Origin of the sequence: Sphingobium sp. 22B, from assembly GCF_001580035.1 — a bacterium.
In the GTDB taxonomy this organism is placed as follows: Bacteria; Pseudomonadota; Alphaproteobacteria; order Sphingomonadales; family Sphingomonadaceae; genus Sphingobium; species Sphingobium fuliginis.
In genome coordinates, this window is sequence record NZ_LTAB01000009.1 from 1 (window position 1) to 56,688 (window position 56,688).

Consider the following 56,688-nt stretch of genomic DNA (forward strand, 5'->3'; position numbering starts at 1 on the left):
CCCTACATGACGCCCCATATCGGCAGTGCGAGCAAAGAACCGGCAGACGATCCACTTATCAAGTGCCGATCCCTGTTCAGACCAACCCGGCCACCTCTTGTCACCGCCCGACACATCTGCCTTCCAGAATCCGGTGGCGAAAAGAACGCCAACGACGACAAGCGCGAGAACAAGCAAGATCGCCACGGTTCGCCCGGCACCGCCACGCCGCACCACGACCCGTTCATGCGGATTTCGCTCAGTATGAACTTCTACCATCACATACTTCCTTGCACTGTGAGACAGCATCAATCACCAAAAGGAAGCGATGGTTCCAGCTCAGCAACGGTTTGAACTTTTGGAGGTTCGCCGCCGTTGGCATGTCTCCACTTTTAGGAGGACTCCATGAGCACGGACAGCACGATCGTCACCCTCAACAGCCTCATCAAGACAACGCTGGACAGCATGAAGGGCTTTAAGGACGCCGCGCAGGATGCGGAAAATACGCAGTTCGCTTCCATGTTCGTGGATTTCGCGCGGGAGCGGAGCGAAGCGGCATCGGCGCTTCAGGCCGAGGTAAGGCGTCTGGGTGGAGAGCCGGAGACAGACAGCAGCTTCCTCGCCGCCGCCCATCGCACCTTCATGGATCTGAAGCAGGCTTTCACCGGCAAGGACGACAAGGCCATCATCCAAGAGGTCGAGCGCGGTGAAGATTACATCAAAGGGAAATTTGAGGCCGCTCTCAAAGACGCAGATTTCGATCCCTCCTCGCGACCGGTCGTGGAGCGCGCATATCAGTCCGTCAAGGCTGGCCATGACCGGGCCAGTGCATTGAAGCACCGCATCGGGTGAAGCGTCCCTGGCTTGGGTCAGCTTCAAGTTCGGCGAAATCCCTACCTTGCTAAGGAAAAGCCCCGCCTCTCAAGGGAAAAGAGGCGGGGCGCTGGGGGAACTCGCTTCATATCGCGTTATGGCGGAGAGAGCGCCTGCTATGATGGATTATGACCAAGGATTCAGCGGCACTTAGACCTAGTGCCCATAGCTCGCTGAACTCTGCCCGGCATGGGATGACCTTGGTGCGTGGAAGAGATCGCCAGCCGTCGCCCTGGGCGAGATAAGGCAAAGAAGCCCTGCCTCAAGAGACAGGGCCAGTTTGGGTCGCACTGCAGGCTGACCTGCGCCCTCAATAGGCCACGGAACAGCGGAGACGACCATATATCTTTAGTGATACTATTGATAAAAATCTCTTTAATCTCAATCATTTAAGAAGGTTCCGTCGACACATGAATGGCCCCGCCTGTAAACCAGACGAGGCCATTGAGTTGTGCAGCGGATATTCTGCGACAATTAAATGCCTGATATGCCAATTAGTTCACCGCGAGTGAAAAAAAGGAGCTCGTTTTATGAGTTCTTAATCTATATCAGTATAAATGGGGACTTCCCGCACATTCATTGACAGTTCATACGAGTGCAGCCTCTTACAGGTCTCTGTGCTGCTTCTGTACAGCTAAGCCATATTTGGAAGAACTGGTCGCTGCATAATGGAGAATTTGCTTGTTCAGCTGCTGCCGCGCCGAGAGTACAGCATTTTTTTGCGATACGGCGGCAGCGCAGCAATCGTGGCCATCACTGCGCTGTTGCGACACTCATTAGACGAGCCCCTGCGGCACTTTCCCCTCTTGCTGTTCATACCCGCGGTGTTCCTTTGTGCGTTATTGTTCGACAGGGGCTCGGCCTTTTTTGCCACCCTGCTGAGTGCCGCTGTCGCGGCCTATCTTTTCATCGCTCCAGTCTTCTCGTTCAATATCGGCCTGCGTAACGCACTCGCCCTTATCACCTTCATTGGCATTTGCTTCCTGATGTCTGCGGTGACAGAGCTGCTGCGCCGCGCGATTGTTCGTTTGGATCAAAGCGAAGCGGCAAAGGCTCTCCTGCTCGATGAGCTGGCTCATCGGACAAAGAATGATCTCGCCATAATCAGCTCGGCGATTTCGCTACAGATGAGCGCCAGCAACAATCCCGAGGTTCGTGAGGCTCTCAAGGCCGCGAACGCCAGGGTTCTGGTCGTGTCACAAGCCCAAGATCGGTTGAGGTGGGGCGGGGCCGCAGATGGCGGCCTGGTTGACCTGTCAGCTTATGTCGAAGGTCTCTGTCTCGGCCTCGGAGATTTGTTGAGAGAGGTGCGGCCGATTGCGGTTCGCGTGAAATGTGCGAACCTTAATGTCCCCAGTTCGGTAGCCGTTCATGTCGGCTTGATCGTGAATGAACTGGTCACCAACAGTTTCAAATATGCCTATCCGACCGAGCGCGGCGGCATCGTCACCGTCGAGATTGCAGCGAGAGAAAGTCGGATCATGATAACGGTGGCTGATGACGGGATAGGCTGTCCGTCGGACGCAGAGCCGGGGCTTGGATCCAAGCTGGTTCGCCTTCTCGCAAAACAGCTTGGAGGGAAAGTCGAAAGGGAATCTGCCGATCCGGGATGCAGGGTCCGCGTCTTTCTCGATGAAGGCGCGCTGATGAAAAATCCCGGATTTGGGTGAGAGTCTTCAACGCTCGTCACTCCGCGCCCTTTCTTCAGTTACCAGAGGCGCCAAAGCGCCGATGATCCGGCATTCCGCAATAGTACCCCGATCGCATTGTTCGATCAGAGTCGACAGCTCTCGCTTGAGCGCGAGCAGGTCGGAAATCTTCTGCTCGACCGCTTCCAGCTGCCCGCGCGCAATCTCGTCCACCGCGCCGCATGAACGGCTGCCGTCGTCGGCCAGATCAAGCAACGCTCGCACCTGATCTAGCGAGAAACCGAGGTCGCGCGCGCGGCGCACGGTCGACGTCGACCTACTGATAGGCCCGGTAATTGCCGGCGGTGCGCTCTGGCGGTGCGAGCAGCCCGATCTTCTCGTAAAAGCGGATCGTTTCGATCTTTATGCCGGTCGCTTTCGCCAGCTTGCCGCGCGTGATCATGAGAAGGCCCTTGACCCTGTAGCTGCTGCAGGGCGCATACATTGGATCGACTCCAGTTATTGAAGGCCTGAACCGTGGCATGTCCCAGTTGCGCCGTCGAAAAGGGTCCGTCCAACAACCCCGCCTGGCGTCGGGCACTCTGGATCGCGCTCGCCATCAACATCGTCATGTTTCTCGGCGAACTCATGGGCGGCATCATTGGCGGGTCGAAAGCCTTACAGGCGGACGCGCTGGATTTCCTGGGTGACGCTGCCAATTATACTATCAGCCTGGGCGTAGCCGGCATGGCGCTTGCCTGACGTGCCCGCGCCGCCATGGTCAAGGGCATCACGATCTTCAGTTTCGGGGTCTATGTGCTGCTGAGCGCCCTATGGACACTCTTTAAGGGAGGACATCCGCAAGCTGAGGTGATGGGCGCGGTCGGCTTTGTCGCTTTGATCGCCAATGGCGCCGTCGCGCTGATGCTCTATCGGTTCCGTTCGGGCGACGCGAACATGCGGTCGGTATGGATCTGCTCGCGCAACGACGCGATCGGCAACGCCGCCGTCTTAGTTGCCGCGCTGGGTGTGTTCGGAACCGGCTCATACCTGCCGGACATACTTGTCGCAGGCATGATGGCGGCGCTCAGCCTGTGGGGCGGCGGGGAGATCATCCTCCAAGCCAGAAACGAACTGCAGAGCGCTGGGGCGGCCAAAGCCGGTCGAGCCGCGCGAGCCTGATTATATTTTATGTCCGCTTTCACGAACGCCAAGTTTGCGGCGGAATGTCAAAAAGTGGCGCACTGTGTCCCGGCCGATGGTCCGCGCAAAAAAGTGGCTAAATCTGGAACAGGCGCAGGTCCCAAGGTACCGGACTCGCCATGTCGTGAGTGATCTTGCCCGCGTCGGGGTGACGCAGATTTATGAGAAAGTTGCGCTCGATTCGACCGCCGGGAATTGATGGGACGATGAGTATGCACGAGCGACATTCGAGACACCATGTGGCACCGAAGGTCTTCGAAATCGAATCGTCGATCCCGTCCCAGCCCGGATGGGAAGTCTGCGGGAATTCTTCGTAGCTGACGCCCGGCGGAATCGTGATGCGGATGTAGTGCTGGTTCCCGGGAAGCACCCCGTTGAAGTGGGCGAGTTTCTCGATCAGCGCGGTCGCATAATGCTCAGAGGTATAGAGCATTGGGCTGCTCGGGGTGTTCCAGCGTCCCGGGAAAAGGCGGGCTCCCTCGTCATCATAGATTGGATGCTTTCCTGCAGGGTCACCAATCCGGTAGCTGTAGAGAACCCTGTCAACGATCCCCGGCCTCAAGCGCCGCCGCCATAGGCCGCTCGGCCGAGGAGATTGATAACAAGATCGGCGCCAATTCCCGTGTCGGTAGCCACGTCAATCGGCCTCTGGTCCTCAAGCATTGGGTGCGAACGGTAGAGAAACTCGCGCGCCTTGATCTCGTCGTGATAGATCTCCATCGCAAATTCCCAGACCTTGGCGACGGCCGCGACACGATTGCCTTCGTCAACGGTGAGCTTTGGCTCGCTGGCCCTTTTGCGCCGCGTCAGCGTTGCACGGGGCACGAAGCGATACGGGAAGCTAGCGTCGTCCGGCGCGATAGCCTTCGACAACCGCTCTAGCGAGGAGAGCGGGAGTCCAGCCTTGATGCGGTTCGCGATCGCCAGCGGCGATCGCGGGCCTGTCTTTAGCCCGAGCGAGTCAGCGAGGCCGCATGCTTCCGCGATCATCATTATTCTCCTTCGTTCATATGAGCCATATATATGGCTCATATGGTCAAAAGACAAGATCGAACCGGTCGGACAATGGAGCTTGCTCCTCCCTGCAACCCGAGACAGCCTCAGCTAAACGCAGCCGTGCGTTCAACCCGCTAGAAAGCAAATTGATGCAGAGCCATCTTTGTCCGGTTCCAAGTAACCGCGGCACTTGAATGACCGCCCTTGGCGCGATGCCGAACGGCTACTGGTCGATGCGACTGGCGGCAAGCTTGGTGGGGTACAGGGATCCTAGTGTGCCGCCCACGTGATCGCCACCGCAGATAGCCTCGGGTAATCACATACTCTCAGGAGGCGTTTACCGCACGAGGTATATCCCCCGCTTCGGCCAGCGCCCACTGCACCGCCTGCTCCATATCGGCGATCTCGGCATCGGTCAGTTCGTCGAACTGAGCGCGCTTGCTATTGGAAAGACGTCCGCCGTTCTGAAGCATCAGGCGGATCAGCAACGCGGCGCGGCGGTCCGGCATATCGACAATTGTACGTACCCCTTCCATCGCGCGGTCGAACATAGCCAGGAAGCCCAGTTCTTCGCGCAGGTCCGTGCGGACAGAATCGACCACGCGGTCATAGAGATATTCGGCGACAGCGGTGGCGTCAAAGAAGCGATAGAGTGGCGCGGTGTCGCTGCCGACCGCGATCTCGCGCTCGCTGGTCCAGCCCCATTCGATCGCGCTTAACAGGGGTCTTGAGAAGCTCTCCAGCACCGCGTCATAGCTGCGCTGATCGCGGACGATGGCAGCCGACACAGGGAAGATCATGCTGTCTGGGCTGAAACCTGTCTTGCTCAGCACATGATGAACGATGAAGCGGTGGATGCGACCATTGCCGTCCTCGAACGGGTGAATGAAGACAAAGGCGAAGGCCGCGACTGCCGCTGCCACGACAGGCTCGATGTCGTCAGCGAGCATCCGCGCTGTCAGCGCCATCCAGCCCGTCATCAGCGAGGGAACATCTTCAGGTCGAGGGCAAATGAAATGCACCTCCTCGCAGAGATCAACGGTCGTCTCGCCGACGAAATTCTGGAAGCTGCGCCAGTCGGTCGCGGCATAGCGGCGATCAACGATTGCATTTTGCAGCCGAACGATCGCTTCCTTGTCGCCCGTGTCAAAGCTGGCGGCGGCGCCCAGCGCCGCGACGAACCGCTCGATCCGATCCGGACTGGGCGTCTCCCCCTCGATCGCGAATGACGCGCGCGTCTCCTTGGTGAAGAGATGCCGGACTGCGCGGGCGAGCACGGCCGGGTCATAACGTTCGATGATCGCGCGTGCCTCGGCATCGATATGGACGCTGATCTGCCCTTCCAGCCTCGCCGTGCGGCGCACCGTGGGGCACAGGTCCGGCGTGCCGAGCAGATTATCGACAACGCGGTGACGCGACGAGTTCCGCCTTGCCCCGACGACATGCTTCTGCGGATCGAGCGCCTCGACATAGTTGCCGGCGGCGGCATCGGGCACGTCGAGACGTTCGCCGGTCAGATACTCATAGAAGAACCAGGCGCGCCGCGCGTAGCTGCCGCTCGGCTCAGTGCGGACCCATGCCGCGATGACCTCGGCGTCGATGGCGACGAAGGTTGCAGCCAGCACGGCCAGATCCAGGGGTTCATAGCGTAGGGCAAAGCGCAGGTTGGCGATAATGTCTTCACCGGTCGCATAGGAGCGCGGGTAGAACTCGACAGTGCGACCAGCGATCACGTCGGTGCGCCGCGCACCCGAGACGAGATAGCTTTCAGTATAGGGTGGCGCACTCTGCGGCGCAAACTTCGCCCGCAGCCAGATGTGCCCCAGCTTCGGCCGATTGTCACCTACGTCATCGTTCATGTGAAAACACTTGGCGAGTCGATTTTAGCCTTCGAATTAGTGAGGATCATCGGTCATTCCGCATCGTATCGAGATCTCCTTCCCAGGCGAGCTTGCCGCGAGCGCTACAAAGCTTGGCCTGCGAATGGATCGAGAGGAGCAACCTTAACCCCGCTTCCACCGCCTCGCGCTTTGTCTTAAAGCCAGTAGTATGGAGCACCTTGATCATAAGATTATCGTCGATCACGATATTGGTTCGCACAATATATTTCTTTCCTAGTTCTTCCCCATTACGCTCATGAGCTGCGGATCAGTTGGATCCTCATGCTTGCTCCCTTCCCGAACCCTATCCGCATCTGAACGAACGAAGGCCGCTAGGCGAGACTGCGAAAAGTGATCGACCAACGCGTCCCTTCCATTTCCGCAATGCTGTGCTCCCATGCGTGCCGTGCCTGGCCACTCAGATGATAAATAGAGCGCGGTGCCAGTGGCGCGTTCCGTCGCTCAAACCGCGCTCCTATCCGACGCCGAAACCGCATCGCGGCAGGTTCGCCTAGCGATATCCCGATGACATGCTCGAAAACAGGACGGTCGCGATGCCATCCGATGCCGGCGCCTGGATCATAGCGGATCAACAAAGTCTGGACGAGATCCTCAGCCCGAAGACCAGCAAAGGACGCCGCCATTGCCTTCAAAGGCAGCAGCCAATCCGGCATCGGTTCGGTTGACGTGAAAGCGCCTGTCTGGGAATCATAGCTCCAGCCGTAGCTCCGGGTCAGACGCTTGCCCGTCCACTGCTGGAAGCGAAAGGGTGTAAGATCGCTAGCATCGATCCGGGCGATCAACGCCCTCTCCTCTTCCGCTGTGATGAACTCATGCCCCTGTCGCAGCCCCGGCAGAAGCGGCTGTCCAAACAGATCGGCCTGACTGGCGGATGGATGCGCGAACATATTCACCGCCCCGCTTCAGCTCAAAACGCCAGGCTGGTCTGCACCGGCTTGGTCAGGATCTCCTCGACCAAAAACAGATGCGCAGGCGGGGTTACCAGCAGATCCGTTTCGGGCACCTGGCAATCCAGCCACTGCATGACCTGCCGGCGCTGGATGATGGCGCCATGGCGCTCCTGATAGCGCATCACCTCTGGGTTCGCGTCAACGGTGATGATCCGGTAGCTGACCGGCCAGTCGCCAATGGCAGGCTCCCAAATGGCGGCGAGATAGAAGAAATTGCCGTCCTCCATGGTCACCCGGAATTTCTTCTCGCCATTGCGGATGTGAAATTCAGACGCCGGCACCAAGCAGCGATTGCTCGGGAATGATCGCCCTTCGGATCGGATGAACTCGTAGCACACGCCATCGCTAAAGCGCGGGTTGGAGCCCCAGGCCGCCTCAATCATCTCAACTTCATGCACGTCATCCGGGTTACGCCGGATGATGGCACGGCGACTTCCGAGTGCCTCGGAGTCGAAGGGCGTTGCTTTCGAGTCCATGGCAGGAACATACAGAGAACAATTGGCAGGATCAAGGATATCCGGCGAATTGGGTTGATGGGTCAAATCCCCGGTTCTTTATCAACGGACCAATACGCCGCCTTCATCAGCCTCAGCGAGGATCGCCGCCTTCTCGACATCCAAAAACTCCCTGCGTCGCTCGGTTTGCGCGATGATCTCCACCCGATCCTTCACTTGGCCTCCCTTGGGGTTCAGAAAGAGGCTCCGTAGCGGAGGTCCATCAGCGCCAAGCCGAAATGCCGCAACACGCCCGAAGGCGGACGCTTACTCATCAACTACCTGATCCAGTTTTCAACCCGCAGGCCGCGAATGCGGGAAAACTCGCCCGTGTTGTTAGTCACGAGGATTGCGCCTGCGGCGTAGGCATGAGCTGCGATAAACAGATCGTTCGGACCAATGGGCTTGCCCGCGGCCTCAAGCTCGGCACGAATGCCGCCATACTCCGCGTCAGCAGGCACATCGAGCGCCAGAACCTGCACGCTTTCCAATATCGCTTCGACATGCGCCAAGAGTTTCGCAGACCCTTTCCTGGCGCACCCATATCGCAGCTCTGCGGCTGTGATGATGCTCACGCAAATCGCGTCCGGGCCGACCTCGGCAATGCGCTTTGCCGCGCTGCCGTCAGGATGTCGCAGCAGATCGGAGACGATATTGGTGTCGAGCATGTAGAGGGTCAAAGGTCGATTTCCTTGGCCGGGAGAAGCGTCTCATCCACATCAGGAAACTGATCCTCTGGCCCGAGCGGGTCTAGTCCGGCCAGCACTTCAAGCAGGTTCTTGCGGCGCACCGGCTCGATAATAAGCCGATTCCCATCACGATAGATGTTCACCCGATCCCCCGGCATCTCGAAGTCTGCGGGAATGCGAACGGCTTGGCTCTTGTTGTTACGGAAGAGCTTGGCTTCACGAGGCTCTGAATATGACTGCGGATGCGGCATGATCGCCCTTTTTGTTCATGTGTATATGCAGAAACATATACATCATGCTGTGGAAATTCTCAACCTTCAACGCCGCCAGCCCCGTCCCTTGATGAGCCAGACGCCGGAGCAGAAATGAGGCCGACCAGCCAGCCATCAACCCTATATGCCGGAGAGCCAGGATCAAGCTGTCCGGCGAAGGGAGTTGATGGCACAGCCGGTAGAGTGACCGGCTGCGAGGTTCGGGGCTGATCAACGATCCCCCGTAGCGCATTCCCCCGTATGGCTGCGTTGTTGGCAACCCTTTCGCAGCAGCTTTGGCAGCAAACGGCGATGACCCGCCCCATCAAGGTTCAGATTTTACTCATGCGTCCGTCATCATCGATGGGCGTAAGTTTAAACGGGTATCTATCACTCCACTTCCAGAGAACGAGATTGATATCCTCATCGCTCGCGCCGCGGGCAAAGCTGCGAACGAGCAAGCCGTTGAAGCCTTCGGAGATGAGGCTTTCAGCGAAAATCTGGGTATGCGCTTTCCCTGCCTTCTTCATCTGATCGCGCCAGGCCGGCTCGCCTAAGCTGGTTGGGGTCATCCCGTATTTTCCGAGTTCAGCAGCATCACGACCGTCGAAGACATTCGCGATATCGGCATCGTAGGAGACGATCGTCGTCGGTTGGAGATCTCCGACCTGGTTTGCCTCTCTAATTGCCGTCGGCAATGAAGTTGCGAGGTAGAGACTGGCAGTTCCTTTGGGATTGAAACGGCCGCCATATAACGCAGCACCCCGGCCTGAAAGTGGCTCGCGCGCATAGATTGGGTTCAGCGCCCGATAGAGTTTGCCCTGGTAACCCATGGACGCAGTTAGGCGTAAACGCCTGCGTCGACAGCGTCGATATATTCCAGCACCTCGCTCGCCCTGCCATCCTGCACGAGCTGCATGGCTGTCTGGCCGGAGAATCCCGGGAGTGGCTCCGACCTGTACCAGGCATAGGCGATGAGAGGGGATCCAAAGCGCGCGCTCGTTTTGGTGATCACCTCGATCATTTCTCGAAGGCGGCGCTGGGTCTTATCGGAACGCAAGCGCTCTTTGCGCTGTACAGCGTCGCGGCCTAGGCCGGCGGAACGAGCCACCTCCTCGCTAGTCGTGCGAAATGCCGCCGCGATCTTACTCGGAACAAAAAGTCCGTGATCGGCATAGTCCAGCAGGCCCATAACATTTCCTGACACCACCATTTTGACGTAATATAGCGTCAGAATATGCGGCATACAAGCTGCGGTGGGCTTTGACATCGACTGCACAAGGACGAAGCCATATTTTCGAGGCGAACCGGTCGGACTTGTCCCGCGTTCACGCCCAGCGTGCGCCAAACCTCCAATCAACCCGGTTTGCCGCATGACCGGGAGCAAGCGCCGCCAAGAAGGAGGAGAGATGTGCAACGATTATAGGCTGGAGGTCGACATCGCCTCGATCGCCGAGGATTTCGAGGATCTCAAAATCAAGATCAAGATGCCCGAGGGCAGGCCCAACGTGCCCGCGCGTGAGGACATCAAGATGACCGACATGGCGCCGATCGTTCGATCGGTGGAGGGCGAGCGGAGCACAGGGGAGCTGGTCAATCGGCGCTGGAGTTGGCCAGGCACGAAGGGCAAACCCGTCTATAATTTCCGCTCCGAGGGACGCGAGTTCACCTCTCACCGCTGCCTGATTCTGGCCGACGGCTTCTACGAATTTACAGATCCCGCGGATCCCAAGCAGAAGCGGCTGGACAAATGGCTCTTCACAATGGACGATCACCGCTGGTTCTGCATCGCAGGCATATGGCGTGAGAGCCCGCTGGGCGAAGCCTTCACCATGCTCACCATGGACGCAGGACCGGACGTGGCTCCCTACCATCATAGGCAGATCATCCCCCTCACCCGCGATCAATGGGTCGACTGGCTCGATCCGACCGTGCCCGCTGGGCAAGTGCTGCGCTGGCTGCCACAAGGTACCTTGCCCGTCACCCAAGTCTACGGCTCGCCGCCAGCGCAGGGAGCACTGCTCTGATGACCACCGATGCCACCCTCGCCCGCTTCGTTGAGGCGCAGGAAAATAGCTATGCCACCGCATTGGCCGAGATCCAGAGCGGAGCAAAGCGCTCCCATTGGATGTGGTTCGTCTTCCCGCAGCTGCGGGGCCTCGGACAAAGTCCGACCGCCCATTATTATGGCATCGCGTCGATCGACGAAGCCCGCGCCTATCTTGATCACGACCTGCTTGGCCCGCGCTATCGCGAATGTGTTGAAGCGCTACAGCAGCTGGGCACCTGTGATCCTGTCGCCATGTTCGGTAGCGTGGACGCCATGAAGCTGCGCTCATCGCTAACCCTGTTCGAGGCGGCGGAGCCATGTCCGTTGTTCGCGGGCGCATTGGACCGCTGGTTCGGCGGAGAGCGCGACCCGGCAACCCTGCAAATGCTTGCAGACTGATCCATTCGGAAACGGGTAGGGAAAAATTGCGATTCATCCCGCTTGACGAATCCCCCTGCCCAACGGAACATAAAGGGAACATCTGAGTCGATATGTTCCCATGGTCTGCCCCGCTTCCACATCTGACCGGCCTCGCGCCACTCCTCTTGCCGCCCTACTGGCGGAACTCACGCAGGCGCGCGCCGCGCGGGGGCCTGCCCTGCCCTTCGGCATCGACGCGATTGACCAGCGCCTAGCCGATCGTGGGTTGGACGGCAGCGCATTACACGAGATTGCCGCCGCGTCTGCGAGCCTCAGCGATGACGCTGCCGCGACGCTGTTCGCGGCCGGCATTGCCGCCCGCTTTGCAGCGCAGCCTGGATTTACCGTATTTTGGGCGCTCACAAAGTTCGACCTCTATGCGCCGGGGCTAGAGCAGGTAGGGTTAAGACCGGAGCGGGTTCTCTATGCGCAGGGCACGAGCGACAGCGCCGTCCTCGCCATGAGCGAGGATGCCCTGCGCGATGGTTCGCTCGCCTGTGTCATTGCCGAAGTAAAGTCCGCTGATCAGACCGCGACCCGTCGGCTGCAGCTTGCCGCCTCTGACGGCAAGACCCCGGTTCTGCTCTACCGCCGCCATCGTGTCCGCGATCGCTGCCCATTAAGCGGCCTCTCCTCTGCGATGACCCGCTGGCGCATCGGCTGCGTGCCCTCGGCGCGTCTTCCCCATCCCGGGGTCGGACGCGCCCGCTGGTCGGTCGAGCTGGTCCGTCAGCGCAACGGCAATCCCTTCTCCCTCGAACTGGACGCGTGCGATGATCAGGGTCGCCTCGCTCTACCTGCCGCAGCTTCCCATAGAGCGTCTGCGGCGGCTGGAGCGGCCAGCCAAGCGGCCTGAGCCCGCTGGCCCGTCGCTCGCTCCGCGCTTTGCAGGACCGATCGACGACAATCCAGGAGCCTGTTCGGTGCCCCGCGGTGGTGGCTGGCGGCCCGGCGCGCGTTGGGCGCGGGATGGTGCCCAGCGCCCAAGCCAGAGCGAGATCGACGCCAGGCCCGCGCACCAGCGCCCGACCATGCGCGAGATGGGCCGCCGCAGCGAGTCGGCAGAGCATCCTTTCAAAGCCATGCCAGCTGATGAAGGCGGCACCAGCTCCCGGTCTGTTCCCGCTGTCACATGGACGACCCTATGGGGGCAGCCGACAATTTTGATCGCGCGGACAGGGCAGCGCGATGTGGTGACCGCCGCCTGCCCGGTGGCACTTGAGCTTGGCCTGCGTCCCGGCATGGCGGCCGCTCACGCTCGCGCACTGGTGACCGACCTCGATGTGCGTGACGCCGATCCCGAGGCCGATCGTGCCTGGTTCGAGCGCCTCGCGCTCCACGCAGCCGGTCATTGGACGCCGACAGCCTGCCCGTCAGGCAACGACGGACTGTGGCTGGATCTCACCGGCACCACCCACCTCTTCGGAGGCGAGGCACGCTTCTGCCGAAGGCTGCTGCGCTTTCTGGAGCGGCTGGGCTTTACCGCCAGCATCGCCATTGCCGGCACGCCGGGCGCCGCCCATGCGCTGGCGCGCTATAGCGGGGAGGCCATCACCCTGTTGCCACCCGGCATCGAAACCCAGGCGATGGCCGATCTGCCGCTCACGGCTCTGCGGCTCGAACCCCAGGCGCTGCTATCGGCCGCACGCTTCGGCCTTGAGAGGATCGCGGATCTCTATCCCATGCCCCGAGCCCCTCTAGCCCGTCGGCTGGGCTTGGCGACCGTCCGTCGACTGGACCAGGCGCGTGGACTGGTCGCCGAGCCGATCGTCCCGGTCGTGCCTTTCGAGGCACCTCGGGCGGAGCGGCGGCTGCTCGAACCCATCGGCACCGCCGAAGCCATCACGCAGGTCATCGGTGATCTGGTCAACGATCTGGTGCTGCTGCTGCAGAAGCGCGGCATGGGCCTGCGCACTGCTCATCTCACCTGCGCGATTGTCGATGGTACCGAGCAGCATGTCGCGATTGGCACCGCCCGCGCCACACGCGATGCCCGGCATTTAAAGCGCATGCTCGGCATGCGGATCGAGCGAATCGACCCTGGGCTTGGTATCGAGGCGATGATGCTCGTCGCGCCGCGGATTGAGGAACTTCGGGCACAGACGCTGGAGGCGGGCCTTGGCACAAGTGACCGCCCACTCGACATCGCCCCGCTCATCGATCAGCTCGCCGGTCGGATCGAACCTGACGCGCCGTTTCGCCTTTCCTCCCACGAAAGTGATGTGCCCGAGCGCGCAGTCCGGCGGGTCGAGGCTCTGGCAAAGCCCGTGGGCTGGTCGAGTTGGAAGCGTCCCGTGCGGATGCTCAGAAGGCCCGAGCTTCTCTCCCATGTCGTGGCGCTGCTCCCCGATCACCCGCCCCGCCGCTTCACCTGGCGCCGGACCGACTATCGCGTGATCGCAGGCGATGGCCCAGAGCGCATCCATGGCGAGTGGTGGCGCAATCCCCGAGAGATGTGGGCGGTTCGGGACTATTTCCGGGTGGAGGCGGCAGGCGGCGAGCGCTTCTGGATCTTCCGCCGTGGCGATGGCGTCGATGCGCCGACCGGGGATTTGAGCTGGTACATGCACGGGCTGTTCGGCTGATGGCCCGTTATGTCGAGCTGCAGGTGACGAGCCATTTCTCGTTCCTTCGCGGCGCCTCCTCGCCCGAACAGCTTTTCTCCGCTGCCGCCCTGCTCGGTCACAAAGCTTTAGGGCTTGCGGACTGGGGAAGCGTCGCAGGCGTGGTGCGTGGCTGGGAGGCGCAGAAAGCGACTCAAGTCCGGATGATCCCTGGCACTCGCGTCGATCTGACCGATGGTCGAGCCTTGCTGCTCTATCCGACAGACCGCTCAGCCTGGAGCAGGCTGACGCGCCTGCTCTCCGTCGGCAAAGCGCGGGGTGGCAAGGGTTGCTGCCTGCTCGACTGGGCCGATATCGCGAACCATGCCGAGGGCTTGACAGCCATTCTGGTGCCGGACCTGCCTGACAGCGCGTCGCTCGCCAACCTCTCGGATCTACGGAACGCCTTCGGCCGCCGCGCCTATATGGCGCTGTCGCTGCGCCGGCGCCCGGATGACCTCGCTCGTATCCACGCACTTAATGCCATGGCGCGGCAGGCCGGGGTGCGCAGCGTCGCCACGGGCGACATACTCTATCACACGCCCGAAGCCCGGCCGCTCCAGGATGTCATGACCGCGATCCGCGAGAACACCAGCATCGACGGGCTCGGTTTCAGACGCGAGCGCCATATGGACCGCAACCTGAAGTCGCCGGAGGAAATGGAGCGACGCTTCGCCGCCTTTCCCGACGCGATCCAGGCCAGCGCCGATATAGCCGACCAGTGCCGCTTCGATCTTGGCGAGATCCAATATCAATATCCCTATGAGCAGGTGATGGAGGGCCGCACCGCGCAGGAGGCGCTCGCCGCGCTGACCGCCCAAGCGGCCAGCCATATGTTCCCCGACGGCTTGCCAAAGGCCTATCGCGACCAGATCGATCATGAGTTGCGGCTGATCGACCGGCTGGGCTATGCGCCCTATTTCCTGACCGTCAATGCAATCGTTGCCGAAAGCCGACGGCGCGGCATTCTGTGTCAGGGGCGCGGCTCGGCGGCGAACAGCTGCGTCTGCTATATGCTCGGCATCACCTCGATCGATCCGATCCAGCATGAGCTGCTGTTCGAACGTTTCGTCTCGGGCGAGCGCAAGGAGCCGCCGGATATCGACGTCGACTTCGAACATGAGCGGCGCGAGGAGATTATCCAGTGGATCTATGAGACCTATGGCCGCACCCGATCGGCGCTGACCGCAGTGGTCACCCGCTATCGCACGCGCGGCGCGGTGGCCGAGGTGGGCAAGGCCCTAGGGCTGCCCCGCGATTTGACCAAGATGCTGACCGGTCTTGTCTGGGGCTGGTCGATGGACGGCATCAGCCAGGAGCAGATCGAAAGCCTCAATTTGAATGCCGACGATCACCGGCTGAAGCTGACGCTGGAGCTTTCCCGCCAGCTTATCGGCACGCCGCGGCACCTGTCGCAGCATCCCGGCGGTTTTGTCCTGACGCAGGACCGGCTCGACGATCTGGTGCCGATCGAACCGGCGCGCATGGAGGACCGGCAGATCATCGAATGGGACAAGGATGATATCGATGCTTTGAAGTTCATGAAGGTCGATGTGCTGGGCCTTGGCATGCTCGGCTGCATGAACCGCGCCTTTAACCTGCTGGAGGAGCATAAAGGGATCAAGGTCGGCATGGCCGATCTCCAGGATGATGATCCCGCCGTCTACGCGATGATCCAGCGCGCCGACACATTGGGCGTTTTCCAGATCGAGAGCCGGGCGCAGATGTCGATGCTGCCGCGGATCAAGCCGAAGGAGTTTTACGACCTCGTCATCGAGGTCGCGATCGTCCGTCCGGGTCCGATCCAGGGGGACATGGTCCACCCTTATCTCCGCCGCCGCGAGGGCAAGGAGCAGCCCGAATATCCCAAGGAGGAGCTGAAGGCCGTGCTCAAGAAGACGTTGGGCGTGCCGCTCTTCCAGGAGCAGGCGATGAAGGTGGCGATCGTGGGCGCGGGGTTCACGCCCGCCGAGGCCGACCAGTTGCGCCGCGCCATGGCGACGTTCAAGCTGACGGGCGGGGTCAGCCATTTCTACGACAAGCTCGTGAACGGCATGGTGTCGCGTGGCTACCCAAAGGATTTTGCCGAGCGCACCTTCAAGCAGATCGAGGGGTTCGGCAGCTATGGCTTTCCCGAAAGCCATGCGGCGAGCTTTGCCAAGATCGCCTATGCCAGCTGCTGGATGAAGCATCATCATCCCGACGTCTTCTGCGCGGCGCTCTTGAACGCCCAGCCCATGGGCTTCTATGCCCCGGCGCAGATTGTGCGCGATGCTCAGGCTCATGGCGTCGAGGTGCGGCCAGCGTCGATCAACCACAGCCATTGGGACTGCACGCTGGAACCGGCGCGAGGCCGCTACAAAGCGGTGCGCCTAGGCTTTCGGCAGGTGCGCGGGCTTGCCAACATCCATGGCGCGGTGATCGTCGGCGCGCGTGGACCGGCACCGTTCGAGAGCGTTGAGGAGGTCTGGCACCGCGCCGGCGTGCCGCGCGCCGCGATTGAGCGGCTGGCGGAGGCCGATGCATTTTCCTGCATCGCGCACGATCGACGGCAGGGCCTCTGGAAGGTCAAGGGCTTGGGTGAAGCGCCGCTGCCGCTCTTTGCCGCCGCAGATCAGCGCGAGGGGAAGTTCTCCCCCGAAGGTCTGGAGGCGCCCGTCACGCTGCAGCCGATGACGCAAGGGCGCGAGGTGGTGGAGGATTATCGCGCACTCCAGCTGTCGCTGCGCGATCATCCGCTGAGCTTCCTACGGCCGCAGCTCGACCGGATGCAGGTCGTGCGCTGCGCCGACCTTCGCGCCATCCGCGACGGGCGCAATGTCGAGGTGGCCGGCGTTATTCTCGTCCGGCAGCGGCCCGGATCGGCCAAGGGTGTGCTGTTCGTCACCATTGAGGATGAGACCGGCGTTGCCAATGGCATTCTCTGGCCCAACAGGTTCGAGATCTATCGGCGACAGGTCATGTCCGCGTCCATGATCGCCATCCGGGGACGGCTGCAGAAAGAGGGCGAGGTCATCCACATCATTTGCGACCGGATCACCGATCATGATGATATGCTGCGCTCGATCGGCAGGATGGACTTTTCGGTTACGCCTGGTCGGGGTGACGGTGCAAGCCATGGGGGCGGTCCGGATCCACGCGATCCAAGGTTTCCGCACGGGCGCACGCTCGCATCATCTCCCTTTCATGCCAAGAAAAATCGAGAGGAAGATGTGGTACCGATCCGGAGCCACGATTTCCACTGACGGCTCATCGAGCCTCCCATCCAATAGGGCCACGATTGGACGATAGACGAGTGTCGGGTTTGGGACGAAAATCAGAGTTAGGTGCTGCTAACATAGCCCGAAGAGCTTCGTTCATAAGGCCGGAAACCGATCAGTTGCCCATTAGCCGATGGAGGATTGCATCACCTCCGCCGCATGCGCCACCAGGCTTCAAAGAGGCCGATCGCGCTTGATTGGCCGCAAACGTGAAGAGTCGTTCTTCTCGCACTCCGTACTCAAAACCCCAATCTCTAGCTGAACGGGGTACGACGACGAGCTTGCTCTCCAGCGCTTCAGCTACGGCCGCTCGAGCGAACCGGACGCTGGCAAGCGAGCCGCCGAGCAATGATTGGGGAACGCCTGAGGTCGATCGATAGGGAAACAATTGCACGATCGCGAGGCGCCGAGCGAGATCCCGGCGCGCGTCCCGTTCCGTCACTCCCGATCGCCTGGCAAGTTCGGTAACCAACTTCGCGATCCCATTTCGCTTGTTGTAATATTCGTACGTTCCGGTGTGACGAAGCTTCGGATCCAGCGAGAGCAGCGGGTGCTCGTAGGCGTCGAAATCCTGGGCGAGATTCGCTCGCAGGCGATCGGCGAAATAAGGCTCGGCCTCCTGCTTCGCATCGTCCGGTCCGATGTTCGAGTTCAGCATAAGCACCCACACGTCGGCTGCGCGTATGTCGCCCACATAGGGATAAGGGATAAATCCCGTATCGAACCCCTCAACCGGATCCATCACGGTCCGATCTGCCGGATGAACGCGCGATGGCCCGTCGAGATCAAGTTCGCCCCAAAAGGCGATCAGCTTTTCCATTGCGCTCACTCCGCCGCCTCCTCTTTCGTCACTTCACCGCGATCGTGCGCCCGCGGCATCGCTGGAGTTACAGCCGTGTCGGCATATTCCGACCGGATAGACAGATCGACCCGCGCAATATCAGAAGTTCGGTGCGACCGCGCGCCGAGCGCATCATCCGAATTTTGCCTCGATGTCAAACCGCTGCCGCCCCAGCCAGTTGGTATCGATACCGGCCGACTTGGCCAGAGAGACGCTAAGTCCGAAGCTCGTATCAATCGAAACGCTTCGTGCAACCGATCCCTTCGACGCGCCGTGGAAAGCCGCAACGACCTCGGGAAACGACTTCATCCAGAAAGGCACCCCTTCTCTCGGGATGACCTCAGGCTGCTCGTAACGAAGGTCAACCGAGTGGTGGCGTGCCGAACCGGCATGGGCCTTGATGTTGAGATCGTTGGCCTGCACGGGCCCTGTAACAGCGACCGTGGCACCGTTCTCTGAGAAGACCGATATCCTGATCTCCTGAGCGGCGACTGTGCTGCGGATGAAAGCCACCAGATGTGCGATCTGCTCACCGATGATCAGGCTGTGGAACGAGGAAGCCGGAATGACGAGGCTCTCGCGCGAGCGGTCGGGATGGAAGGCGTATATTCGGTTCGCCTCGGGAGCGTCACCCTCGGGGTCACACAGGACGACGGCATCTTTGGCGTGAATGCGCTTGATTTTGCCTTGGCCGCGCCACAGGTCGGCGATGACGCTGACAACGACGGCGCCCGTGAGCGTTGCCGCTGTAGGAATTGCGGAAATAGCGACTATCGGGGTGGCGCTTATCACGGCAGCAGTCTTCGCGGGATTCTCTCGAATTATCCTGTTTCCCCAAGCGGGCCAACTCTCCTTGTCTGGCACCACTTCGATCAACCGCGTCTGCATGCTTTCCCCTTTGCCGGCCGGCGTTGATGCTGGTCATAGCTTCGACCTACGTGATCCGCCACTTCGGTTATGAGTCTGAGGTCATGTCGGCCATGAGGACGTGTTTCAGAGAAACCGTCAGTTGCCGGGACGAGCTTGAGGATAGCCGCTTCACCGCCTTCACCGGTACCTTTCCGGCCGCCGCCCTTGCGTGCCGGTGATCAATGTCGCGTTCTTCCTATCCGAATCAGTAGGATCCGAGCAGTTTCACATCGCGACCCGAAGGCTTGGCTTACCCAAGTTCTTCTACTGGGGCCGGCTGAGCCGGCCCCACTTTTCACATCAAGCGGCCTCCCAAACCCGGTTTAGGATCTGAGCGGCCATGGCCGCCTTATCCTGCGGAAGGAATCGCCCGTAATGTTTGGCCACCATCTCCGGCGTGTCTTGGATGGCATAGCTTGCCTGCTCATAGGAGCCGGTATGTTTGAGGATGTGCGTGGCCAGAACGTCGCGGACATTGTGCGGCCCGTGCGGCAGCAATCCCTTGATCGCGCCTCGCTCCGTATAAGGATTGAAGACACCATAGCGCTGGATCACGAGCCTCCATGCCTCATAAAATGTATTCTGGTTATATGACGCATCCCGGCTGGTCCTCTTGACCGTCTTGACGAAAAAAGTTCCCGGGTCTTCCGCACCGTTGAGCAAAGCAAGGCGATGCCGCTCGATATAGGCGCTGATATGGTCATAGAGGCCGCCGAGATCGGGCAGGACCAATCGGAAGGGCTTGCCGGCGAAGAAGGATGAATGGGAATTTTTGAACGCGACGGCAGGCACAAAAACTTCCCAGCCATGGTCGCGCTCACTCCAGCGAATTTCGCCGCGCTTCTGCGCCTCAAGCTGCCGTTCTGAACGCGGCAGATGCCCGCGCGGGCAGACCATAAGTTGCCGTAAATTCTTCTGTCGCAATCCAAGATGCAGGCCCAGGCGAATGAGGAGGTAGGAGCGAGCCACTTCCGCGGCCGCACGCGGAAACCGCCGCGCGTCTGGGCGAAGCTTCAGAATTTCATCGGCAATCTTCAGATATTCCGCCACTGGACTCGACGCCTCCAGGATCGGCAGTATCGGCTCAAACGGATCACGATGGATCCGCGCTACCCGCTCCACTTCCTTCACTCGTGCGCCAGCATGCGCATGGAGAAAATCGCAAGCGCTCTGCCAATCGGCACGCACAGCTGCGACTTCCTCAGCCGATATGAGGCCTTCGACGGGGACAAGACGTGAAGCAAGTTCTGGATGCTGACGCAGCCAACCAGTCTCGGAACGGACCAACGCCATGGCATTGCGCAGCATATCGCATTCCCAGCGAGTGAAGAAGCCGCGCCGCCGCTCACGCCACTGGACATACCAGTCCCAAACGCGCGGAAATATGAGCATCGCGAACGAGATCTCCTTGAGCGGCACGCCGTGCCCATGAACGGCCCCCGACGGTGAGGCCGCCAAGGCGCCGAACATGAGGCCGAAATGCTCGATCTTCTGGGCCGTCGTTTCCTCGTTCCAGACGCCGATGCGCTGGAAGCCGATGTCGGTGAGGGTAGCGGTCTTGAAGCGGATGAGCTCGGTCAATTCCCACACCAGACGAGGCGGCGCATCCACCACGCCGATATGATCAGCTTGGTCATCGAGATCATAGGGCTCATCGCTCACAACCGACGCTTTCATCTGCTTGCCTGTCAGAGAAGGAAACCGGATCGCGTAGCGCAGCTTCATGGCTTGGGCTTGAAAGCGGCGATATTCGGTGGCGCCGGAGATCACAACGTTCTGAACCCAGTCCAGGATCTCCTTCTGCTCCTTGAGCGGCCTTGAGTTAAAATCATCGGGCAGGTGCCAAGCCAGCCGCCGCTGCTCAGCTCTCGGCAGCCCCTTCACCGATAGACCCGAAGCCGCACGCGCGGGATTCGGCAGCTTCGATTTGAAGTAACCCAAGGGCAGATCGTAGCGCCGCTCAATTCGCGTTAGCAGCTCAAGGCTGGTCGCGCTTTGCGGGGTGCGACGTCCCTCGACCCACGATTGCAGGGTCGCCCGATCAAATTTCTCCCCGGGCCGAACAATAGAGCGGTGGAGTTGATAATAGCTCTCGGAAAAGCGCCCCAGATGGAGGACGAGCGCTTCGCGAAAAGAGGAGGGATCCACCCAATCTGTGAACATTGGAACCGGGCGTTCCACGATCGGCAAAGGCTTGCGCCCCCGCTTCGATGAGACAGATTGATCCCCGTCGCCGTTACTCCGGCGTGTTGTTCTTAGCATCGTCGAAATTTCCAAATTTGATGGTCATTATCCAGCTTGGGCTGGCGACGCCTGCGATGCAGGCGCAGAGGCATGACGGCAAAGCTTTGCCTTCAACGTACCCCGAATTGATGAACGCAAATTCCGCGACCGTGGTCGATCACGCTCTGACAGACGTCAATACGTTCAATCTGCGCTGGACCTTACCTCGAGGCTAACGACAGATGCCGGCCGTCATGCCCCGCAACCTACCTTCTAGCCGCTGGCGTGAGGCATGCAGCGCGGTCAGCCGTTCGGCAGCCTCTTCTTCATCTATGACCATCGACTCGCGGACGGCTTCGCCCGATCTGAAGGTGAGCATCTTTAGCACCAAATGCCATCGGCCACGATGATCGACGGTCACCGTCGCGGTCCCGTGGCACAATAGGGAGCGAAAGGAGTGATGCACGTTCCATTCAGCAAGCGATTTGGCTACGCCCTTCCCCTCCACCGCGAACGCACCATTTTCACCGACCAGTTCGCCCAACGCCGCAAAGCGCTGGCCGACAAGATGCGGCAGGCTAACCGGTTCGCCGCGCCCAGGTACGTCCGATAGCAACAGGAGCGCTTCACTGACGGCTGCCTCGGCTCGGGCGAATTCGTCCATGGCGCGTCCTCGCCATAAATTGACGTTGCTCCAAATTGACGGCCATGTGTCAGTCGCAGGTAGCGCTGAAGGGGTGATAGCAAGCACAGTCCGGCCTTATTCTTCATTCCTTGCTAAGCCGTTAGCCCTGATCAACGTTCAGGTTGAGCAGCGCCGTTCGCCTCCGAGGCAGGTTTGTTCATGGTATGCCGAATATCCATAAATTCCGTCGCATAGGCGAAGTGGACCACCACGAAAGCAGGTTTGCCACAGCGGAGGACAACTACCAGATCATGCGTCGCCCGAGCGCAGACGGCGGCCGGGTGTTCCCGCATCATGCGCAGGTCCAAACGTATAACGCGGCGAGGGTAACCGACTGGGAGCTTCGGCGCCCTTCGCCACCCAAGTTTATCAAGTTGACGCTGGATCACCCCGTGCTTCAATCTGCCACGCTTCGCCGCTTTCCGCCGATGTGACTTGCTCATGGCGCCTCGCGGAACATCGTCAGCAGCAGGTTGACCCACCTGGTCGGCGGCTCGATCAGCTTCATACCGCTTCCACCCCGTTGAACGCCAACCAGCTGGCTAGCGCTTCAGCCGCACCTGCATCGGAGCAAGTGTCACGGGCATGCAGACCAAATCCATTCGCAGTGAGCCGCCGAGCTGGCACCAGAATATGGACATGGGGTTCGTTCGCGGAGCCCGCCAGGAATGGCGCATGCAGGACGAGGACAGCGGCAAGTTGCAGCTCGCGCACGAAATAGCTCAGTGCCCAGGCGCGGACGAGCTCCCAATCGGCGTGGAGAGGACGCTCAGCGTCGAGAATGATGTTGAACTGAGCATAACCATTCCGTTCGATTACGGGCTGGGTAGCATCATAGCGTTCGAGCAAATAGCTCAGGTCCGCATATTCCCCTGGCGCACTGCTCGGAAGGAGAAGGTCATGCCGAGCCGCCTGATGGCCAGAGGGATTGAGCTTCGCCAACACGGGGGCGGCGATCCCGATGCGCGCGCCGTCGGTCTTCCAATACCAACGCATGTAGCGGAACTGGGGATGGCCGGGCCAATCGAGATAGAAGCAAGACAGTTCCTCAGGGCCCGACTTCGACTTCTTCTGGGTCATGCGACATCCCTCCCGGTCGGCTCGATCTCGGCCGCACTAGGCCGATGAAATGATTTCGGCAGCATGGGGGGATTGAGGAAGAGCCCCTGACTGTCAGCCCTGACGGTGAAGGATTGATCTTCATGCACGGGAACAAACCAGACCTGTCCGCTCAAAAGGCTTTGCCGATAATCCGACAGCCACTCGCCTTCGCCGTGAAAAAGAATATCGAAGCTGCATTGATATGCGTCGAACCGGACGAGCAGAGTGTCCATGCCGTAGAGGTCACCGATCTGGCCGAACAGCTGCTCCCCAAGGGGCCGAAATGCCGACGTACCAAGGATTAGGAGGTTGGCTTCTTGAAGCAGGAGTGCTCCACCCCCAAAGGCCGGATCGACGCTGATAGGCCCGCCGATTTCCCAAGCGACCTTGATCATCGCGCGCTGGACTGCGTCACGGACGAACGGGATCGTTGGCGCACCCGAGCCGGAGTGCGCGCTCATCGAGCTAAACATATTTATTATCTTCCTTTCAGGGGCGCGATCCGCTGAGCTTGGACGCGCATCACCCCAAGATTTTCATCTCATCTGCTCAGTCACCTGAGCTCTTCTCATCCGATCGAAGCCGCTGCCGCATCGTGTCGGCAGCGCTCATCCTCAATCGTCTTTGGGGTACCGGAGATTCAGCGATATCATCGGTCGCCCCAGCGGTTTTGTGAAGCCGACCCCATGTTTCTCACAAAGGGTGGCATAGAGATAATTACCGACCATCAGCTCACCAGCAGCGCCACACTCTTGGCACATGCGGGTCGAACGCAGCTCAGCGGCTGCAATGAGCGGCGCTGCCGCTTGGTCAGGCCGATCGATATAGACTCTCAGTTCCCCGAACTTCTCTTTGGCTTGCGTCACTCTCACCGAAATGCCAGCCGAATGCAGATCGGCCAACAGCTGGCGAAACAGTGGTCGCCATCCAGCGGGAAGGTACGATTCCCAATGCAAATTCTCGTCGTGGCTCATACGAAGTTTCCTCCGATTTCCGCGACCCAGCGAAGATCGGCGATCCGCAAGCCTGTTTCGGCGGAGACCGGATCACCAAAAGGTGCTCCAGCTTCCTCTTTAAAGCCGGTCGACCGAATGCTGAAAAAGCAGGGATCGAGATCTCTATCCCGTGGATCTGCGATTACCCACAGCGGCGAATCAAAGTCGGCAGACCAGAGCCGCAGTCCTCGGTGGAGGTGGACCTCACCGGCCCGAGCGAGGATCAGCGAAAGATAATATGTCTTCCGCCCCGAGGTGTCGCGCCCTGGCTCAAGGACAAGGATGTCCGTTCGTGTCTGACGGACTGCCTCGAGCAATTTGCTGAATGAAATATCGCGACGCCAGTGACCAAGAACGAGTCCGGCGCATTCACTATAACGATATCCGCTCAGGATCTGCGGGAATAGCCCATCGCAGAGCTGAGTGGCCCAGCCCCCCATCTTGGCAAGCGCGCGAGCGGCATCTTCGCCGTCCGAGATCCGCTGCTGATCTTCTTCATTCACATACACCATATTAAGTCTCTTCGACTTGGCGCGGAGGCGGCTGCCCTCCGGCGTCCGAGGAACATTTCACTTCTCAGCGACAGCCAAAATTCCCCCGCTAAACCTATCAAACATCCTGCTTCCAGCAGCCGCCTTGCGGGATTGATCCCAGTGCCGCCTTTCCGAACATCTAGACAAAGCTTGGCGACACTAGGCTGAAACGCCAAGCCTCTGTTTTCGTGAGACGAACCTGTCACGACCGCCTTTGTCGTGGGCGCATTCATTAATGACATGACAAAGCATTTGCGCTTACGGCCAGCGATGCCGTGTGCTGATGAGGCCGCTGGCGGATGGGGGATAGTTGAGAATGAAGCTTATCTTCGGCCTTTCATGCGATGGCCCTTCCTTTCCGGATTTTCCGGGGCGCAATGAAGGCGTCTTCAATGCCGCCGTCGTGGGGCCACAAGGCCTGATAGAGATGCTCGAGGTGCAGCTGGGCCTCACCGCTCCACGGGTGGCCCATGCGGTTCGAGTTTCCAGCTATGCTGCTAAACTACGTGCCGCGCTGGCCACAGCCCCCGACCTGTTCTTCGGCGGGTCGTTCACCCTTGATCCGTGGGCCACTGCCGCATCATTGCTCGATTGGCGAGATGAGCTGATCGCCGGCGGCTGGTCCGGCAGCCTTATTGGCGCCGCACGTGTTGATGCATTCGCGGTGGTGGAAGAGGCTGGTCCGCCCCTCCCCCCCGGGATCGCAGATCGCACTCGCACGCTCTGCGAGGCGGTTAAGGTCCGTGCCAGTCTACCGCTGGCCTCCATCGAGCTGGTCGAGCCCCGAGATTTGCTGCCACCTCTCTGGCAGCGCCTTATCGGCACGCTCGAAGCGTCGGGGGTAGAAATCTCGCAGGTTCCTGCCTGTGTAACTTCCTCCAACGACTTGGGCCACGTGCAAGCGTTTCTCACGGGCAGCTCACCCGCAGCATTAGCAGGCGACGGTAGCTTCGTGATCGTCCATGCGGACACAGCCTTGGCGGCGGCGGAAGCAGCTGCAGAGTGGCTCGCCCATTGTTCGGAAGCCGATTTGCATGGCACGGTCACCGTGAGCGCTGACGGAGACACGGCACTGTTGGACCGCGCGCTTCAAGCTCGCGGGCTTCCCGCTCTGGGCTTGTCGGCCTCGTCGCCGTGGCGTGGAGCGCTTCAGGTACTGCCGCTCGCCTTCGCCGCTTCGTGGGCACCATTCAATGCGAAGGCGATGCTTGACTTGCTCATGCTACCGCGTCCCCCCATCGCGCGACGTGCGGCGCGCAAGCTCGCCTATGCACTGAGCCGCGAGCCTGGCACAGGCGGGCCAGCATGGCTCGCTGCATGGGGTAATATCGAGTCAGATCTTGCCGAAAGGATGTCCACAGAACCTCAAGAAAAGCGCGATGCGAAGCTTGCGGCGTGGAGGCAATGGACGTCTGGAGAATTATACCCGCGGCACGAAGGCATGCCTGCGGAGGCGGCCAAGTCGATCGCTTCTCGCGTCGCGCAATGGGCGCTCGAGACGAATGCTGGAAATGCTGATCCGCTTCTTCTGACGCTAGTCGGTGCCGCGCAGGCCCTCGTGCAAGCGATCGATGTTCTGAACGTCGAGATGCTCTCTCCACTGCTGCTAGGACGCATGACCGACCAGGTGCTTGCGGACGGCGCTCAAAACCCCAACCACATAGCGACATCGGGGGGCTTGCGTGCCGTGCGTCATCCAGGCGCCATTTGGGGCGATGCTAAGAATGTACTTTGGTGGGACTTCAAAGGTCCTGGAGAACGCGTAAGTTCATCGCCATGGAGCGCCGCTGAGGTTGCTGCTCTTAAGGGTCATGGCTGCGAAATCGAATCGCCGGCCGCGATCACCGCCCGGATTGGGTGGAGTAACGCCAACGCGGTGCATCGCGCTGGGGAGCGCGTCATTCTTTTCTCGCCAGCGCTTTCGGCGGGGGAGGAGACCACGAGCCATCCCCTCGCGCATCAGCTGAACCCATTGACGACACCTGCTAAGGACATGATCCAATGGCCAGCAGAACAGCTATTGCACGGGCCGTCTCATGAGCTCGCAGGGCGCGAGATTCTCCGTGAAGCGATCACTCCAAACCTCTTGCCAGCACAGCGCCCTCGCTGGTCTCTGCCGGTATCTGTGATCGCCAAACTCGACGATCGCGTCGAAAGCGCCACCAGCTTCGAGCATCTCGCGGACTGCCAGATGCGATGGCTCCTTCTCGACGTTTTGCGACTCTCAGGCGGCCGGGTTGCTGAGATCCCTGGCACAAGCCAGCTGCTGGGCAACCTCGCTCATGAACTTGCAAATCGCGTTTTCCCGCCAGGACCTGTGCCTGCTCCAGAAGACGTTTTCTCGCAAGCCAATGATCTATTTGACGAATTGCTCAGTGCGATCGCCACACCGCTTCAGCAGCCGGAATATGCCGGCGAGCTTGCGTCGGCCCGGTTCAAAGTCCCAGCTGCTCTGGCCCAACTCGCACGTCTTCTGCAGGCGATGGACGTAACGGTGATTGGGACGGAAATCGAACGCGCGAGGACGTTCGTCGATGGACCGGATGTAAAGGGCCGCATCGACATGCTGATAGAGCATCCGACTCACGGCACAGGCGTCATTGATCTGAAATGGTCAAGGAGCGCTAAAACGCGACGCAACGAGCTCGCCGAAGGTCGTTCGATTCAGCTCGCGACATATGGTGCGATAGCAAATTCCAACAGCACCACACCTGCTCCAGGCGCGTTCTATATGCTGAACCAGCGACAGCTGATCGGGCTGAGCGGTTCGTTCCTGGCGGAGGAATCGGTCGAATCCGACCATAGCCTGCCCGACACATGGTCGAATCTCGTGTCGACGTGGCAGGTGTGGCGCGATCTAGCCCGGGAGGGGATTGCGATTGCGACGGGTGCCGATGAGGCCGAGGCCCACATACCGGCCGATCTCCCGATCGAGACGGGGACCGAACCGTGTCGCTATTGCGAACTTACAGCGCTCTGCCGCGTAGGCGTGGAGGCCAACTGAACATGACCGTTCCCAATATCACGACCGTCGTGGCGTCTGCTGGCGCCGGCAAAACCACCCGCATTGTCGGCAACATCGCGACGGAGGTCACATCCCGTGATCCCGAGACGATCGTCGCAACCACATTCACGGTGAAAGCAGCGGACGAACTGATCGAGCGCTCGCGTGCCAAGCTGTTCGAATTGGGCATGCCGGATAAGGCAGCGCGATTGCTTGGAGCCCGCTTTGGAACGGTAAATGCCATTTGCGGTCAGATTGTATCTGAGAACGCCATCGCTCTGGGGCGATCTCCGCGGGCCGAGGTTATTCCCGAAGGCAGCGTGTCCCGTATTTTTGCGATCGCCGCCGATGCTGCGATCGAGCGTCACGCGCCAACGCTGAATTTGCTCGCCGATGTCATGGGGTTCTTCGAGCCTAAACGAGCCGCTGACGCTGAACGAAATGATTGGCGTACCACCGTCAGGCGTTTGATAGAGCTGGCTCGAGCGAATGGTATTCCCGCCCAAGATCTATCCGTTTCGGCGGAGCGATCAGTCGCAACTTTCCTCGAATTGCTACCAGCGGTGTCGATCCGGCGCAGTGACGATCTCGATGCGGATTTGCGAAAGGCCGTAAGTTCGGCAGTGGCTGCGATTCCCGTTGAGCCGAGCGCGACTGCCAAATCCTCCATTGCGTTGCTTCGCCAGACCGATGCAAGCATTCGTCGAGGAGAACGGATCTCCTGGCCAAACTGGGCCCGCCTGTCGAAGGTGGGCTGCGCTAAGAAAGATGGTCAGGCTTTCATCGACGCTCTCGACGCAGTTGCACAAACAGCGAGCCGCCATCCTGCACATCCGCGGCTTCGTGAGGATTGCAGCCAGTTCATAAGGTCGGTCTTCGCCTGTGCGGCCGAAGCCCTGACTGCATTCCAAGCTTATAAAGCAGAGCGCGGCTTATTAGACTTCACCGACCAAGAGGCGCTCGCGCTCGACGTCCTTCGCGATCCGGTAATGTCCGCGGGGCTGGGCGAGCGCATTGGCCGGCTGTTTGTCGATGAATTTCAAGACTCCAGCCCGCTTCAAGTCGCCATTTTCACGGCGATGTCCGGGTTAGTTGACGCAAGCACGTGGGTGGGAGACCCCAAGCAGGCCATCTACGGCTTCCGCAATGCGGACAGCGCCCTCACCCACGCCGCGTTCGCAGGGGTCGCTGCATCGTCGAGCGAACCGCAAGATGTGCTAGCGACGTCATATCGGAGCCGCGAGGGCATTGTAAACCTCGTCAACGCCGCCTTTGCGCCGGCTCTGAGCGCTATGGGTCTTAAAGCGGAGGAACATGCGTTCAGCGGAACGGGTCGCAGCGAAGAAGGATTCACGCAGGCGCCGCTCGCGGTTTGGTGGCTCGAAGGAAAGCTTGAGCTTCAATATGCCGCATTGGCCGCCCAAATCCGCGAGATGGTGACGGCCGACCAACCATGGGAAGTGGCAGCCAGGCCCAAAGGCGTTCGGGCGCTACGCGCCGGAGACATCGCTATTCTGTGCCGTAGCAAAGCCGATATCGCCAAAGTATCGGCTGCGCTTAGCCAGCAAGGCGTCAAGGCAGCCGTCGAGCGTGAAGGATTGGCGCAAACACCGCACGTCCAACTGGTGATGGCCGCGTTCCGCTGGGTTGCAGATCCCACAGACCGTCTCGCGCTTGCCGAACTTGCCCGCTTCTTCGCCGAGGATCCAGAATCAGAAACCTGGCTTGAGGCGCTTGGCGCTGAAAATGCCTCCGAGGCACTGCTCGCCATCGTACCCATCTCCGCGGCCCTCCAAGAGATTCGTGAGGGCATTCTGTCGCTGACGCCAGCCGACCTCGTCGATGCGATCATCCTTCTCCCTGAGCTCAATCGCCACATCGAAAGTTGGGGCGACGTGCCGGCGCGTCTCGATGATCTCGAAGCGCTTCGCGGCTTCGCTCAGAGCTATGAGGAAAGCTGCGCGGGCGAGGGATCTCCTGCGACGCCTTCGGGGCTGGCACTCGCGTTGGCTGCAGAGAACCCAGCCCGCCCGCGAAGCCTTCGTGACGATGCTGTTAAAGTCATGACCTACCATGGAGCGAAGGGGCTTGAATGGCCCGTCGTAATCCTGACCGGGCTGGGCAAAGAACCAAAGCCTCGACTGTTCGAACCCATGGCCGAGGCTGATGGTGACCTGGATTGGCAAAATCCTCTCGTCGGACGCTGGATCCGCTACTGGCCATGGCCCTATGCGAGCCAAGAAAAGGACGTATATCTCGATGCTTCAGCGCCCAGCTCGGCGCTTGGGCAACAGGCTGCGATCCGATCGAGGGATGAGGAGGCCCGCCTTCTTTACGTCGGCATGACCCGGGCTCGGGATCATCTTGTGTTTGCGCCTCCAGCTAAGGGAACACTTCACTGGTTGAAGGTTCTCGATGGGGACGAAACGGAGCATTTCGCTCTACCACCTAGCGCCAGCGAAGAGATCCGTGCTGGGACGAAAGCTTTTCCGGCAAGAACCGCAACGCTAGTGTGCGGCGAAGGCGCGGAGGCCAAACCTCCGGTTGTCTCATTCGGGCGCATCACGCGACCGACGGGGCACCGAGCACCGCTTCATCGTCGCCCTAGCGAGGCTTCCAGCGGCGAAACCTTCGTCATCGTAGAGAAATCGACGATCGGCCCCCGTTTGCCGTTTGCAGGCAGCCCGGACATGAACCTGCTCGGCGAAGCCGTTCACGCTATCATTGCGGCAGATCAGCCTCACGATCCGTACGATGCCCGGCTTAATCAAGCACAAGCGATCCTCAATCGCTGGGGGGTGCATCAGGTTGCCGCAAAGGACGTGCTGGGAGCCAATGATCGGCTGTTCGCCGAGATCTCGAAGCGATGGCCGAGCGGCCGAATTCATCGCGAGACCCCAGTTTCAGCCCGGATCGGTGATCAGCTGGTAACGGGACGCATCGACTTATTGGTTGAGCATGACAGCGGCTTCGCCATCATTGATCACAAATCCTTTCCGGGTTCGCCGGACAGCTGGGATGCACGAGCGGGTGGGCACGGCCCGCAAATCCAGCTCTACGCTGACGCGCTCGACAAGGCGCGGCCTGGTGTTCCCTGCGAACTATTCATCCACATGCCGATAGTCGGAGGCCTTCTGCAGGTGGGCACCAGTTCATGCTGATGCCTGCTTTCCGGCTCACCGCAGCAGCCATAAATTCCTTTCCCTATACCCCCGTTCAGCGACCAGAATGACGTCTGGATGTGGACATCCAAAATCCTGAGGGATGCTGTCAACCGACGGAAACCGGATAAAGATGCTTAAATTTTACGACGTCAGCTCTTTGGCTCGGTGGGACGCGGCCCATCCAGGTAACGCTGTGCGCGCGCTCTTCGAGCGATGGGCTCGGCCGGGTTGTCCACTTTCGCCAGAGACGCCACTGCGGATGATGCCCTTTAAGGACAGCATCGCCATCTATCATTACGGTAGGAAAGTGGGCTCTTTGCTTTCGGCTGATGCCGCACCCTTGCTCACCGTGACCGCCGATGGCGGTGTGCGGACCTATCGCCCTGCAGCACTTGCGACCCCGAAGCGAACGGATGAGATAATCAGCAGCATAGAGGAGGCGTGTACGACACGATACGAGGGTTCCTGTTTCCTTGAAGAGGTCATCGCAGCTAACCCTGGCGTAATAGGCGTGACCGCGGAGTCTGGTTCCGGAGACCGCCGATATGGAGGTCGCATTGCCGTTGCTCAGGTAGGAACTAACTACCCGGCCGGCATAGCTCTGTGGGACGTCATGACTGCCTGCTCCCACAATTTGCACGGGCGAGATGGTGGCGCCCCGGCCTTGTTGCAGCCCATTGAGAATGAGGATGACGGCAACGCCGCAGCGGCCCAATTGTGTCAAGCGGCCGAGACACTGGTGAATCTGGACGAGCTTTTCTGTAGCGGCACATGCCCTCGCAGCGCTTCTTTGTGGCGCGCAGTAGCCACGCATCTACCTCCAGCCATAATCAGCCGTCCGGGTTTAATCGTCAGCGCCTATTGGCCGAAAGGTTACAACCCTCCGGTGGCAAGTCGGCGGATCCAGCAGTGCGTTGATAAGCTCTCCCGAACTGGTGTTATCGACCTTCTGCAGGAAGGCGGCCGAACGGTCTTGATGGCACAGCAGGCAACGGACGCCACGTCCCCGGCCGAGCTGACACTGCCCTTACTGAAGCAATGATCTCCATGACCAAATCTGTCGCAACTGATGAGTAGAGAGCCTGCATGCCACTTTTTGAACGCAAATTCGACGTCGATGTCCTGCGCAACTACCGGGAAGTCCCCGTCATCAAAGCCCTGTTCGACCGCTGGGTGCTGCCGGGCGAAGATGCGGGTCCACATGGACTACGCGTTGCGGTGCGCAATGGATATTTGAATTTTTATGTAAAGGGCCAGTCCGTAGCCAAGCTAAGCATACGTTCCGGCTCACCTCGTTTCGAAGTCCACGACAAATATGTGGCGGGCGTCGTTAAAGGGCACGAAGACGAGAGCAAATATGCTCAGAAATATACGTCCTTCTCGCTCGGTCGTGGGACGGCGACACCCATGATGGACGTCGCTAAATGGGTTCACGCCGCCGAAACCTATGCAGGTGACGAGAAGCGTTTTGTAGATGATTTAGTGGCCGTCACTGCGGGCACGCTGGACCTGGAAATGGCTCTTCCTGCTCGTCCCGATGCCACCGGTAGAGTCGCACCCCGCATGGATCTAGTGGTGGCGCAGGGTCAGGACATCGGGTTCTGGGAAGCCAAATGCGCCGTGAACGGTGAACTACGGTCCGACCACAATAAACCAGCGGCACCACACGTGGTGGATCAGCTCCGCAAATATGTGGGTTGGATGGATCACGACGGCGGTCCCAGCGAGGTGCGCTCAGCCTATTCCGAAGCTGCACGGATCCTTCTCGCCCTAGCCGAAATGTTCGGCAAGACCGGCCCGGCCATCGCAGCTTGGCAGACATTTGCCGACGCCGGCGATGCAGCATCCGTGATCCTTCCTCCCGGAGTGGTCGTCGGCAATTACTGTTCGCCCCGAGCCGATGGAGTGCCGCGCAGTACAGAGATGGAGCGCTATTTGGCCCATGCAAATTCCTTCGTGCAAAACGAGCACGAGGCGCGTCTCTCTCGATTTGGTATCAAAGTCGTTCCAATTGGCTGCAAGCCAACGGCATCATGCCTTGGCGTTTTGGACCAAGGCAGTATCCCGGAACTGGAACCGCGCCCCTGATGCTTGAGGTGATTGTCCATCGCGGCACACGCGCGATCGGCGGCTCGTGCATCGAACTCGTCGCCTCAGGAGGCGAGCGCTTGATCCTGGATGCCGGCCGGCCGCTCGACGCACCGCGCGAGGCGAGCGGCCTCCTACCCCAGACACTCGATCGCTACGGTCCCGCCACCGTTCTGTTCAGCCACGCGCACATGGATCACTGGGGCCTGATCGACGAACTGCCCGCGCATTGGCCCCTTTGGACCGGTGAAAAAGCAGCGGAGTTGATGCGGCTTACTTCTGGTCTGTTCGGGACGCCGCTTTCCCGTTCGATCTCCACGTGGCGGGCTAGGTCATGTCCTCTTGCCCTCGGCGCATTCTCGGTGACACCTTTCCTCACCGACCATAGCGCCGCTGACGCATACATGCTCCTGATCGAAGCAGAGGGCCGCCGCATACTCTATTCAGGAGATTTTCGCTGCCACGGGCGTAAGGCCGCACTCGTTGAGGCGATGATCGCAAATCCGCCCCGAGATGTGGACGCACTGATCATCGAAGGCACGAACCTGGGAACCCACAAGCCTGTCGTCACCGAGGCAGAGCTGGAACAGGATTTTACCCAGCTTGCTCAGGAGGTGCAGGGACACATCTTCGTAAACTGGTCCGCACAGAATCTCGACCGAACAGTCACATTGTTCCGCGCCGCGAAACGCACCGGGCGTTCCCTGGTGGTGGACCTCTATGGCGCAGACGTACTGCAACGGATTGCACCTGGCACGGGGATCCCCTTCCCCGGCGATCCGCGATTCCCCGAGTTGCAGGTAATCATTACCGGCTCAGGAAAACGCCTCTATGCAAGGCAAGGTCGCGATGACTGGGTCGACGCTCTTGCTCGGAAACCATATGCCACCTCCCGCAAGCGTCTATCAGGCGGTCGCGCAATAGTTATGACGCGGGACTCCATGGTGGCGGAGTTCGCGCGCGGCGGCCTCGGCTTCACAGAGCGCGATGCATACGTCTTCTCTAACTGGCGCGGCTACTTGGATGAAGCCGCGGGTTGGGGTCGTGCCCGGCAGGCCGGTGCGAAGGCACTGCACCTCCACACCAGCGGCCACGCCAGCCCTTCCGACATCGCGCGCTTTGCCAAAGCGGTAAACCCGCGCGCCCTGGTCCCAGTCCACGGTTTGTCATGGGATGCACCCGGCATCGACCTTCCGCCTATCCAGCGCCTTGCCGATGGGGAACACTGGCTGGTGCCGTAACTACAGTGGTCCCGACGCCAAAGACCGGCCGCATCAGGCGTAATGTTTGATCGCGAAATGCTTAGTCATCACGCCATCTCTGGAGTCAGCTCTGAAAGGATAGCTGCGAACGCCTGCTCGACGCCCTCACCACCCATCACCTCATCAATCAAAATTTCCCTAAACTGCTGGATAGCAGAGGGCATCCGAGCGCGATTGGCCGAGTAATAGTCCCATACGATTTGCACGGCCGTCCCGCGATCACGTTTCGCTTTGCGTTCATTGGCTCTGCGCCATTCTCCCAACTGCATGAAAAATGCGGGTTCCACATTTTTCCAGTCGAAAGCAGCGACCTTCGCCTGTTCAGCCTCGGGATTCGGAAAAACGTCAGCAGGCAGGTTGGTCCGCGGTTGCACCACGAGGCAGGTGAGGTCCGGATAGCCAAGGGGCGCTGTAAACGCACGTACTGTAGCCAACCGGCGACCGAGCCCGACTGGCACTTGTTTTTGAATCGCCGCACTGTCTGGATGGCACAGTTTCGCGCGCTCAATCAACTGAAGACAAGTAAGCATCTCCCCGTCCCGTGCCGCTTCAACCAGCACAGGATACAGGATTCCCGCAATCTCGATATCGACCGGGGTGATATTACGCTGCGTCAATTTCGAACTTCTCCTGCCAATGCCCACGGGCTGCCTGCCCTATGCATCGATCCCAAGGGGCGCTGAGGGATGATATCTGATTGCACGACAAAATTGGTCGCGTCGAGCCGATCCCTGCCGTTCCAGAAGTCACCATTCCGCAGTCGTTACGTTCTAAGTTCTTAATTTTTTGTGGAAGCGTCGCCCGCAACATCTTCCTTCCAACCAGCACCGCATAAGCGGGCTCTTTGATCCGTGGTGAGGTTTGAGGATAGGACTCCCCCTCTTGCGACGTTCATTCAGCAGCTGCGCGTCATTGGCGAAACAGCGTCGGTTCCCGCACTCCATTCTCCATGCTAGCGGGCAGATATTGCGCTGAGGAACTGGAGACATAATGAGCTGGCTTGATCGCAGAACACCAGAGTTGCGAAAGTCTTTCGATGCGCGGTCTGAGGGCGACGTGGATTATGGCCGCGTCGTTCACTCAGCCTCCTTTCGGCGGCTGCAGGGTAAGACCCAAATCCTCAACCTAGGGGAAAGCGATTTCTACCGCACTCGCCTCACGCATTCGCTTGAAGTCGCGCAGATCGCTGGCGGGTTAGCCAAACAGTTGGTCCATAATCTGCCCGGCCATCCGGCCCTCGAGCACCTTCCCGAACATGCGCTCCTTCAGGCGATCGCCTGCACCCATGATCTGGGGCATCCTCCATTCGGCCATGGCGGCGAAATTGCCCTCAACTACTGCATGAGAGATCATGGCGGCTTTGAAGGGAACGGCCAAACGCTTCGGATTCTATCGCGCTTGGAGAAATTTTCTGAGGTTGCGGGTTCGAACCTGACGCGCGAAACGCTGCTCGGCGTTCTCAAATATCCCGCGCCGTTCAGCGAAGTGGCCAACCCAGACCTCCGTCCGGGAATGTTAGCAGATACAAGCGGCACGCCGCTGCTTGATCGCAAGGTATCCGAGCCTCCGAAATGCTTCATGGATAGCGAACAGGATGTCGTGGACTGGATCCTCTCCCCGCTCTCCAAGAGCGATCAGGATGCTTTCCGCCAGTTTGACATTCGAGCAGGTAGGCATGCCAAGGCACGTCATAAATCCCTCGCTTGCTCGATCATGGACCTTGCAGATGACATCAGCTTCGGCATCCACGACCTAGAGGACGCGCTCGAGCTCAGACTGATAGATCAAAAGCAGTTTCAAACGCACGTACCCGCCGCGGCCTGCCAGGGCCTACTTGACTATCTTAGCAGCCAATATCGCGGGCAGTATGGCAACGACGTATATGGGGGCCTACTCGATCGCCTATTTGGTGACGGCAACGACCGCAAACACCAGATCAACCGGATCCTCAACTTCGTCATCCCGAGCATCCAGATCCGCGACGAAGCCGAATTTGAGGAGCCGAGGCTTCGGTATCGTGCGGAGGTCCCAAAACCCGTAGCGGATTTCCTGACAGCGGTAACGAACCTGGTTTACGAGGAAGTCATTTGTAGCCCCAGCGTCCAGCATCTCGAGTTCAAAGGGCAGATGATGGTAATCGCCGTATTCGAGGTCATGAAGTCTGAGCCCAAGAGGTTCCTGCCCGGCGATGCGTACGCCAAACTCGCCAGCGCTTCCGATCCGATGAGGATCATCTGTGATTATGTTTCAGGCATGACGGATTCCCACCTGCTGCGAACCTATGAACGCCTTTTCGCACCGCGGATGGGATCGGTTTTTGACAAGCTTTGAAATGCTGAAGGTGTCCCTCAGCTGTTACGGCGCGGATCTGAGCTAACCAAGTGCAGGCGGCTTGCATATCAGCATCTCAGAAGGCGGGTGGTCAAGATCGAGATCCAACTGCAAGTCTTGTGACCGATTTTGACGCAGCGTCATGTCATCAGACTCCGAACAACGGCGGGGAGCAGGTGTGGCGGAACGCGAGAATGATCTTCTAGCCTGGGTGGGCGCGGGCGTCGCCTTCGCGTTAATGATGCAGGTAGCCCCTTTCCGTTGGGCCGTTTACGCGCTCGTCGCATGGCTGGGATTTCTAGCGTTTCAAGATTGGTGGAGCGAACATGAGCTACCCGCAAGCTCTCCCATCGCAGAATGGACAATCAAGGAGCAGGCTCTTCAATCCAACGCTGACGATCAGCAGCTTCGCTATTCCGTGAAAGGATGGTTTCAAAACCATGGGAGGGAGGCACTCGAAAGCGCGGCTCTGGTCGGTCGCCTTTACGAATGCGACACACCCGACCAGCCGATCGGCCGGTGCACTCCGGTCAGCGAAAGCCATGATAATCTGTCGCTCGACCTGAAGCCGGGCTTCCGCACGCATTTTACGGTATATCCCCAATTCAGCGGCGCAGGAGGACCTCATCCACGCGTGGTTTGGAAGATGCGAAACATCATTGCAGATAATGATTGGAAACTGGACCAGTGAAGTCGATTCCCGCAAGTCCTCTTTTCTACCAGGATGAAACGACGGTGTCAGATTCCAGGGCTAGCCAAAACAGAATTTTGATAGCCCGCCGAGCGTCGACATGATATATCTGTGTCGCAAAGGAGTCGGTCATGGGTCGTGCCGAAAATATCCAGCTCAACGTCCGCTCGGCTTTTGCGCGCGATCGGGTCCATGCGCTTACGAAGCTCACCGGCATGACGGCCAGTGAGGTGATCGAGGACGCGCTGCGAGGTTATGTCCCGCCAGGTATTCCAGCCAATACCGGCAAGCTGGTGCGGCGCGGCGCGCTGCTGGTTCGTCCGGCGAGCGGCAAGCCCGTCAGCCTCGAAAGCGCCAATGAGGCTCTCGATCGATCCCGTGAACATGACATTGACGATTGACGCGCTGATCGACGGCAATGTGATTATAGCGGCGTTGGCAGGCGATCATGAGCATCATGCTTCGTCGGCCGACCTGTTCGACGCTGGTCGCGGTCATGTGCTGGGCGTTGCCGCACACAGCTATGCCGAAGTCTATAGCACCCTGACCCGTCGCGGCACACACGCGCCATTTCGTTTCACGGCAGAGGAAGCCTGGGCCGCGCTTGAAAGCGTGAGAACCGTCACCCACTTGATCGGCTTGACCCCGGCGCAGACGTTCGACACGGTGCGCAGCTATGCAGCCGATGGCGGGATCGGGGCTCGCCTCTACGATCGAATGATCGGCCAAACAGCGGTGGTACACGGTGTCCCAACGATCGTGACCTGGAACATCGGTCATATGCGCGGCCTATTCCCGACGCTCGATGTCCGCACCCCTCGCGATTTTCCGAGGGCATGACAGCTTCAATCCGCTCGAAATCCAGCGTTTATATGACGACTAGGCCACCGCCCCAGCTATTAGTCTGATCGAAATATCTCCATACAATAAGGCTCACGTCAAAACGGGATATGTCGTACGCGGCTGCTGGATAACTTTGGAGTGCTGATCGCGGGTATCGCACTTGTACTTACCGCCTACGGCTACGGTATCCTTGGCGAGCACCGCTATCGCTAGAAGATGACGGTGGAAGTCCAGACGCCGTCCGGCGTTAAGAGCTAATCCAGGAGAGCGATAGGATGACCAACGATCATATCGCACTGGGCGCAGCCATGATGCTGTTGAGGAGACATGGTAACCAAGCGCCGGTCAAAGTAGCCGAGCGGATCGGCGAACTTGCTGTCGAAGCTGATTGGGAAGGGTTGTCCTTCTGGAAGCTGATAGCATCCAAAATGGACCAAATACTTCGACCAGACTCAATTCAGTAAAACCGTCGGCCCACAAGGTTTTTCAATCCCTGTGGCCAGTCGCTTGACATCCCGACCGGCGCTCTGCAACACGTTGACTGGCCTTGGGGAAGGCCAAATATGGGGGTAAAATCAATGAGATTGATGTATGTTGCGCTCGCGTGCGCAATCGCGTCGTCAACGCCTGCACATGCTCAGGTTCAGGCGCCTGCACTCGCTGTCGGACCGACGGCCAACAATGTTCTCCGCACTGGCACTGAAATCCAACTCAAGATGGAAGAACCCCTGACGACCGAAGGCAAGAAACTTCGGGTAGGTCAGCACTTCAGGCTCTCCGTGATCGAGCCGGTTTCTGTTGGGGGACAGGTCGTCATTCCGGTCGGTTCGCCAGCCGTCGGTGAAATCACCGAGGTTCGTAATAAAGGGATGTGGGGCAAGTCTGGCCATTTGACCGCCTCGCTCCTCAATGTGAGCGTGAACGGGCGTCAGATCCGGCTGACCGGCACGTTTGATGATAAAGGCGTTACCGGAACGGCAGGCGTCGTAGCTGCTGTCGCTTTCGTTCCTGTCGTTGGATTTTTCACCACAGGAACAAGCGCCAAAATCGCTGCGGGATCGCAGGTCAAGGGCTTCATCGGTGAAGACGTGCCTTTGGTCTTCGCCGCGGCTGCGCCTTCTGAACCTGTGACCGTTCCCATTGCAGCTTCCTCATCTGTTGCAACCGCAATTCAGCCAGGTTCGGCAGTAGCTCCTGCCGCGAAGTAAGCCGGCTCCAACGGGGAAAGTACAATTTATGCGTTTCGTTCTGATTGCCGCCCTCTCGATGGGTATTGCAGCGCCTGCCTTTAGCCAAGCGCCGCAAACCCAGCCGCTCATGAACGAGGAAGTCGGCGTACCCGTTTTCCCATATGACATCACTGACCGCCCTTATGAGGTCCTGGGAGAGGTCAAGGCAGGTGTCCGCAAAGCGACGGTTTTCAGCAAGTCGCCCTCGCAAGACAAAATCTACAAGGAACTTTGGGAACGCGCGCAGAAGCTCGGTGCTGATGCCGTGGTCAAAGCGCAATATGGCGATGCTCACGTGTCGGCATTCAGCTGGGGCAAGGCAAATGCGACTGGCACGGCGGTCCGCTTCTTGCCGGCCAGCGGCACCACCGCGGCAGTTACCGCTGCGGGCTCTCACTAACCCAATGTTGCGCGCAGCCTTTATGGCAGGACTTCTCCTAGTCGGCAGCCCGTTGGCGGCCGCACAGGACGTCACTTCAGAAGCCTCGGTCGTCCCGGCCTCATTCCATCCACGTTGGGTAAAAGGGACGGACATCGAACTGATGGTTGTTCGGGAAGTGAACAGCCGATCAGCGAAAGCCGGCGAGCGCTTCCGGCTGCGCGTCAACTCACCCGTGACAGTTGACGGGACAATCGCAATCCCGATCGGATCTGTCGCTTGGGGCGAAATCGTTTCCGTCTCGGGCACCAGCGCGGCGGGAGGAAAAGGCCAACTGAGCCTGCGCTTGATCCACGTCGACACGCAATGGGGGCCGGTCGCGTTGACTGGTACAAAGGGCGCTGAAGGAGCCTCAAACACAGGCGGAGTCATTTTGGGCGTGTTAGGCTTTGGTCTCCTCGGCCTCCTTAACAAAGGCGGCAATGCAACCTTCAAGGCGGGCGATATTATTCATGGATATATCGCAGATGGCGAAGAGCCTGCGGCCCCTCCTCTCTTGATCTCGAACCAAGACGGTCCTCATTCATGATAAATGTTGGCCGGTTGCGCGATCTTTACATCGTAGAACTATCTTAGACATCTGAAACAGAGAAGCTGAGCAATGTCTTTCCGCTACCCATCTTCTAGTCCGCTTCATCCTGAGGCGCTCAAGCGGAAGCAACGTAGCCTTCGCGACAGCTTCGCCATGCCTCTTACGCTTCGCGTTCACCGAGCACTTTCCTGGCTGCGCCGTGCAGAAGCCGACGAGGGCGATGAAGATGTGCGCTTCATACTGCTTTGGATCGGGTTTAACGCAGCGTACGCAGGCGACGTTAGCCTAGCGTTGGGTGGAGAGAGTCAGCGCGAGCGCGATGCCTTCGCGCGCTTTTTCTCCACTTTGGTTGGCTTTGACAGCAAACATCGAATTTATGACCTGGTCTGGCAGCGCTTCAGTCAAGAAATTAGGCTGCTGCTAGACAACCGCTATGTCTTCGCGCCCTTCTGGCATCATCACAATGAGGTTGCCGGTTTCGAGGATTGGAGCGGAATGCTGGAACGGGAGCGCGTTGCTACGGCGAACGCCCTTCGTCGCCACGACACCGCCACCTTGCTGTCGATATTGTTTGGACGCCTGTACGTCCTGCGAAACCAATTGGTCCACGGAGGGGCAACCTGGAATAGCGAGGTCAACCGCACTCAAGTTCGAGATTGCGGCGCCTTGCTGGGCTCCCTTCTGCCCCTGTTTATCGACCTGATGATGGACAACGCGGATCATGAATGGCCGATGCCGCACTACCCGGTGGTCGATTCACCGGCTTGACGGCTCGGGGCCGTGCCGGACTTCAATGTCTTAAGCATCAGCGTCGTTGACGTGCAGCATGCCACAAAGTCAAAACCCGCCGCCGCACCATCAGGACGCGTCGCGTGCCGTCCGACTTGCAATATGGGTTCGGATAACGTGCCAACTGTTGCGAAGCTGACGGCGGCGACTGTCGACTTCCTCGCGCGCGCGTTGCGCGATCCGTTCAAGATCAACGACCAGTTCACTAGCGAGACTGCTCCGCTCTGAATGGTCGGCGTCCTTCATGAGTGCTGCTGCCGTTGAAACCGCGTCGGGCACAGTGCGCGAGATAAATGTCGAACAATCGACGACGCTCCATTCGACCGAGCCCCCAGCTGCCAATTCCAACACTTGAGCGCAGCGGCGCCTAGCTGCAGAAAGACGCTGGGCGTATTCCGGTGCAAGCTCTCCCGCCATTTTCCATGCCTCAGCAACGCGGGGATCCGCCTCAGGCTTGATCGCTTCCTCGACGATCGAGGAGGACTTCGCCCGATCGTCTTCTACAGTGGGCAGCGGACGAGCGGCGCGTATGTCGCGAAATCCGAATTTCCTCAGACACAGGACGAAGGCTGCGATCGCGACACTCACAACCGCGATTCCGAACCAGTCACCCACGACGGCGATAGGCAGAACAAAGAACGCAACGAGGCCAGCCAATCCCGCCAACAGCGCCGCTCCCGCCACCTTCACTGAGATATAGGCGAGTTTGACAATGCTCTGCAAAATCTTAAACGCCGCATTCCAAGCCAAGCGCAGAAAAACGGCACCGGTGATCAACAAGAAGGCAATTAAAATTAGCCGCACCAACTCATTTCTCCGAGACAAATACACCTGATGCAACCGTTCTCGCGCCGCGTTTGTCTGGTGCACTCACCAATCCGGCCCCTTCCAACTCCTGCATTATGCGGCGTGCATAGGCATATTGAATACCCAACTCTCGGGCCAATCGGTTTGTCGAACCGGAACGCGATTTTGTGACCAGATAGCGAGCCATCGCGATGCGATTAGCATGCATGACCGCGCTATCGCATTGGCTGTCGCCCTTCATCCCGTTCCCTCTCAACCGAAGAGACCAAAGAGCCACCTGACGCCCGATACCAACATCATGCCCGTGCCCAGCAGGATAAGCCCTCCAATAATGATTGCTTCCAAAGCCACTAGATAAGGGAATGCAGGACCATCCGCCTCTGTACCCTTCTCATCCCAGCGACGAGCCATCACCTGCACTCCCGCGCCAGTTCGAGCCCATTGTCCCACTTCCTCATGTAAACCGCCTGCCCGCGGCCGATCTGCTCACAGGCAACATTCACGCCGTTCACATAAACGTGCGCGAGAGTACGACCATAACGGTCGTGTCCGACGCGGCGAATGCTGAGGGATCCGTTCATCAGATTTTGTAGGCTGCGTTTGCTCGCCTGGCCATCGCCGGGAGCACAGGCGCGGCCCGCCGGACACCCATGTATCTCAGGGGCATCGATACCGACCAGACGCACGCGTTCTCCGTCCAAGCGCAGGGTATCGCCGTCAACAACGGTTACAGCCGCGAGCAGGAATATTCCAAACATGTTAGGTTCCGTTCAGCGTTTCTCGATCACCCCGCAGCCTCTACTGAGGTGGGGCTGACCAATGGCAGGTTGAGACCGTCTCGCCATTGGCAGGCTTCCGGTCCAGACGAGGTTTACTGACCCGACCTGACGTTCTTCGCCAACACGGAAATCGCGCCACCGATCAGCAAGCCGGCTCCAACCGTAACGAACGGGACGACCGCAGCGATAGCCGCGCCGGCCGCAGCGCCGGTGATGGCCGTGCGCCCCATCTCCGTTTCCCAAGCCTTCTTCACCCCATCGACAGTCTTCTCGCCAATTTTCTGGCCGACCTTTGCGGCGCTGGCTCCTGCCTCTTTCACCCTATCTCGATCAATCTTCATGATATTTCCCCCTCTGATGCTTTCACCACCCTATCGTGACTGCTGGGTCAAGACAGTTTGGCCTCATGTAGGCCACGGAGAGGAAGGTACGACCGCATCTGTCAGATTCGGTCGTAGTAGCTCTGACCAACGCCAAGCTGGCGTCATCACGGATCGCTAGAAAGGACAAGAATGGAACAAAGAGACGCCGCCCCTGCCCCCCGCACCAGTTCGAGCCATCCGCTGCAAATCGCTTTCGTCCCAACACGCGACAACGGCGGCAGAATAGGAATCACATTCTGCCCGGGAAAAAAGCAGCATGATGCACTAACGGGTACGTGGGACCGCGACCTTTGCGTCGATCTAGACGCCATTCAAGCTAGCGGAGCGGCGGCGGTCGTTTCTCTCATCGAGCCCTCAGAACTCCAGAGCCTCGGCGTGGATCGGCTCGGCGAGGAAGTACGCGCGCGTCACATGGACTGGTTCCATCTGCCCATTGCTGACGTGAGCATACCGGGCTCGCCGTTCGAGCAGGAATGGGCCACCATCGGCCCCAATCTGCGCTCAAGGCTACGCCAGGGCTTCGACATAGTGATACATTGCAAGGGCGGCTTGGGACGCGCTGGCATGATAGCCGCCCGCTTGCTGATCGAGATGGGAACCGAGCCCAGGGGTGCCATCGAGCAAGTGCGGATGGTTCGTCCTGGAGCAATCGAAACCCATGAGCAGCTCACCTACGTCCAGCAGAAAGTCGCTGTCGCTGAGGTGCGCCCCGCCAATACGCCCGGGGCCACGCGTGATCGAGGCCGAGGCGCCTTGATCGGATTGGCAGTCGGCGACGCGCTGGGAACGACATTGGAGTTTGCGCGCCGGGATAGCTATCCTGTTCTGACCGACATGATCGGTGGCGGCCCATTCGGCCTGAAGCCCGGCGAATGGACGGACGACACGTCAATGGCGCTCGCCTTGGCGGACAGCCTCATATCCTGCAGCGGCATGGATGAAGCGGATCTGATGAAGCGCTTTGTCGCATGGCGCGATGAGGGAGCCTATTCATCAAACGGGCACTGCTTCGACATCGGCATGACCGTCGGTGCGGCATTGGCCAAATGGGAGCGATCAGGGAACCCCATCGCCGGATCGACAGACCCTACGACTGCAGGGAACGGGAGCCTGATGCGCTTGGCGCCAATCGCTCTGCGGTATCATGACGACATCCCTTCCCTCGAAGAAGCAGCTGCACGTCAAAGCCGTGTCACGCATGGCGCGCCTGAGGCCGTAGATGCCTGCGGCATCTACGGGCGAATGATCGCGATGGCGATTGCGGGCAAGACCCTCGACGATGTTCTCAGCATCCCCACAGCAAGCATAACTGGGAGAATCTCCGATATCGTTGGTGGATCCTGGCGAGGAAAGCCGAGGCGGGATATTCGCGCGTCGGGCTATGTGGCCCATTCGCTTGAAGCGGCACTCTGGTGCATCGGCCGCACCGGCAATTTCGCCGAGGCTGTCCTTACTGCCGCCAATCTCGGTGAGGACGCTGACACGACGGCTGCTATCACGGGTCAACTGGCGGGCGCGCTCTATGGCGAGAACGGCATCCCCGAAGCTTGGCGAAACCGGATCGTCGGATATGAACGCATCGGCGCAATGGCAGATCAGCTCCTCTCTCGGTAGGTCCTCAGAGCCAGCGCAGCTCCGCCAGTCCACAACGCCGCAGCTCGACGAGTCGCGGGCCTCAATTTCCGCCTTTAGGCTCTTGAAAAAACGACGGGTGCGGTCGTAGTTGGACACAAATGGGGGGTAGTGCAGCATGACCGATCGTATGGCCAAACTGGATCGATTGTTAGCGCTCGTGCACGCGCTATCGGAATCGACAGAAGGCCTGACGCTCGATGAGATGGCGGAAACGCTCGGCGTCAATCGCAGGACCGCCGAGCGCATGCGCGACGTCATCGCTCGGCACTTTGACCTTGAGGAAGTGACAGAAGATCGCCGAAAGCGCTTTCTCATCCGGGACAGCCTTCGCCGCGTTTATACCCGCCCCACTGCCGCTGAAGTCGCAGCACTACAGGCCGAGGTGGATGGACGACGAGAAGCTGGCCAGACGGTTCGTGCCGACCAATTGGCGAACCTTCTGGCAAAGGTGAAAGGGGCGTTCGATGATCGCGAGAAGCGCCGCATTGATCCTGATCTAGAAGCGCTCACTCGGCTCCAGCGGACGATGGTCACCGCGGGCCCTGTTGCGACCGTGCCCCCCGAGACAATCGCAACCGTCCAAGCTGCGATATTGTCCGGTAGCTGCCTCGAATTCAGCTATGCCGCGGTTCAGCAGCAGGAGCCGCGCTGGCGACGGGTCATTCCCTACGGAATCGTTCACGGCCCCCTGTCGTACTTGGTCGGAAAGATGCCCGACCGCGAAAATGATCCGGTCTATTATCGACTGGATCGTATGATCGATCCTCGCCTCAGCGAAAAGCTCGGCTGCGCCCCAGATGACTGGGACATCGACGCCTGGCTAGCCGACAGTTTCGCTGTCTGGCGAGATGAGAAGCAAGACGTCGTGCTTCGCGTCCACGCATCGGCCGCCTCGCGAGCGCGAGAATGGCGCTTCCATCGCCATCAGCAAATAGAAGAACTTGAGAATGGAGAGCTTCTCATACGCTTCACCAGCGGCGGCATGCGGGAGCTGGCGGAGCACCTATTCACTTGGGGCAATGAGCTCGTCATCGAGCAGCCTGATGCCCTGATTGAGATGATGCGCCAGCGCATCGTGGCTGCGTTGACGATGTTGCCGTCTCAGGCCCAGCCATCCGAAGCGACCATTTCTGTCGCATCGACTGTGCATGGTTGAACCATGACGATTATCTCTCCAAAATTCTTCCTCCCCCTCCTCAACCTCATCATGAGGGTGGCAGCATGAGCGTCTCACCGCGCCCGCATGGTCTGTCCAAATCGAGGATCACCTACTTCGAGCAATGCCCGAAGCGGCTATGGCTATCGGTTCATCGCCCTGAACTCGCGGAAGACGATGAGGGCGCAGAAGCCCGGTTTGCTGCCGGGCACGAGGTTGGCGCGGCTGCCTGCTCGCTCTTGCCGGGCGGTGTCATGGTGGAGGCTGAACCCGATCTGTCCGCTGCGTTGGCGACGACAAAGGCTTTGCTGGAAAACGGTCACGAGGATCCGATCTTCGAAGCCACCTTTCAGCATGATGGCGTTCTGGTGCGGGTCGATATTCTCGAGCCAAATGGCCTTGGTGGCTGGCACATGGCTGAGGTCAAAAGTTCGACGAAGCCCAAGGACTATCACGCCAATGATCTGGCTACGCAGGTCTGGGTCGCCCGTGAAGCCGGCGTGCAAATCGATAGCGCAGCGATCCGCCATCTGGACTCCGACTTCGTCCTCAAAAATGAAGGTTCGCTCGAGGGGCTGTTTTTCGACAGCGACCTGACTTCAAACATCGAGGATCGCGTCGAAACGCGAGCCGCAGTGGTGGCAGCTGCACGCGAAACGCTCACTGGCAGCGAGCCCACCGTCCTTCCTGGCCCACATTGTAACGGGCTCCCGTGCAATTTCGCCACATATTGCGAAGCAGCGCTTCCTCCCGGCCCGGAATGGCCTGTGACCGTGCTTCCATACGGGGGCGGCAATCAGTGGCTAAAGCGCGGGGTCGAGGATCTTTTCGAGGTCGACCCTGCGGCGCTGACCAAACCGACCCATCAACGGGTGTTTCAAGCCACTTTTACCGGCGAACCCGATCACAATGTGGAAGGGGCCAGATCCGCCATGGCGGATTGGGCCTTCCCTCGAACGTGGTTGGACTTTGAGACGATCGCTTTCGCCATTCCTCGCTGGGTGGGTACCCGCCCCTATCAACAGGTGCCATTCCAGTTTTCCGCTCATGTCGAAGCGGAGGATGGAAGCCTTCAGCACCATGAATTCCTCAGCCTAGACGGGACGGACCCCCGCAGGGCCTGTGCCGAAGCGCTGGTGACGATGATCCCCAGGTCGGGCGCGGTAGTCGCTTACAACGCTAGCTTTGAAAAGGGACGCCTTCGCGAACTTGCTGACTTTTCCCCTGATCTGGCGGACGATCTCAATTCGATCATTGAGCGGGTCGTTGACCTTTTGCCGGTCACGCGCGCCAACTGGTATCACCGTGACCAGCGCGGCAGTTGGTCGATCAAGGCCGTTCTGCCCACAGTGGCCCCAGATCTTGATTATTCAGAGCTGGAGGTCAAAGACGGCGGGAACGCCCAAGCCGCCTATCTGGAGGCCATTTCCCCCGCAACGACGGAAGACCGCCGAGCGGCGCTCGATACGGCGCTACGAGCCTATTGCGGGCGAGACACAGAAGCCATGATCGTCCTTGCCAGACACCTCTGCCAGAGCGGAGATGGCTGCTAAGCCAACGCTGGCCATCTCCCCCCGCGATCGAATTACGTCCATTTCTGTCGCCAATTTTGCGAAACTCAACCCATGACCGAATCGATACCCGCCTTCCGACTGATCCATAGTTCTGACTGGCATATTGGGCATGAGCTGTTCAGCCATGAACGAGAGGCGGAGCATGACGCATTTCTCTCCTGGCTCCTTGATCGCCTCGTGGCCGAAGAAGCGGATCTGCTGCTCGTCACGGGCGACATTTACGATGTGGCGAACCCGCCGGTGTCAGCCATGGCACGGCTTTATGCCTTCCTACGGGATGCCACGACGCGCTGCCCCAATCTGCAGATCGTCATCATTGGCGGAAATCATGACAGCGCAGCGAGGATCAATCTACCTGCCGCACTTCTCGGACCTGGGCGTATTCACCTTGTGGGCTCCCTGCCCCGCGCAAATGGCGTGGCAGACCTCGATCGGTTGCTGATCCCGCTCACCGATCGAACGGGTACGCCCGCAGCATGGTTGGCAGCCGTCCCCTACTGCCGGCCTGGAGATATGGGTCCTGGCGGGCTCCCAGAGTTGTACGCCAATGTTTTGACGGCGGGCGCTGCGCGAGCAGACGGGCTGCCTCTCATAGTGACCGGCCACCTTCACGTCGCAGAAGGGGACATCTCTGAACATTCAGAACGTCGAATCACCGTAGGGGGTGAGGAAGCCCAGGCCACAGCGCTTTTTGACGACCGAGCAGCTTATGTTGCGCTTGGCCATCTTCATCGCCCTCAGACGATCAAGGGCGATACTCTGATCCGCTATGCGGGTTCGCCGTTCCCCTTGTCCGCGACGGAAAGGCTCTACCGCCATTCAGTCAGCATCGTCGACCTTGCGCCGGACGGCGCGAGGGTCCGGGAGGAAGAAATTCCCCGAATCGTCCCCTTTCTGACGATCCCGGCTGACGGCCCAAAGCCGATCAGCGAGGTGGAGGTCGCAATTCAGGGACTGGACCACGATCACGATCTTCCTCGCGGGCTGCATCCTTTTGTGGAAGTTTCAGTTCTCGTTGATGGCCCTGAACCGAACTTACAAGCTCGGATCATGACGGCACTCGATGGGAAGGCTGTGCGGCTGACGCGCATCGCACGGGTCTCGGCTCGTGAAGCCACCAAACAAGCTATCGCTGAACGCGATGTAGATCTAGCCGAACTCCTTCCTGATGCCGTTTTCGCAGAGCTGTTCGAGCGTGCTCACGGCAGCGAACCGCCGGACGATTTGAAGCAAGCGTTTCAAACCCTTCTCATCGAGACTCAAGCGTCGAGGGAGGACGCCTGATGCGTGTCCTGGCAATCCGCGGCCGTAATCTCGCCAGCCTGAACGGCGATTTTGAAGTTGATTTCGAAGCCGAGCCGCTGAGCGACGCCGGCATCTTTGCCATCACCGGCCCAACCGGTGCAGGGAAATCTACCCTGCTCGACGCCATGTGCCTGGCATTGTTCGATTCGGTACCACGCCTCGGCGCAGCACCGGCACGCGCCAGGATCGAAACGGCGCAGGGTGACGAGTTGTCGGCAGGAGACCCTAGGGCCATCCTCCGGCATGGCTCTGGTGAGGGCTATGCTGAATTGGACTTCGTTGGCCGGGACGGCGAGCGCTACCGTGCTCGATGGACCGTTCAGCGCGCCCGTCAGAAGACTGATGGTCGTATGCAGGCTACCCGGCACAACCTCACGCGCCTTGCTGACGGCGAGATCTTGGGTGGGACCAAAACCGAAACGCTGGCGGAGATTCACCGTCTCGTCGGTTTGTCGGCTGAGCAGTTTCGTCGGGCTGTCCTCCTGGCACAGGGCGATTTCGAGGCCTTCATCAAGGCTGACGACAACGAGCGAGCCCAGCTACTCGAACGGCTGACGGGATCGCATATTTATGCAAGTCTTGGACGCGGCGCTCATGAAAAGGCAGCGACTCTCCGAGCGCACCAGCAGCAGATCCTAGACCGCATTGAGGCTCAAAATGGCCTCGACGACGAAGCGCGGCAGATCGCCGAAGATCGGCAAAGCGCCGCGCAGGAGGTTGCGGATCTAACCGCGGCTACAGTTGGAGAACTCTTCAAGGCTGTTCGCTGGGAAACCGATCGTGCGGGATTGGTCAACAAGGTGACGGAATGCGAGTTGGCCGTGTCGACCGCGAACGCTGCCCGCGAAGAAGCCGCTCCTCGGCATGAGGCATTGCGCCTGCGTAAATCCGCGTTCGCCCTCGCCGGAGACTGGGCCGCGGTCCAGGAAGCGGCCACGCTGGCGCAGGAAGCGCGGCAAACTGTTGTCCTGCGGCAAAGTGAACTTGAGCAGGCGAGCGAAAGCGCGACGCAGACGGCAGCTGAAGAAAGTCACGCAGCAGCTCAACTCCAGCTCGAGACGGAGCGGGTCGCTGCTCAATCTCCTGAGATCGAAGAAGCCCGTGTGCTCGACCGAAAGCTGTCCGAAACAAGCGCATCGCTTGATGGCATAGCAGACGTTCGCGCTGCGCGCGCGCAAGCCCTATCCGGATGTCGGGAGCTTGAGCAGGCCGCCACCACCTTGTTGGCTGAGGCAGCAGAAACCCGTGACGCCCAGGCATCGTGGCTTACGGCGAACGCCGGGCTTGCCACGTTGGCTGCACAGCAGCAGGAACTCACGGCAGAGCTCGTCGAGATCGCAGCCGTCGATATAAAGCTGTCCAAACTTTCAGAAAGCGCAAATGAAGCAGAGGCCTCCAAAATAGAGGCCAACGCCACATGGGAAGCCGCTAAGGCAGCCGAAGAGGGAACAGCCGCCGCTGCCGCTGGGGCTCGCCATATATTAGACGAGGCTAAGGCTTCAGCACCATCCGATGCTGCCTTCTCAGCGCTCATCGAAAAACGGGATCGCCTGGGAGGTCTTTCCCCTCTCCTGGTAGATTGGAAGCATCAAGAAGCTCAGGTAGAAACATGCCGTGATCTTCTGGTTCGTCTGCGCAGCAATTTCGATGACGCTAAGGCCGAGCGCGAAGATCTGGTCGCCCTGCATTCCCAGGTCAGTTCCTCCCTTCCTATTCTGCGAGCGCAATTGCAGCAGGCACGGCGTGCCGGCGAGCTAGCCGAAACGGCCTCGGGCGAAGCGGCAATGCAACTTCGCGCAACACTCGAGGACGGGCAGGCCTGCCCGGTTTGCGGGGCGACCGAACATGCGTTGAGTGCGATCGACTCGCTCCTGGGCCTACAGCTTCGGGAACAGCGGGAGCGCATCGCCGAGCTGGACGCCTCATTGTCTTCCAAGACCGCTGAAGAGGCCGCCCTGGCCACAGGTATCCAGTCTGCGGACCAATCGATCCTCCGGCTGGACCACGAGATAGAAAGTCAGACCGCAGCATTGGCGACGGCCAGCGATAATGCCCAATCTGCCTTTGCAGTCCTGTCAGAAAAGTGCAGCTCGGTGGGCCTTGATCCGGCCGAGTCAGGCTTCGAGGCCACTCTGCCAAGCGAACTGGCCGCGCTCGACAAGCAGCGCGCTTCGATGACGGAGGCGAGGACCGCGGTCACGATCGCGCAGGTCGCCGATGAAAAGGCTCGAAGCGAGTGGGAGAAATGCCGCACAGCCTCCGGTCTCGCTGCTCAGACCTTGCGCGATATCGAACAGCAATCGAGCGGCATAGCGGAGCGCCGATCGCACGTTACCGAAACACGTGATCGGCTCGCGCGGTCGATCGACGCAAGGGTCGGGGACAGCGCAGACTGGCGACAGTTGCCTGACCCCGCAGCCTGGCTCGATGAGTCTGCCAAGGCTTGGCGCGCTCACTCTGCGGAACATTCACGGCTTCTCGCCGCAATTCCGGGGCTGGAGAAATCCGTTGCTGACGCGCGTACGGAAACCGCCGCCGCCGCGGCCCGGTTCGGCGAGATCGAGTCTCAAGCAAAGGGGTGGGAGGAAGATCAGCTTCGGCTAACGAACGCTCGGAAAAGCCTGCTTGGCGGCGACACGGTGGATATCGTCGTCGCCCGCAACGAAGCGGCCCTATCGCAGAGCCGCCGAGCTTTGGAAGTTACCCAAGTTGAGGCCAGCAAGGCGCGAGAGCAGCAGGCGGCCGCAACAGCTCACAAAGAGTCCGCGGACCAAGAAGCAGAGCGCAAGATCAAGAACCATCTCGATCGCCAAGGTCGATTTCACGCACGCCTTACCGAGTTGGCGATCGGAGAGGACGCCGTCGCCGGCGCAGCTCGAGCAGGACAGGAAGCGATCGATCAGGAGGTTGAGACTCTTGCCAACATCGACAGGGCCGCAGAACAGGCCGCTGCCCTGCTGACCCAGCGCCGGGAGGATCTGATCCGCCATGATCAGACTGACCCTCCTTCTCTCTCCGGCGAAACCCTTGCTCAAGCAGTCAACGAAGCCAAACAAGCTGACGAGGCGGCTCAGCAGGCGCTCCAAGATGCCCAATTCGTGCTCCGCCGGGATGATGAGGTTCGGACGCAGACCACAAAGCTTCGTGCCGACTTGGAACGCGAGCGGGCAGCGGCACGGGTGTGGCTCGCCCTTGATGAACTCATCGGTGATGCGACGGGCGCTCGGTTCCGACGCTTTGCCCAAGGGCTAACGCTTGACCGCCTGCTGGCGCACGCAAATTCGAGGCTAACGGATCTCAAGCCCCGTTATGAACTTCAACGCGCTTCTGGTGCCGACATGCTTATCCAGGTGATCGACCATGACATGGCTGGCGAAATCCGCGGCGTGCATAATCTTTCAGGCGGTGAGCGTTTCCTGATAAGCCTAGCCTTGGCGCTCGGCCTAGCCGAGATGTCGACCGGCCGGGGCCTCAAGATCGAAAGCCTGTTCATCGATGAGGGATTTGGCGCATTGGATGGCGCCAGCCTAGGCCAAGCCCTGTCTGTCTTGGAGCATCTTCATGCGACAGGGCGCCGAGTGGGCGTCATCAGCCATGTCGAAGAGATAAAAGAACGGATTCCCGTGAAGATCGAGGTGACGCCCGTCGCTCGCGGCCGCAGCGAACTAACGGTGACCAGTGGATGACCCTTGTTTCGGCTCTCCTGATGTGGTGGCCGGCAGATGGGATCTTTAACAGTTCGCTTCCGAGCTACGACGTAAAAGGGCCACGGTCCGTCCCTCGTAAAGACAACGTACCGCGATGAATTACTCCATCCGGGATATGGAAGCGTTCCCCGCTGCAAGTAAATTTCATAAATTTTTCCCACGAGAGACGACTTCGAAGATTAAGATGCGCGATAGAATTTAAAATTTTAGGTTGATGTCGCGACTCTAATCTTTGATGTTGTTATCCATGAGTATTCACGATACGGGGCACTGCAGACGATTATTACCGTCACCGTTGCCGCGTTATGGCAACTGATGGCGTCACTATGGACCATAACGTGAGACAGGAATGAAGAAAGATCTGATCGACGACTTGGAAGCCTTGGTTATAAACAACCCGGCTTTCAATGAAATTGATGCTGCCTTCGATCGTTTCTGCCCTTTCGAGGCCCTAGGCGTCGTCGGCCACGAAATCCGTCACTCGAACTTCCTAGCCTACTGTCTCGACCCTGCCCGACCTCACGGTTTCGGTTCTGAGTGTCTTAAAGGTGTTATGCGAGCCGTCGCGCGGGCGTATCGCAACTGGCCCTCGGCACTCGATCAGAGGGCAATCACCCCTCTCGATTTCCATTTGATGGATCTCGACGCCGCGCAGGTGGAGCGAGAGTGGAAGAGAAGTATCGACCTGTTCGTCGTCCTGCCCGACCAGAGGATGGTTATAGCGTTTGAACTGAAGATCGACGCAAAGGAGCATGGGCAGCAGCTTCGGCGTTACCGCTTGGCTGTGGAGGAGCATTATCCCGCCACTGAGGGCTGGGACAATCTACTGGTTTTCCTGACAAAGCGCGGCGACGAGCCAGGCGAACACGGCGAAGGCTGGTTCGCGCTCGAACTAGCGGAAGTTGCCATAGAACTTGATCGAATCGTGGAGGCAGGATTGGGCGGCGATGCCGCTCGGGATCAACTCGCGAGTTACCTTGCCATGCTACGGAGGCACCACTTGCCCAACGATCGTCTTGAAGAATATGCCGCTAAGCTGTGGAGCCAGCATCGCGAGGCGCTTGAGTTCCTGATGGAGCGCAGCCCACAGGGAGGTGCCGGCGTCTTCGGGCTGCTTTACGAGCGCCGCGAGGAACTGGCGCGGATGCTTTCTGAGGCAGCCGGCGTCTCGGTCGTGCTGGATGATTCAACTCGAGGCAACATTCGCTTCGCAGTGCCGCGGTGGGACGGATATCCAGATATGCTCACCGCAATCCGCTGGACATCTTCCAACAGGTTGTTGCTGTTGGAGTTGGCGCCGGATGGAGACCGCAACGCGATCCGCATGCGTTTTGTCATTGGGCAGGGTGATCCAGCTATTCGTCAGAAGCTTTACGCAGTGCTGGAGCAATTCGGCATCACCTCTCGCCGGAAGACGATCACGTCCGCTTGGACCAGACTCCAAACCGAAACGCTCGTCTCCAAGCTCAACGACAGTGAGGAAGATCAAGAGGTGATCGTCGAGCAGGTGATAAAAAAGGTCATCGCGTACGGCAAGTCGGTCGTGCCGAAGGTCGATGCTGCGCTTATGCCGAATGGTCATAGGAATCGGCATGTTACGGACCGTGGAATCTGAGACCCTTGAGCTCAGAAATGCCTGACCTCTATAGCCGCCTTTTTCGCTATCGCTCGCGACCAGATCGGCAGCCGCTTGAGGACTTCCTGACGGAAGCGTTGGCGGATCTCATGGCGCGGATGCCGCAGGATGTCCTCGGCGAGCTTCTTGAGTGGAGCTTTCGCGACGCGCGTCATCATCCGGACTGGTCTAATCTGAGAGCCTCGAAGGTAAAGATCACGACCCAGGTTCCGATGGATGGAGGGGTCGCCGATCTGGTTCTATACTGTAGTAGCCGTCCCATGCTGGTCGTGGAGAATAAGACTTGGAGCGGCTTCCGCGATCATGGCACGCCCGAACGGGCGGCGAATCAGATGACGACCTATTGCGAATGGCTGAACCGCGAGTCCGGCGGCGAGGTGTGCGCGGCATTGCTGGTCACCGGTACGACAGACGCGCCGGAGGGTTATCACGACGGCGACAGCTACGCGGTCGATGCGCGCGCGCAGGTGACTTGGGTGTCAATCGGCGTTCAATCGGGCCCCCCTATCGGCGCGCAAAAGGGACCCCGTTAGCGTTGCATAGATCGATCGATGTTGGGCGCGGGTTTCGCGCTGCTGGCGGCGTAGGGAGGGCGTAGCCCGACCGGAGGCGTCAGCAGCGCGAAGGCGTTTTTCTGATTGGGTCAGCTGCGGTTTTTGAAGCGCCAGCTGTCGTTGCCGGTCTCGACGATGTCGCAATGGTGGGTGATGCGGTCGAGCAGCGCGGTGGTCATCTTCGGGTCGCCGAACACGGTGGGCCACTCGCCGAAGGCGAGGTTGGTGGTGATGATGACCGAGGTCTGCTCGTAGAGCTTGCTGATCAGGTGGAACAAGAGCTGCCCGCCGGATCGGGCGAACGGCAGATAACCCAGTTCATCGAGCACCACGAGATCAAGCCGGCTGAGCTGGGCGGCGATGGATCCGGCTTTGCCGATGCGCGCCTCTTCCTCGAGCCGGGTGACGAGATCGACCGTGTTGAAGTAGCGCCCACGGGCACCGGCACGCACGACGCTGGCGGTGACTGCGGTGGCCAGATGGGTCTTGCCCGTCCCTGTGCCGCCGATGAGCACGATGTTGCGGCGACCGGGCAGGAACGAACCTGCGTGCAGGGAACGCACCAGCCCTTCGTTGATAGGGGTGCCCTCGAACACGAAGGCATCGAGGTCCTTGATTACAGGCAGCTTGGCCGCGGTCATGCGATAGCGGATCGAGGCGGCATGACGATGCGCCGCTTCTGCCCGCAGCAGGTCGGTCAGGATCTCGTTGGTCGTGCGCTTGCGCTGCAACCCGGTGGTGACCGCCTCGTCGAAGGCCCCTGCCATGCCCTTGAGCCCGAGCGCTCGCATCGCCTCGATCATCTCATGCCGTTGCATGGAGGCCTCGCACTGTGTCATAGCGCGCACAGTCCGCAACCGGCGGGTGGCTGAGCTTGAGATCAACGACCACGTCCAAAGGGCGCTCGGATGGCGGGTCCCGGTATCGGGCCAGGATGTTGAGGATCACCTCGTCGCTGACGGCCCCGTTATCGAGCGCCTCCCGGATCGCGGCCTCGACCGCTTCCAGACCATCGGTCATTACGGCTGCCAGCACGCGCACAAAGCGGCGGTCGGCTTCATCACCGCCGCCCAGCTTGCGCCGCAACCGCGTTAGTGCCGGTGGCAGGTCCCACCCCTGGAAGGGCGCGCCGTTCCGCAAAGCGCCGGGCTTGTTCGCCAGAACGGGCAGGTAATGCCAGGGATCATAGATCGTCCGGTCACGGCCGAAGTGCCGGGCATGTTCGGCGATGACCTCGTCGCCGAGGCGCACGACAATGCGGTCGGCATAGGCGCGGACCTGGACGGCCCGCCGCGCAGCCTTGGCCATGACCGAGTAGCGGTTGCGGTCGAAGCTGATCAGGCACGTGCCGGTCACGGCATGGGCGGTCTCGTGGAAGCCGTCGAAGGGCGCCAGCATCGGCTGCAGGGCTGGCCGTTCGAGAGCCAGCGCCTCGGCAACGGTCAGCTCCTTCTGCTCGGGATGCGCGTGCGTTGCGGCCCAGCGCAGGCACTCGGCCTCCAGCCACCCGTTGAGCTCCTCGATGCTGGCAAAGCGCAGGCGAGGCTGGAAGAACCGGCCCCGGATCGTCTGGACTTGGTGTTCGACCTGACCCTTCTCCCATCCCGCCGCCGGCGAGCAAGCGGTCGGCTCGACCATGTAATGATCGGCCATGACCAGAAAGCGGCGGTTGAACACGCGCTCCTTGCCGACGAACACGGTGGTGACCGCGGTCTTCATGTTATCGTAGATGCCGCGCAGGGGAACGCCGCCAAAAAAGGCAAAGCCCCGGGCATGGGCGTCGAACACCATCTCCTGCGTCTCGCGCGGATAGGCCCGGACGTAGACAGCCCGCGACGCACACAGCCGCATCTGCGCCACCTTCACTCGCATCGGCTTGCCCGCGATCTCCACATCCTCGTGGCTCCAGTCGAACTGGTAGGCCTCGCCGGGCTTGAACATGAGCGGGATGAACGCGGGCGCCCCATCACCCGCATCCTTGCGCCTCGCTTCCGTCCAGCGCCGGGCGTAGCGCCGGACCGCGTCGTAGGATCCCTCGAACCCCTCACGGCACAGCAGATCATGGATCCGGGTCATGCGCAGCCGATCACGCCGGTGCCGGACCTCGTTCTCCGCCAGCAGCGTATCAAGCCGCTCCTGGAACGGACCAAGCCGGGGCAGCGGCTGAACCGTGCGGCGATAATCGAACGCGCCTTC

The 56,688-nt window shown here is 59.9% G+C and carries 56 protein-coding genes and 1 pseudogene (1 of these 57 only partly in view); 28 read left to right on the top strand and 29 right to left on the bottom strand.

All coding sequences use genetic code 11. The features are described 5' to 3' along the window. Positions 1-258, bottom strand: a 258-nt coding sequence (locus tag A0J57_RS26860; RefSeq protein WP_216820920.1) for a hypothetical protein, incomplete at its 3' end; no start/stop codon positions are given. Between the two features lie 126 nt (positions 259-384). On the opposite strand from A0J57_RS26860, the gene A0J57_RS10295 reads away from it, so the two are divergent. Both A0J57_RS10295 and A0J57_RS10300 read left to right on the top strand, forming a co-directional pair. Then, a complete protein-coding gene (locus tag A0J57_RS10295) occupies positions 385-831 on the top strand; it encodes a PA2169 family four-helix-bundle protein (RefSeq protein ID WP_061939583.1) in 447 nt (148 codons plus the stop codon). Between the two features lie 689 nt (positions 832-1,520). Then, positions 1,521-2,522 carry a sensor histidine kinase gene (locus A0J57_RS10300; RefSeq protein ID WP_061939585.1) on the top strand — a complete coding sequence of 334 codons (1,002 nt, stop codon included), beginning with the start codon at positions 1,521-1,523 and terminating at the stop codon, positions 2,520-2,522. Between the two features lie 6 nt (positions 2,523-2,528). On the opposite strand, the gene A0J57_RS27260 is transcribed toward A0J57_RS10300, so the two are convergent. Beyond that, positions 2,529-2,756, bottom strand: a complete 228-nt coding sequence (locus tag A0J57_RS27260; protein WP_328587035.1) for a MerR family DNA-binding protein — start codon at positions 2,754-2,756, stop codon at positions 2,529-2,531. A 61-nt stretch (positions 2,757-2,817) separates the two neighbouring features. Then, complete coding sequence (locus A0J57_RS27265; RefSeq protein WP_328587036.1) at positions 2,818-2,985, bottom strand: MerR family DNA-binding transcriptional regulator; 168 nt, start codon at positions 2,983-2,985, stop codon at positions 2,818-2,820. A gap of 32 nt (positions 2,986-3,017) precedes the next feature. On the opposite strand from A0J57_RS27265, the pseudogene A0J57_RS10310 reads away from it, so the two are divergent. Continuing rightward, positions 3,018-3,662: pseudogene (locus A0J57_RS10310) on the top strand (cation transporter). A gap of 97 nt (positions 3,663-3,759) precedes the next feature. Here A0J57_RS10310 and A0J57_RS10315 read toward each other — a convergent pair. The 10 genes from A0J57_RS10315 to A0J57_RS10365 all read right to left on the bottom strand — a co-directional run bounded on the left by A0J57_RS10315 (position 3,760) and on the right by A0J57_RS10365 (position 10,156). After that, positions 3,760-4,245: an RES family NAD+ phosphorylase gene (locus A0J57_RS10315; RefSeq protein ID WP_062017079.1), complete on the bottom strand. Its 486-nt coding sequence runs from the start codon at positions 4,243-4,245 to the stop codon at positions 3,760-3,762. Then, a complete protein-coding gene (locus A0J57_RS10320) occupies positions 4,242-4,676 on the bottom strand; it encodes an antitoxin Xre/MbcA/ParS toxin-binding domain-containing protein (protein ID WP_082921981.1) in 435 nt (144 codons plus the stop codon). Before A0J57_RS10320 ends, A0J57_RS10315 begins: the two co-directional genes overlap by 4 nt. A 329-nt stretch (positions 4,677-5,005) precedes the next feature. Next, on the bottom strand, positions 5,006-6,538 hold the full coding sequence (locus A0J57_RS10325) for a Fic family protein (protein WP_062017083.1): 1,533 nt from the start codon (positions 6,536-6,538) through the stop codon (positions 5,006-5,008). A gap of 46 nt (positions 6,539-6,584) precedes the next feature. Beyond that, entirely contained in the window at positions 6,585-6,779 is a 195-nt protein-coding gene (locus A0J57_RS10330; RefSeq protein ID WP_062017086.1) for a type II toxin-antitoxin system VapB family antitoxin, read from the bottom strand. Between the two features lie 112 nt (positions 6,780-6,891). After that, positions 6,892-7,467, bottom strand: a complete 576-nt coding sequence (locus A0J57_RS10335) for an alpha-ketoglutarate-dependent dioxygenase AlkB (RefSeq protein ID WP_062017089.1) — start codon at positions 7,465-7,467, stop codon at positions 6,892-6,894. Between the two features lie 20 nt (positions 7,468-7,487). After that, positions 7,488-8,072 (bottom strand): SOS response-associated peptidase family protein, encoded by a 585-nt coding sequence (locus A0J57_RS10340; protein ID WP_235600836.1) that lies wholly within the window; start codon positions 8,070-8,072, stop codon positions 7,488-7,490. 230 nt (positions 8,073-8,302) lie between these two features. Beyond that, positions 8,303-8,692 carry a type II toxin-antitoxin system VapC family toxin gene (locus tag A0J57_RS10350; protein ID WP_062017098.1) on the bottom strand — a complete coding sequence of 130 codons (390 nt, stop codon included), beginning with the start codon at positions 8,690-8,692 and terminating at the stop codon, positions 8,303-8,305. An 8-nt stretch (positions 8,693-8,700) separates the two neighbouring features. After that, positions 8,701-8,964 (bottom strand): antitoxin, encoded by a 264-nt coding sequence (locus A0J57_RS10355; protein WP_062017101.1) that lies wholly within the window; start codon positions 8,962-8,964, stop codon positions 8,701-8,703. Between the two features lie 332 nt (positions 8,965-9,296). Further along, on the bottom strand, positions 9,297-9,797 hold the full coding sequence (locus A0J57_RS10360) for an RES family NAD+ phosphorylase (RefSeq protein WP_062017104.1): 501 nt from the start codon (positions 9,795-9,797) through the stop codon (positions 9,297-9,299). Between the two features lie 8 nt (positions 9,798-9,805). Continuing rightward, a complete protein-coding gene (locus A0J57_RS10365; protein WP_062017106.1) occupies positions 9,806-10,156 on the bottom strand; it encodes an MbcA/ParS/Xre antitoxin family protein in 351 nt (116 codons plus the stop codon). A gap of 217 nt (positions 10,157-10,373) precedes the next feature. On the opposite strand from A0J57_RS10365, the gene A0J57_RS10370 reads away from it, so the two are divergent. From A0J57_RS10370 to A0J57_RS10390, 5 genes are all read left to right on the top strand, one after another. Further along, a complete protein-coding gene (locus A0J57_RS10370; protein ID WP_062017109.1) occupies positions 10,374-10,991 on the top strand; it encodes an SOS response-associated peptidase in 618 nt (205 codons plus the stop codon). After that, positions 10,991-11,413, top strand: a complete 423-nt coding sequence (locus A0J57_RS10375; protein WP_062017111.1) for a DUF1810 domain-containing protein — start codon at positions 10,991-10,993, stop codon at positions 11,411-11,413. Before A0J57_RS10370 ends, A0J57_RS10375 begins: the two co-directional genes overlap by 1 nt. A 100-nt stretch (positions 11,414-11,513) precedes the next feature. Beyond that, positions 11,514-12,290: an ImuA family protein gene (locus A0J57_RS10380; protein ID WP_082921982.1), complete on the top strand. Its 777-nt coding sequence runs from the start codon at positions 11,514-11,516 to the stop codon at positions 12,288-12,290. Beyond that, positions 12,208-14,019: a DUF6504 family protein gene (locus tag A0J57_RS10385; protein ID WP_082921983.1), complete on the top strand. Its 1,812-nt coding sequence runs from the start codon at positions 12,208-12,210 to the stop codon at positions 14,017-14,019. The genes A0J57_RS10380 and A0J57_RS10385 overlap by 83 nt, the downstream gene beginning before the upstream one ends. Then, positions 14,019-17,282, top strand: a complete 3,264-nt coding sequence (locus A0J57_RS10390; RefSeq protein ID WP_062017117.1) for an error-prone DNA polymerase — start codon at positions 14,019-14,021, stop codon at positions 17,280-17,282. Before A0J57_RS10385 ends, A0J57_RS10390 begins: the two co-directional genes overlap by 1 nt. Positions 17,283-17,412: 130 nt before the next feature. Here the strand turns inward: A0J57_RS10390 and A0J57_RS10395 are convergent, their stop codons facing one another. From A0J57_RS10395 to A0J57_RS10440, 8 genes are all read right to left on the bottom strand, one after another. After that, positions 17,413-18,117 (bottom strand): hypothetical protein, encoded by a 705-nt coding sequence (locus A0J57_RS10395; RefSeq protein ID WP_062017120.1) that lies wholly within the window; start codon positions 18,115-18,117, stop codon positions 17,413-17,415. Between the two features lie 153 nt (positions 18,118-18,270). Beyond that, entirely contained in the window at positions 18,271-19,026 is a 756-nt protein-coding gene (locus A0J57_RS10400) for a hypothetical protein (RefSeq protein ID WP_062017123.1), read from the bottom strand. 321 nt (positions 19,027-19,347) lie between these two features. Continuing rightward, entirely contained in the window at positions 19,348-21,228 is a 1,881-nt protein-coding gene (locus tag A0J57_RS10405; protein WP_235600840.1) for a hypothetical protein, read from the bottom strand. A 274-nt stretch (positions 21,229-21,502) separates the two neighbouring features. After that, complete coding sequence (locus tag A0J57_RS10415) at positions 21,503-21,934, bottom strand: hypothetical protein (RefSeq protein WP_062017129.1); 432 nt, start codon at positions 21,932-21,934, stop codon at positions 21,503-21,505. 525 nt (positions 21,935-22,459) lie between these two features. Then, positions 22,460-23,035, bottom strand: a complete 576-nt coding sequence (locus A0J57_RS10425) for a MobA/MobL family protein (RefSeq protein ID WP_062017135.1) — start codon at positions 23,033-23,035, stop codon at positions 22,460-22,462. Next, positions 23,032-23,529, bottom strand: coding sequence for a hypothetical protein (locus A0J57_RS10430; protein WP_062017138.1), 498 nt, complete (start codon positions 23,527-23,529; stop codon positions 23,032-23,034). The genes A0J57_RS10425 and A0J57_RS10430 overlap by 4 nt, the downstream gene beginning before the upstream one ends. A gap of 141 nt (positions 23,530-23,670) precedes the next feature. Then, on the bottom strand, positions 23,671-24,030 hold the full coding sequence (locus A0J57_RS10435) for a hypothetical protein (RefSeq protein WP_062017141.1): 360 nt from the start codon (positions 24,028-24,030) through the stop codon (positions 23,671-23,673). Beyond that, on the bottom strand, positions 24,027-24,563 hold the full coding sequence (locus A0J57_RS10440) for a hypothetical protein (RefSeq protein ID WP_062017144.1): 537 nt from the start codon (positions 24,561-24,563) through the stop codon (positions 24,027-24,029). The genes A0J57_RS10435 and A0J57_RS10440 overlap by 4 nt, the downstream gene beginning before the upstream one ends. A gap of 337 nt (positions 24,564-24,900) precedes the next feature. On the opposite strand from A0J57_RS10440, the gene A0J57_RS10445 reads away from it, so the two are divergent. The 4 genes from A0J57_RS10445 to A0J57_RS10465 all read left to right on the top strand — a co-directional run bounded on the left by A0J57_RS10445 (position 24,901) and on the right by A0J57_RS10465 (position 34,081). Beyond that, positions 24,901-27,588: a PD-(D/E)XK nuclease family protein gene (locus tag A0J57_RS10445; RefSeq protein WP_062017147.1), complete on the top strand. Its 2,688-nt coding sequence runs from the start codon at positions 24,901-24,903 to the stop codon at positions 27,586-27,588. A gap of 2 nt (positions 27,589-27,590) precedes the next feature. Beyond that, on the top strand, positions 27,591-30,749 hold the full coding sequence (locus tag A0J57_RS10450) for an exodeoxyribonuclease V subunit beta (RefSeq protein WP_062017150.1): 3,159 nt from the start codon (positions 27,591-27,593) through the stop codon (positions 30,747-30,749). Positions 30,750-31,838: 1,089 nt separating this feature from the next. After that, on the top strand, positions 31,839-32,840 hold the full coding sequence (locus tag A0J57_RS10460) for a hypothetical protein (protein WP_062017155.1): 1,002 nt from the start codon (positions 31,839-31,841) through the stop codon (positions 32,838-32,840). Beyond that, on the top strand, positions 32,840-34,081 hold the full coding sequence (locus tag A0J57_RS10465; protein WP_064232640.1) for an MBL fold metallo-hydrolase: 1,242 nt from the start codon (positions 32,840-32,842) through the stop codon (positions 34,079-34,081). Before A0J57_RS10460 ends, A0J57_RS10465 begins: the two co-directional genes overlap by 1 nt. 68 nt (positions 34,082-34,149) lie before the next feature. On the opposite strand, the gene A0J57_RS10470 is transcribed toward A0J57_RS10465, so the two are convergent. Next, on the bottom strand, positions 34,150-34,719 hold the full coding sequence (locus A0J57_RS10470) for a hypothetical protein (RefSeq protein WP_062017158.1): 570 nt from the start codon (positions 34,717-34,719) through the stop codon (positions 34,150-34,152). A 373-nt stretch (positions 34,720-35,092) separates the two neighbouring features. On the opposite strand from A0J57_RS10470, the gene A0J57_RS10475 reads away from it, so the two are divergent. From A0J57_RS10475 to A0J57_RS10510, 9 genes are all read left to right on the top strand, one after another. Next, entirely contained in the window at positions 35,093-36,433 is a 1,341-nt protein-coding gene (locus A0J57_RS10475; protein WP_062017159.1) for an anti-phage deoxyguanosine triphosphatase, read from the top strand. Positions 36,434-36,611: 178 nt separating this feature from the next. Further along, complete coding sequence (locus A0J57_RS10480; protein ID WP_082921984.1) at positions 36,612-37,124, top strand: hypothetical protein; 513 nt, start codon at positions 36,612-36,614, stop codon at positions 37,122-37,124. A 131-nt stretch (positions 37,125-37,255) separates the two neighbouring features. Continuing rightward, positions 37,256-37,525 (top strand): hypothetical protein, encoded by a 270-nt coding sequence (locus A0J57_RS26350; RefSeq protein WP_062017162.1) that lies wholly within the window; start codon positions 37,256-37,258, stop codon positions 37,523-37,525. Then, positions 37,482-37,964, top strand: coding sequence for a PIN domain-containing protein (locus tag A0J57_RS10490; protein ID WP_161942145.1), 483 nt, complete (start codon positions 37,482-37,484; stop codon positions 37,962-37,964). The genes A0J57_RS26350 and A0J57_RS10490 overlap by 44 nt, the downstream gene beginning before the upstream one ends. Positions 37,965-38,242: 278 nt before the next feature. Beyond that, a complete protein-coding gene (locus A0J57_RS10495) occupies positions 38,243-38,431 on the top strand; it encodes a hypothetical protein (protein ID WP_062017168.1) in 189 nt (62 codons plus the stop codon). Positions 38,432-38,554: 123 nt separating this feature from the next. Continuing rightward, positions 38,555-39,175, top strand: coding sequence for a hypothetical protein (locus tag A0J57_RS25280; protein WP_076605740.1), 621 nt, complete (start codon positions 38,555-38,557; stop codon positions 39,173-39,175). Positions 39,176-39,203: 28 nt separating this feature from the next. After that, positions 39,204-39,596, top strand: coding sequence for a heavy metal-binding domain-containing protein (locus tag A0J57_RS10505; RefSeq protein ID WP_062017174.1), 393 nt, complete (start codon positions 39,204-39,206; stop codon positions 39,594-39,596). A gap of 22 nt (positions 39,597-39,618) precedes the next feature. Further along, positions 39,619-40,164: a hypothetical protein gene (locus tag A0J57_RS25945; protein ID WP_153023166.1), complete on the top strand. Its 546-nt coding sequence runs from the start codon at positions 39,619-39,621 to the stop codon at positions 40,162-40,164. 72 nt (positions 40,165-40,236) lie between these two features. Next, positions 40,237-40,935 (top strand): HEPN domain-containing protein, encoded by a 699-nt coding sequence (locus tag A0J57_RS10510; protein WP_062017177.1) that lies wholly within the window; start codon positions 40,237-40,239, stop codon positions 40,933-40,935. 90 nt (positions 40,936-41,025) lie between these two features. Here A0J57_RS10510 and A0J57_RS10515 read toward each other — a convergent pair whose 3' ends face one another. The 5 genes from A0J57_RS10515 to A0J57_RS10525 all read right to left on the bottom strand — a co-directional run bounded on the left by A0J57_RS10515 (position 41,026) and on the right by A0J57_RS10525 (position 42,883). Further along, on the bottom strand, positions 41,026-41,763 hold the full coding sequence (locus A0J57_RS10515) for a hypothetical protein (protein ID WP_062017180.1): 738 nt from the start codon (positions 41,761-41,763) through the stop codon (positions 41,026-41,028). Between the two features lies 1 nt (position 41,764). Beyond that, positions 41,765-42,004, bottom strand: a complete 240-nt coding sequence (locus A0J57_RS25285) for a DNA translocase FtsK (RefSeq protein WP_076605741.1) — start codon at positions 42,002-42,004, stop codon at positions 41,765-41,767. Between the two features lie 11 nt (positions 42,005-42,015). Beyond that, positions 42,016-42,174: a hypothetical protein gene (locus A0J57_RS26355; protein WP_020819325.1), complete on the bottom strand. Its 159-nt coding sequence runs from the start codon at positions 42,172-42,174 to the stop codon at positions 42,016-42,018. Beyond that, positions 42,174-42,521 carry a thermonuclease family protein gene (locus A0J57_RS10520; RefSeq protein ID WP_020819326.1) on the bottom strand — a complete coding sequence of 116 codons (348 nt, stop codon included), beginning with the start codon at positions 42,519-42,521 and terminating at the stop codon, positions 42,174-42,176. The genes A0J57_RS26355 and A0J57_RS10520 overlap by 1 nt, the downstream gene beginning before the upstream one ends. Positions 42,522-42,634: 113 nt before the next feature. Next, the gene (locus tag A0J57_RS10525; protein WP_062017183.1) at positions 42,635-42,883 is read right to left on the bottom strand and encodes a hypothetical protein; all 249 of its coding nucleotides are present in this window, start codon (positions 42,881-42,883) and stop codon (positions 42,635-42,637) included. Positions 42,884-43,054: 171 nt separating this feature from the next. Here A0J57_RS10525 and A0J57_RS10530 point away from each other — a divergent pair, with 171 nt between their 5' ends. The 7 genes from A0J57_RS10530 to A0J57_RS25950 all read left to right on the top strand — a co-directional run bounded on the left by A0J57_RS10530 (position 43,055) and on the right by A0J57_RS25950 (position 54,471). Then, positions 43,055-44,539, top strand: a complete 1,485-nt coding sequence (locus tag A0J57_RS10530) for an ADP-ribosylglycohydrolase family protein (protein WP_062017186.1) — start codon at positions 43,055-43,057, stop codon at positions 44,537-44,539. Positions 44,540-44,675: 136 nt separating this feature from the next. After that, on the top strand, positions 44,676-45,716 hold the full coding sequence (locus tag A0J57_RS10535) for a YafY family protein (RefSeq protein WP_062017189.1): 1,041 nt from the start codon (positions 44,676-44,678) through the stop codon (positions 45,714-45,716). A gap of 65 nt (positions 45,717-45,781) precedes the next feature. Next, positions 45,782-47,269 (top strand): DUF2779 domain-containing protein, encoded by a 1,488-nt coding sequence (locus A0J57_RS26595; RefSeq protein WP_062017192.1) that lies wholly within the window; start codon positions 45,782-45,784, stop codon positions 47,267-47,269. 72 nt (positions 47,270-47,341) lie between these two features. After that, positions 47,342-48,574 carry an exonuclease SbcCD subunit D C-terminal domain-containing protein gene (locus tag A0J57_RS10545; RefSeq protein WP_062017196.1) on the top strand — a complete coding sequence of 411 codons (1,233 nt, stop codon included), beginning with the start codon at positions 47,342-47,344 and terminating at the stop codon, positions 48,572-48,574. Further along, on the top strand, positions 48,574-52,281 hold the full coding sequence (locus A0J57_RS10550; protein WP_062017199.1) for an AAA family ATPase: 3,708 nt from the start codon (positions 48,574-48,576) through the stop codon (positions 52,279-52,281). Before A0J57_RS10545 ends, A0J57_RS10550 begins: the two co-directional genes overlap by 1 nt. A 370-nt stretch (positions 52,282-52,651) precedes the next feature. Next, a complete protein-coding gene (locus A0J57_RS10555) occupies positions 52,652-53,917 on the top strand; it encodes a PD-(D/E)XK nuclease family protein (protein ID WP_062017202.1) in 1,266 nt (421 codons plus the stop codon). 17 nt (positions 53,918-53,934) lie between these two features. Continuing rightward, on the top strand, positions 53,935-54,471 hold the full coding sequence (locus tag A0J57_RS25950; protein ID WP_153023167.1) for a hypothetical protein: 537 nt from the start codon (positions 53,935-53,937) through the stop codon (positions 54,469-54,471). Between the two features lie 110 nt (positions 54,472-54,581). On the opposite strand, the gene istB is transcribed toward A0J57_RS25950, so the two are convergent. Continuing rightward, positions 54,582-55,310: an IS21-like element helper ATPase IstB gene (istB, locus tag A0J57_RS10565; RefSeq protein ID WP_061939590.1), complete on the bottom strand. Its 729-nt coding sequence runs from the start codon at positions 55,308-55,310 to the stop codon at positions 54,582-54,584. Continuing rightward, positions 55,297-56,688 carry the 3' portion of an IS21 family transposase gene (istA, locus tag A0J57_RS10570; RefSeq protein ID WP_061939592.1) on the bottom strand. It continues 123 nt past the right edge of the window, so 1,392 of the gene's 1,515 nt are visible here — the last part of the coding sequence; its start codon lies beyond the right edge, outside the window — the gene reads right to left on this strand; the stop codon is at positions 55,297-55,299. The genes istB and istA overlap by 14 nt, the downstream gene beginning before the upstream one ends.

Coding starts and splice junctions, on each gene's coding strand:
- A0J57_RS10335 (WP_062017089.1), bottom strand. CDS start 7,467: ATGTTCGCGCATCCATCCGCCAGTCAGGCCGATCTGTTTGGACAGCCG.
- A0J57_RS10460 (WP_062017155.1), top strand. CDS start 31,839: ATGCCACTTTTTGAACGCAAATTCGACGTCGATGTCCTGCGCAACTAC.
- A0J57_RS10505 (WP_062017174.1), top strand. CDS start 39,204: ATGCGTTTCGTTCTGATTGCCGCCCTCTCGATGGGTATTGCAGCGCCT.
- A0J57_RS10530 (WP_062017186.1), top strand. CDS start 43,055: ATGGAACAAAGAGACGCCGCCCCTGCCCCCCGCACCAGTTCGAGCCAT.
- A0J57_RS10385 (WP_082921983.1), top strand. CDS start 12,208: ATGATCAGGGTCGCCTCGCTCTACCTGCCGCAGCTTCCCATAGAGCGT.
- A0J57_RS10555 (WP_062017202.1), top strand. CDS start 52,652: ATGAAGAAAGATCTGATCGACGACTTGGAAGCCTTGGTTATAAACAAC.
- A0J57_RS10430 (WP_062017138.1), bottom strand. CDS start 23,529: ATGTTTAGCTCGATGAGCGCGCACTCCGGCTCGGGTGCGCCAACGATC.
- A0J57_RS10375 (WP_062017111.1), top strand. CDS start 10,991: ATGACCACCGATGCCACCCTCGCCCGCTTCGTTGAGGCGCAGGAAAAT.
- istB (WP_061939590.1), bottom strand. CDS start 55,310: ATGCAACGGCATGAGATGATCGAGGCGATGCGAGCGCTCGGGCTCAAG.
- A0J57_RS10425 (WP_062017135.1), bottom strand. CDS start 23,035: ATGACCCAGAAGAAGTCGAAGTCGGGCCCTGAGGAACTGTCTTGCTTC.
- A0J57_RS10415 (WP_062017129.1), bottom strand. CDS start 21,934: ATGGACGAATTCGCCCGAGCCGAGGCAGCCGTCAGTGAAGCGCTCCTG.
- A0J57_RS25950 (WP_153023167.1), top strand. CDS start 53,935: ATGCCTGACCTCTATAGCCGCCTTTTTCGCTATCGCTCGCGACCAGAT.
- A0J57_RS10360 (WP_062017104.1), bottom strand. CDS start 9,797: ATGGGTTACCAGGGCAAACTCTATCGGGCGCTGAACCCAATCTATGCG.
- A0J57_RS10390 (WP_062017117.1), top strand. CDS start 14,019: ATGGCCCGTTATGTCGAGCTGCAGGTGACGAGCCATTTCTCGTTCCTT.
- A0J57_RS10355 (WP_062017101.1), bottom strand. CDS start 8,964: ATGCCGCATCCGCAGTCATATTCAGAGCCTCGTGAAGCCAAGCTCTTC.
- A0J57_RS10495 (WP_062017168.1), top strand. CDS start 38,243: ATGACCAACGATCATATCGCACTGGGCGCAGCCATGATGCTGTTGAGG.
- A0J57_RS10300 (WP_061939585.1), top strand. CDS start 1,521: ATGGAGAATTTGCTTGTTCAGCTGCTGCCGCGCCGAGAGTACAGCATT.
- A0J57_RS27265 (WP_328587036.1), bottom strand. CDS start 2,985: ATGTATGCGCCCTGCAGCAGCTACAGGGTCAAGGGCCTTCTCATGATC.
- A0J57_RS10550 (WP_062017199.1), top strand. CDS start 48,574: ATGCGTGTCCTGGCAATCCGCGGCCGTAATCTCGCCAGCCTGAACGGC.
- A0J57_RS10445 (WP_062017147.1), top strand. CDS start 24,901: ATGAAGCTTATCTTCGGCCTTTCATGCGATGGCCCTTCCTTTCCGGAT.
- A0J57_RS25280 (WP_076605740.1), top strand. CDS start 38,555: ATGTATGTTGCGCTCGCGTGCGCAATCGCGTCGTCAACGCCTGCACAT.
- A0J57_RS10350 (WP_062017098.1), bottom strand. CDS start 8,692: ATGCTCGACACCAATATCGTCTCCGATCTGCTGCGACATCCTGACGGC.
- A0J57_RS10380 (WP_082921982.1), top strand. CDS start 11,514: ATGGTCTGCCCCGCTTCCACATCTGACCGGCCTCGCGCCACTCCTCTT.
- A0J57_RS10450 (WP_062017150.1), top strand. CDS start 27,591: ATGACCGTTCCCAATATCACGACCGTCGTGGCGTCTGCTGGCGCCGGC.
- A0J57_RS10325 (WP_062017083.1), bottom strand. CDS start 6,538: ATGAACGATGACGTAGGTGACAATCGGCCGAAGCTGGGGCACATCTGG.
- A0J57_RS10400 (WP_062017123.1), bottom strand. CDS start 19,026: ATGCAGACGCGGTTGATCGAAGTGGTGCCAGACAAGGAGAGTTGGCCC.
- A0J57_RS10395 (WP_062017120.1), bottom strand. CDS start 18,117: ATGGAAAAGCTGATCGCCTTTTGGGGCGAACTTGATCTCGACGGGCCA.
- A0J57_RS10535 (WP_062017189.1), top strand. CDS start 44,676: ATGACCGATCGTATGGCCAAACTGGATCGATTGTTAGCGCTCGTGCAC.
- A0J57_RS25945 (WP_153023166.1), top strand. CDS start 39,619: ATGGCAGGACTTCTCCTAGTCGGCAGCCCGTTGGCGGCCGCACAGGAC.
- A0J57_RS10475 (WP_062017159.1), top strand. CDS start 35,093: ATGAGCTGGCTTGATCGCAGAACACCAGAGTTGCGAAAGTCTTTCGAT.
- A0J57_RS10520 (WP_020819326.1), bottom strand. CDS start 42,521: ATGTTTGGAATATTCCTGCTCGCGGCTGTAACCGTTGTTGACGGCGAT.
- A0J57_RS10365 (WP_062017106.1), bottom strand. CDS start 10,156: ATGGGCCTGCTGGACTATGCCGATCACGGACTTTTTGTTCCGAGTAAG.
- A0J57_RS10295 (WP_061939583.1), top strand. CDS start 385: ATGAGCACGGACAGCACGATCGTCACCCTCAACAGCCTCATCAAGACA.
- A0J57_RS26350 (WP_062017162.1), top strand. CDS start 37,256: ATGGGTCGTGCCGAAAATATCCAGCTCAACGTCCGCTCGGCTTTTGCG.
- A0J57_RS10320 (WP_082921981.1), bottom strand. CDS start 4,676: ATGATGATCGCGGAAGCATGCGGCCTCGCTGACTCGCTCGGGCTAAAG.
- A0J57_RS10510 (WP_062017177.1), top strand. CDS start 40,237: ATGTCTTTCCGCTACCCATCTTCTAGTCCGCTTCATCCTGAGGCGCTC.
- A0J57_RS26595 (WP_062017192.1), top strand. CDS start 45,782: ATGAGCGTCTCACCGCGCCCGCATGGTCTGTCCAAATCGAGGATCACC.
- A0J57_RS10490 (WP_161942145.1), top strand. CDS start 37,482: ATGAGGCTCTCGATCGATCCCGTGAACATGACATTGACGATTGACGCG.
- A0J57_RS26355 (WP_020819325.1), bottom strand. CDS start 42,174: ATGGCTCGTCGCTGGGATGAGAAGGGTACAGAGGCGGATGGTCCTGCA.
- A0J57_RS10525 (WP_062017183.1), bottom strand. CDS start 42,883: ATGAAGATTGATCGAGATAGGGTGAAAGAGGCAGGAGCCAGCGCCGCA.
- A0J57_RS10465 (WP_064232640.1), top strand. CDS start 32,840: ATGCTTGAGGTGATTGTCCATCGCGGCACACGCGCGATCGGCGGCTCG.
- A0J57_RS10435 (WP_062017141.1), bottom strand. CDS start 24,030: ATGAGCCACGACGAGAATTTGCATTGGGAATCGTACCTTCCCGCTGGA.
- A0J57_RS10545 (WP_062017196.1), top strand. CDS start 47,342: ATGACCGAATCGATACCCGCCTTCCGACTGATCCATAGTTCTGACTGG.
- A0J57_RS10370 (WP_062017109.1), top strand. CDS start 10,374: ATGTGCAACGATTATAGGCTGGAGGTCGACATCGCCTCGATCGCCGAG.
- A0J57_RS10440 (WP_062017144.1), bottom strand. CDS start 24,563: ATGGTGTATGTGAATGAAGAAGATCAGCAGCGGATCTCGGACGGCGAA.
- A0J57_RS25285 (WP_076605741.1), bottom strand. CDS start 42,004: ATGAAGGGCGACAGCCAATGCGATAGCGCGGTCATGCATGCTAATCGC.